The 54823-nt window shown below is 60.2% G+C and carries 57 protein-coding genes (2 of these 57 running past the window's edge); 24 read left to right on the top strand and 33 right to left on the bottom strand.

Features of this window, described 5'->3' with window-relative positions; translation table 11 throughout:
- The 4 genes from K0B93_RS07055 to K0B93_RS07040 all read right to left on the bottom strand — a co-directional run.
- On the bottom strand, positions 1-651 hold the start of the coding sequence (locus K0B93_RS07055) for a CocE/NonD family hydrolase (RefSeq protein ID WP_219866532.1). It extends 1362 nt beyond the left edge of the window; 651 of the gene's 2013 nt are visible here — the first part of the coding sequence; the start codon lies at positions 649-651; its stop codon lies beyond the left edge, outside the window.
- Positions 648-1967, bottom strand: coding sequence for an ATP-grasp domain-containing protein (locus K0B93_RS07050; protein WP_219866531.1), 1320 nt, complete (start codon positions 1965-1967; stop codon positions 648-650). Before K0B93_RS07050 ends, K0B93_RS07055 begins: the two co-directional genes overlap by 4 nt.
- 92 nt (positions 1968-2059) lie before the next feature.
- Positions 2060-2770, bottom strand: a complete 711-nt coding sequence (locus K0B93_RS07045; RefSeq protein ID WP_219866530.1) for a lytic transglycosylase domain-containing protein — start codon at positions 2768-2770, stop codon at positions 2060-2062.
- 115 nt (positions 2771-2885) lie between these two features.
- Entirely contained in the window at positions 2886-3332 is a 447-nt protein-coding gene (locus K0B93_RS07040; RefSeq protein ID WP_219866529.1) for a YHS domain-containing (seleno)protein, read from the bottom strand.
- An 88-nt stretch (positions 3333-3420) separates the two neighbouring features.
- Here K0B93_RS07040 and K0B93_RS07035 point away from each other — a divergent pair, with 88 nt between their 5' ends.
- Positions 3421-3948 (top strand): shikimate kinase, encoded by a 528-nt coding sequence (locus K0B93_RS07035; RefSeq protein WP_219866528.1) that lies wholly within the window; start codon positions 3421-3423, stop codon positions 3946-3948.
- A gap of 68 nt (positions 3949-4016) precedes the next feature.
- On the top strand, positions 4017-5579 hold the full coding sequence (locus K0B93_RS07030) for a BCCT family transporter (protein ID WP_219866527.1): 1563 nt from the start codon (positions 4017-4019) through the stop codon (positions 5577-5579).
- A gap of 26 nt (positions 5580-5605) precedes the next feature.
- Here K0B93_RS07030 and K0B93_RS07025 read toward each other — a convergent pair whose 3' ends face one another.
- The 3 genes from K0B93_RS07025 to K0B93_RS07015 all read right to left on the bottom strand — a co-directional run bounded on the left by K0B93_RS07025 (position 5606) and on the right by K0B93_RS07015 (position 8467).
- Entirely contained in the window at positions 5606-6250 is a 645-nt protein-coding gene (locus K0B93_RS07025) for a DsbA family oxidoreductase (RefSeq protein WP_219866526.1), read from the bottom strand.
- A gap of 32 nt (positions 6251-6282) precedes the next feature.
- Complete coding sequence (locus K0B93_RS07020) at positions 6283-7650, bottom strand: dicarboxylate/amino acid:cation symporter (RefSeq protein WP_228743323.1); 1368 nt, start codon at positions 7648-7650, stop codon at positions 6283-6285.
- 88 nt (positions 7651-7738) lie between these two features.
- The gene (locus K0B93_RS07015) at positions 7739-8467 is read right to left on the bottom strand and encodes a pseudouridine synthase (protein WP_219866525.1); all 729 of its coding nucleotides are present in this window, start codon (positions 8465-8467) and stop codon (positions 7739-7741) included.
- A 54-nt stretch (positions 8468-8521) separates the two neighbouring features.
- On the opposite strand from K0B93_RS07015, the gene K0B93_RS07010 reads away from it, so the two are divergent.
- The 5 genes from K0B93_RS07010 to rarD all read left to right on the top strand — a co-directional run bounded on the left by K0B93_RS07010 (position 8522) and on the right by rarD (position 13631).
- Positions 8522-8761: a TIGR02647 family protein gene (locus K0B93_RS07010; protein ID WP_219866524.1), complete on the top strand. Its 240-nt coding sequence runs from the start codon at positions 8522-8524 to the stop codon at positions 8759-8761.
- A gap of 64 nt (positions 8762-8825) precedes the next feature.
- Positions 8826-9560: a TVP38/TMEM64 family protein gene (locus K0B93_RS07005; protein WP_219866523.1), complete on the top strand. Its 735-nt coding sequence runs from the start codon at positions 8826-8828 to the stop codon at positions 9558-9560.
- A complete protein-coding gene (locus tag K0B93_RS07000; protein ID WP_219866522.1) occupies positions 9557-11755 on the top strand; it encodes a hypothetical protein in 2199 nt (732 codons plus the stop codon). The genes K0B93_RS07005 and K0B93_RS07000 overlap by 4 nt, the downstream gene beginning before the upstream one ends.
- A gap of 101 nt (positions 11756-11856) precedes the next feature.
- The gene (locus K0B93_RS06995; protein WP_219866521.1) at positions 11857-12744 is read left to right on the top strand and encodes a DMT family transporter; all 888 of its coding nucleotides are present in this window, start codon (positions 11857-11859) and stop codon (positions 12742-12744) included.
- Positions 12741-13631, top strand: coding sequence for an EamA family transporter RarD (gene rarD / locus K0B93_RS06990; RefSeq protein WP_219866520.1), 891 nt, complete (start codon positions 12741-12743; stop codon positions 13629-13631). The genes K0B93_RS06995 and rarD overlap by 4 nt, the downstream gene beginning before the upstream one ends.
- A gap of 14 nt (positions 13632-13645) precedes the next feature.
- On the opposite strand, the gene K0B93_RS06985 is transcribed toward rarD, so the two are convergent.
- A complete protein-coding gene (locus K0B93_RS06985; protein WP_219866519.1) occupies positions 13646-14536 on the bottom strand; it encodes a haloalkane dehalogenase in 891 nt (296 codons plus the stop codon).
- A 51-nt stretch (positions 14537-14587) separates the two neighbouring features.
- Positions 14588-15325 carry a maleate cis-trans isomerase gene (locus K0B93_RS06980; RefSeq protein WP_219866518.1) on the bottom strand — a complete coding sequence of 246 codons (738 nt, stop codon included), beginning with the start codon at positions 15323-15325 and terminating at the stop codon, positions 14588-14590.
- A 110-nt stretch (positions 15326-15435) separates the two neighbouring features.
- Here K0B93_RS06980 and K0B93_RS06975 point away from each other — a divergent pair, with 110 nt between their 5' ends.
- Positions 15436-16338 carry a diacylglycerol/lipid kinase family protein gene (locus K0B93_RS06975; protein WP_219866517.1) on the top strand — a complete coding sequence of 301 codons (903 nt, stop codon included), beginning with the start codon at positions 15436-15438 and terminating at the stop codon, positions 16336-16338.
- A gap of 228 nt (positions 16339-16566) precedes the next feature.
- The gene (locus K0B93_RS06970) at positions 16567-17349 is read left to right on the top strand and encodes a substrate-binding periplasmic protein (protein WP_219866516.1); all 783 of its coding nucleotides are present in this window, start codon (positions 16567-16569) and stop codon (positions 17347-17349) included.
- Here K0B93_RS06970 and K0B93_RS06965 read toward each other — a convergent pair.
- Positions 17340-18380: a sterol desaturase family protein gene (locus K0B93_RS06965; RefSeq protein WP_219866515.1), complete on the bottom strand. Its 1041-nt coding sequence runs from the start codon at positions 18378-18380 to the stop codon at positions 17340-17342. The two genes, K0B93_RS06970 and K0B93_RS06965, sit on opposite strands and share 10 nt — an antisense overlap.
- 74 nt (positions 18381-18454) lie before the next feature.
- Positions 18455-19483, bottom strand: coding sequence for a GlxA family transcriptional regulator (locus K0B93_RS06960; RefSeq protein WP_219866514.1), 1029 nt, complete (start codon positions 19481-19483; stop codon positions 18455-18457).
- Between the two features lie 123 nt (positions 19484-19606).
- On the opposite strand from K0B93_RS06960, the gene K0B93_RS06955 reads away from it, so the two are divergent.
- Positions 19607-20509, top strand: a complete 903-nt coding sequence (locus tag K0B93_RS06955; protein WP_219866513.1) for an alpha/beta fold hydrolase — start codon at positions 19607-19609, stop codon at positions 20507-20509.
- Here K0B93_RS06955 and K0B93_RS06950 read toward each other — a convergent pair.
- Positions 20506-21018, bottom strand: coding sequence for a DUF2244 domain-containing protein (locus K0B93_RS06950; protein ID WP_219866512.1), 513 nt, complete (start codon positions 21016-21018; stop codon positions 20506-20508). The genes K0B93_RS06955 and K0B93_RS06950 overlap by 4 nt on opposite strands.
- 159 nt (positions 21019-21177) lie before the next feature.
- On the opposite strand from K0B93_RS06950, the gene mtgA reads away from it, so the two are divergent.
- Together mtgA and K0B93_RS06940 are read left to right on the top strand one after the other, a co-directional pair.
- Positions 21178-21879 carry a monofunctional biosynthetic peptidoglycan transglycosylase gene (mtgA, locus tag K0B93_RS06945; protein WP_219866511.1) on the top strand — a complete coding sequence of 234 codons (702 nt, stop codon included), beginning with the start codon at positions 21178-21180 and terminating at the stop codon, positions 21877-21879.
- A gap of 122 nt (positions 21880-22001) precedes the next feature.
- Positions 22002-22664 carry an NAD-dependent epimerase/dehydratase family protein gene (locus tag K0B93_RS06940; RefSeq protein WP_228743425.1) on the top strand — a complete coding sequence of 221 codons (663 nt, stop codon included), beginning with the start codon at positions 22002-22004 and terminating at the stop codon, positions 22662-22664.
- Between the two features lie 7 nt (positions 22665-22671).
- Here K0B93_RS06940 and K0B93_RS06935 read toward each other — a convergent pair whose 3' ends face one another.
- Both K0B93_RS06935 and K0B93_RS06930 read right to left on the bottom strand, forming a co-directional pair.
- Positions 22672-24339, bottom strand: a complete 1668-nt coding sequence (locus K0B93_RS06935) for a GMC family oxidoreductase (RefSeq protein ID WP_219866509.1) — start codon at positions 24337-24339, stop codon at positions 22672-22674.
- 41 nt (positions 24340-24380) lie between these two features.
- The gene (locus K0B93_RS06930) at positions 24381-25892 is read right to left on the bottom strand and encodes a CoA-acylating methylmalonate-semialdehyde dehydrogenase (RefSeq protein WP_219866508.1); all 1512 of its coding nucleotides are present in this window, start codon (positions 25890-25892) and stop codon (positions 24381-24383) included.
- A gap of 186 nt (positions 25893-26078) precedes the next feature.
- Between K0B93_RS06930 and K0B93_RS06925 the strand changes: the two genes are divergently transcribed.
- Positions 26079-27041 carry a LysR family transcriptional regulator gene (locus K0B93_RS06925; protein WP_219866507.1) on the top strand — a complete coding sequence of 321 codons (963 nt, stop codon included), beginning with the start codon at positions 26079-26081 and terminating at the stop codon, positions 27039-27041.
- Here K0B93_RS06925 and K0B93_RS06920 read toward each other — a convergent pair.
- The 7 genes from K0B93_RS06920 to K0B93_RS06890 form a co-directional block, all read right to left on the bottom strand.
- On the bottom strand, positions 26991-27776 hold the full coding sequence (locus K0B93_RS06920; protein ID WP_219866506.1) for a ZIP family metal transporter: 786 nt from the start codon (positions 27774-27776) through the stop codon (positions 26991-26993). The two genes, K0B93_RS06925 and K0B93_RS06920, sit on opposite strands and share 51 nt — an antisense overlap.
- A gap of 26 nt (positions 27777-27802) precedes the next feature.
- A complete protein-coding gene (locus K0B93_RS06915) occupies positions 27803-28903 on the bottom strand; it encodes an NADH:flavin oxidoreductase (RefSeq protein ID WP_219866505.1) in 1101 nt (366 codons plus the stop codon).
- 126 nt (positions 28904-29029) lie between these two features.
- Complete coding sequence (locus tag K0B93_RS06910; RefSeq protein WP_218635167.1) at positions 29030-29302, bottom strand: SelT/SelW/SelH family protein; 273 nt, start codon at positions 29300-29302, stop codon at positions 29030-29032.
- A gap of 4 nt (positions 29303-29306) precedes the next feature.
- Positions 29307-30245, bottom strand: a complete 939-nt coding sequence (locus K0B93_RS06905) for an alpha/beta fold hydrolase (RefSeq protein WP_285367484.1) — start codon at positions 30243-30245, stop codon at positions 29307-29309.
- A gap of 29 nt (positions 30246-30274) precedes the next feature.
- Entirely contained in the window at positions 30275-30727 is a 453-nt protein-coding gene (locus tag K0B93_RS06900; RefSeq protein ID WP_219866504.1) for a hypothetical protein, read from the bottom strand.
- A gap of 154 nt (positions 30728-30881) precedes the next feature.
- Entirely contained in the window at positions 30882-31943 is a 1062-nt protein-coding gene (locus tag K0B93_RS06895; RefSeq protein WP_219866503.1) for a PA0069 family radical SAM protein, read from the bottom strand.
- Between the two features lie 89 nt (positions 31944-32032).
- Positions 32033-33913: a methyl-accepting chemotaxis protein gene (locus K0B93_RS06890; RefSeq protein WP_219866502.1), complete on the bottom strand. Its 1881-nt coding sequence runs from the start codon at positions 33911-33913 to the stop codon at positions 32033-32035.
- Between the two features lie 99 nt (positions 33914-34012).
- Between K0B93_RS06890 and K0B93_RS06885 the strand changes: the two genes are divergently transcribed.
- Complete coding sequence (locus tag K0B93_RS06885; protein WP_219866501.1) at positions 34013-34804, top strand: TSUP family transporter; 792 nt, start codon at positions 34013-34015, stop codon at positions 34802-34804.
- A gap of 13 nt (positions 34805-34817) precedes the next feature.
- Here the strand turns inward: K0B93_RS06885 and K0B93_RS06880 are convergent, their stop codons facing one another.
- Positions 34818-35483, bottom strand: coding sequence for a hypothetical protein (locus tag K0B93_RS06880; protein WP_219866500.1), 666 nt, complete (start codon positions 35481-35483; stop codon positions 34818-34820).
- A 191-nt stretch (positions 35484-35674) separates the two neighbouring features.
- Between K0B93_RS06880 and K0B93_RS06875 the strand changes: the two genes are divergently transcribed.
- On the top strand, positions 35675-36331 hold the full coding sequence (locus K0B93_RS06875; RefSeq protein WP_219866499.1) for a protein-L-isoaspartate(D-aspartate) O-methyltransferase: 657 nt from the start codon (positions 35675-35677) through the stop codon (positions 36329-36331).
- 25 nt (positions 36332-36356) lie between these two features.
- On the opposite strand, the gene K0B93_RS06870 is transcribed toward K0B93_RS06875, so the two are convergent.
- On the bottom strand, positions 36357-37163 hold the full coding sequence (locus K0B93_RS06870; protein WP_219866498.1) for a DUF1338 domain-containing protein: 807 nt from the start codon (positions 37161-37163) through the stop codon (positions 36357-36359).
- Positions 37153-38268: an arginine N-succinyltransferase gene (locus K0B93_RS06865; RefSeq protein WP_219866497.1), complete on the bottom strand. Its 1116-nt coding sequence runs from the start codon at positions 38266-38268 to the stop codon at positions 37153-37155. Before K0B93_RS06865 ends, K0B93_RS06870 begins: the two co-directional genes overlap by 11 nt.
- 115 nt (positions 38269-38383) lie before the next feature.
- Here K0B93_RS06865 and K0B93_RS06860 point away from each other — a divergent pair, with 115 nt between their 5' ends.
- Complete coding sequence (locus tag K0B93_RS06860) at positions 38384-38812, top strand: Lrp/AsnC family transcriptional regulator (protein WP_219866496.1); 429 nt, start codon at positions 38384-38386, stop codon at positions 38810-38812.
- A gap of 2 nt (positions 38813-38814) precedes the next feature.
- Here K0B93_RS06860 and K0B93_RS06855 read toward each other — a convergent pair whose 3' ends face one another.
- Entirely contained in the window at positions 38815-39729 is a 915-nt protein-coding gene (locus K0B93_RS06855; RefSeq protein WP_219866495.1) for a glutathione S-transferase family protein, read from the bottom strand.
- 424 nt (positions 39730-40153) lie between these two features.
- Between K0B93_RS06855 and K0B93_RS06850 the strand changes: the two genes are divergently transcribed.
- Positions 40154-41836 (top strand): AMP-binding protein, encoded by a 1683-nt coding sequence (locus K0B93_RS06850; RefSeq protein ID WP_219866494.1) that lies wholly within the window; start codon positions 40154-40156, stop codon positions 41834-41836.
- Positions 41837-42268: 432 nt separating this feature from the next.
- Positions 42269-43168, top strand: coding sequence for a LysR family transcriptional regulator (locus K0B93_RS06845; protein ID WP_219866493.1), 900 nt, complete (start codon positions 42269-42271; stop codon positions 43166-43168).
- Between the two features lie 6 nt (positions 43169-43174).
- Here the strand turns inward: K0B93_RS06845 and K0B93_RS06840 are convergent, their stop codons facing one another.
- Positions 43175-43795 carry a lysozyme-like domain containing protein gene (locus K0B93_RS06840; protein ID WP_219868052.1) on the bottom strand — a complete coding sequence of 207 codons (621 nt, stop codon included), beginning with the start codon at positions 43793-43795 and terminating at the stop codon, positions 43175-43177.
- A 188-nt stretch (positions 43796-43983) separates the two neighbouring features.
- Here K0B93_RS06840 and K0B93_RS06835 point away from each other — a divergent pair, with 188 nt between their 5' ends.
- Positions 43984-44814, top strand: coding sequence for a DUF2059 domain-containing protein (locus K0B93_RS06835; protein ID WP_219866492.1), 831 nt, complete (start codon positions 43984-43986; stop codon positions 44812-44814).
- Here K0B93_RS06835 and K0B93_RS06830 read toward each other — a convergent pair.
- On the bottom strand, positions 44741-45865 hold the full coding sequence (locus K0B93_RS06830) for an MBL fold metallo-hydrolase (RefSeq protein WP_219866491.1): 1125 nt from the start codon (positions 45863-45865) through the stop codon (positions 44741-44743). The genes K0B93_RS06835 and K0B93_RS06830 overlap by 74 nt on opposite strands.
- 108 nt (positions 45866-45973) lie before the next feature.
- Here K0B93_RS06830 and K0B93_RS06825 point away from each other — a divergent pair, with 108 nt between their 5' ends.
- Positions 45974-47158 (top strand): M24 family metallopeptidase, encoded by a 1185-nt coding sequence (locus tag K0B93_RS06825; RefSeq protein ID WP_219866490.1) that lies wholly within the window; start codon positions 45974-45976, stop codon positions 47156-47158.
- Here K0B93_RS06825 and K0B93_RS06820 read toward each other — a convergent pair.
- Entirely contained in the window at positions 47145-48047 is a 903-nt protein-coding gene (locus K0B93_RS06820; protein ID WP_228743322.1) for a succinyl-CoA synthetase subunit beta, read from the bottom strand. The genes K0B93_RS06825 and K0B93_RS06820 overlap by 14 nt on opposite strands.
- A 47-nt stretch (positions 48048-48094) precedes the next feature.
- On the bottom strand, positions 48095-48373 hold the full coding sequence (locus K0B93_RS06815) for a peptidylprolyl isomerase (RefSeq protein WP_091987063.1): 279 nt from the start codon (positions 48371-48373) through the stop codon (positions 48095-48097).
- A 195-nt stretch (positions 48374-48568) separates the two neighbouring features.
- Here K0B93_RS06815 and K0B93_RS06810 point away from each other — a divergent pair, with 195 nt between their 5' ends.
- The 4 genes from K0B93_RS06810 (at position 48569) to K0B93_RS06795 (ending at position 52527) form a co-directional block, all read left to right on the top strand.
- Positions 48569-50155, top strand: a complete 1587-nt coding sequence (locus K0B93_RS06810) for an ABC-F family ATPase (protein WP_219866489.1) — start codon at positions 48569-48571, stop codon at positions 50153-50155.
- Between the two features lie 85 nt (positions 50156-50240).
- Positions 50241-50804, top strand: coding sequence for a DUF1415 domain-containing protein (locus tag K0B93_RS06805; protein ID WP_219866488.1), 564 nt, complete (start codon positions 50241-50243; stop codon positions 50802-50804).
- Positions 50805-50876: 72 nt separating this feature from the next.
- Positions 50877-51608, top strand: a complete 732-nt coding sequence (locus K0B93_RS06800) for a spermidine synthase (RefSeq protein WP_219866487.1) — start codon at positions 50877-50879, stop codon at positions 51606-51608.
- 16 nt (positions 51609-51624) lie between these two features.
- On the top strand, positions 51625-52527 hold the full coding sequence (locus tag K0B93_RS06795) for an NAD-dependent protein deacetylase (RefSeq protein ID WP_219866486.1): 903 nt from the start codon (positions 51625-51627) through the stop codon (positions 52525-52527).
- Positions 52528-52529: 2 nt separating this feature from the next.
- Here the strand turns inward: K0B93_RS06795 and K0B93_RS06790 are convergent, their stop codons facing one another.
- The 4 genes from K0B93_RS06790 to K0B93_RS06780 all read right to left on the bottom strand — a co-directional run.
- The gene (locus K0B93_RS06790; protein WP_267460726.1) at positions 52530-52787 is read right to left on the bottom strand and encodes a metal-dependent hydrolase; all 258 of its coding nucleotides are present in this window, start codon (positions 52785-52787) and stop codon (positions 52530-52532) included.
- Positions 52787-52996, bottom strand: coding sequence for a metal-dependent hydrolase (locus K0B93_RS19335; protein WP_267460725.1), 210 nt, complete (start codon positions 52994-52996; stop codon positions 52787-52789). Before K0B93_RS19335 ends, K0B93_RS06790 begins: the two co-directional genes overlap by 1 nt.
- A 150-nt stretch (positions 52997-53146) precedes the next feature.
- The gene (locus K0B93_RS06785) at positions 53147-54559 is read right to left on the bottom strand and encodes a sodium-dependent transporter (protein ID WP_219866485.1); all 1413 of its coding nucleotides are present in this window, start codon (positions 54557-54559) and stop codon (positions 53147-53149) included.
- A gap of 83 nt (positions 54560-54642) precedes the next feature.
- Positions 54643-54823, bottom strand: the 3' portion of a protein-coding gene (locus K0B93_RS06780) for a Leu/Phe/Val dehydrogenase (protein ID WP_219866484.1). It continues 920 nt past the right edge of the window; 181 of the gene's 1101 nt are visible here — the last part of the coding sequence; the start codon falls outside the window, past its right edge; the stop codon is at positions 54643-54645.

The raw sequence follows: 54823 nt of genomic DNA, 5'->3' as shown, positions 1-54823 counted from the left end.
ATGCTGGTGATGCAACCAGGTTTCGAGCCACAATCCGCTGTGTTCGAGCCGCTGGAACCACATCTCGCGCCAGCGGTCGCCCACGATTTCCGGGTCGGGGGGCAGGGAGTTGTAAGCAAACATGGTGGAGGCCCAGGACAGATTGTCACCGAGCAGGCAGCCACCCATGTAATGAACATCGTCGGCGTACCGGTCATCCGTTGAGCAGACGCTGATCACGGCCTTGAGCTGGGGAGGCTGCAGGGATGCGATTTGCAGGCCGTTGAAGCCGCCCCAGGAGATGCCAATCATGCCGATCCGGCCATTACACCAGGGTTGGCTGGCAAGCCACTCCATAATCGATACGCCGTCATCCAGTTCCTGTTGGAGATACTCATCCTTCAGTACGCCTTCAGAGTCACCGCTCCCCCGGATGTCGACCCGAATGCAGGCGTAGCCATGGCCGGCAAAGTAGGGGTGCATCTGGTCATCGCGCAGGCGTGAGCCATCCCTTTTCCGATAGGGGATGTATTCGAGAATTGCAGGCACCGGATTCGTACTCGCGCTCGCCGGCAACCACAATCGAGCAGCCAGTCGCACACCGTCGGGCATGGGGATCCACTCGTTTTCAATGTGCTGGACCGTTTCGGGGAGATCCTGGACGATGTTCATGGGTTGTACCCTCTTCCGGAGTGCAGGTCCTCAAGCTCTATGCCCGTTGCGTTGGTTACGTCACGGTATTTCTGCAACAGCTCCTTCTGGCTATCGGCTCCCATATAGATGATGGCAATCTCGTAGCTATAGCTGTCCTGATCTTTCAGATCAGACAGTGCCATTCCGGGTTTGATGTGCAGCTGTATGTCGGCATCGAGGAAGCGCTCTTGGAGTGCTGCTATCTGGTCTGCGGAGGGCACCTTTTTTACCCGGGCATTGCCATAGACACGCCACATGAATTTTGCAGCAACGCGAAAACTGCCCTTCCGGTGAGGGAAGTCAGGTTTTCTACCAAGGGCGGTTTCGACCATCACTTTGTGATGGGACGCGCCGTCCACCTTTAGAAAAAGGGGGCAATGAGACTTTGAGATCCGAGTATTTATTTCCAGCAACCAGATCCGGTCGCTGTTTTGATTCCAGTAGTACTCGATGTTGAAGGGGCCGTTATCGAAATCAATATGGCTGAGGAATTGTTCCGTGACGGAAATCATCCGATTCTGAACCCGGTGGGGGATGGAAGACGGATATTGGTACCGTGAGAAGCTTGAGTGGTGCTTACCCTCCCGAATGGAGTCCACGTTGCCATAGACTGTCATTTCGCCGGCATGGACGTATCCCTCAAGTGTGCACTGTCGCCCCTCGGATATCATGCTCTCGACGATGCAGTGATTGCCGTCAACGGGGGCAATGTCCTCTGGCAGGTTGGCGAATTGCAGGAGGTAGTTGAACGGTTGTGAGAATCGGGCGATGCCCCTGCGGGTCTGTGCAATGGCATGATCGAGGTCGGCATCGTTGTGAACGTTGAAGCCGAGGTAGGAAGAGGCTGCCTTGACCGGCTTGATCCAGAAAGGGTAGGGAATAGAGATCTGTTGGCGGTAATCCTCTGAAAACGGATCGACGACGCAGAAATCGGGAATATGGTCGGGTACAACACGGGCCTGCTCCAACCGGCTCCAGTACTTGTGTTCACATTTCAGGACCGACTCGAAACTGGGTGACGGCAGGCCAAAAGGGGCGCGCAGCAGAGGAAGCAGCGTGCTCACGGGGAAATCCCAATAGCCGACGATGGCGTCAACGGTGCCAGGAAAGGCGTTCAGGCGCGCCAAGGCTCCTTCATACAGTGCCTTTACCGGAAACTCATCGCCGCCCTTCACTTCACCGTAACTGAACAGAGAATGGAGTTCGTACTGGCCAGCAGTATCCAGCGCCCTGATCAGGGAAAGATTAAAGTCGTCCGAACCAAAAACGAAAATGTTCTTTCGTGAGGATTCCATGACATCGCCAACGGGTCGACGTGTGTTTATATGTCATAGACGCGGGGACGGTCAGGTGTCAATCGAAATTGGCAGGAACTCCGGCGATGGGCTCAGCGCGCCGCGTAGCGCTCATGAAGGATGCCGACCCGATGCACGTAGGCCTTGGTCTCGGCGTAGGGTGGAATGCCGTTGTAGCGGGATACGGCTCCCGGGCCCGCGTTGTAGGCGGCGGTGGCCAGCCGGATATCGCCATTGAATTGCTTCAGCATTTTCGCCAGGTAATTCACCCCGCCGCGGATGTTTTCGGCGGCGATCAGCGCGTTCTCGACCCCCAGTTCGCTCGCAGTGCCCGGCATCAACTGCATCAGCCCCTGTGCCCCCACCGGTGACAGCGCTTTTTCATTGAAGGCGGACTCGGCGTGGATAACCGCGCGCACCAGGGCAGGATCGACCCCGAACTCCCGCGCAGCGGTCTTGATTTCGTTGCTATAGGGCCGGGTGAACAGGGGGGTCTTGCGCCAGTCGACGTTGGAGTCCGGGTCACAGGCGTAGCAGTGGAAGCGGATGACCTCGAAGTCTGCTGAGGCGGGCCGGATACTGCTGTAGGCAACCACGCCGCTGTCATCCTTGTAGCGATAGACCGTATCGTTGCCGCTGGACGCCCGCGGCTGGGCCTCCCCGACGTTCGTGAACTCGACGGTACCGTCCGGATGCACGATGCGTTTGACGCCGTCTGCCTGTACCGTTGAGGCAGCGAGAATCAGGGTCGCAAGTGCGAGCATGACGAGGGGAAGGGCAGCGTTTGTCTGGCCTGATCTCATTCGGTGTCCGTGCAGTTCCGGTCGGTCGATGGTCAGAGATCGGTCTCCAATCCCTGCTGGCCCGATTATACGGCTTTAACCCGGCTATGGAACCGCACGAATTGTCTGAAAACTGTTACTTTTCGAGTACTGCCGGCCAGTTCTCATTGGCAAGTCGAATGAAGTTCTCGGTGTCTTTCAGCCAGCGATCCTGGATTTCCTGGTTGTAGTTCAGGTAGAGCCTGCCGTCCCGTACCGTCCAGTGTTCAGGATCCCCCTTGGCAAGGTAGCCCTGGCTGACCGCCCAGGCGCAGTAACCGCCATAGGCCGGGACGTACTCCTCGGGATTGGCGTCGAACCTGGCTTTGTTGTCGGCGCTGGCAAACCGCCAGGTCACACCCAGATACTCCGAGGTGAGACTGGACGAGCCTTTGACCGGTTTTCCCGGGTCAAAATAGCTCACCACGTCATAGCCGCCGGCCCCGGTGTTGGACAGCAGGCCCGTGTAAACCGGGTCTTCTGCAGCGACTGAATGCGCTGAGAAAACGATCAGAACGAGTGACAGTGCAACGGCTCGAAACATGGTGAAATCCTCCCGGGAGTCATTATAGACTTCAGACAGTTCCGGTCTGCGGTTGTTACAGCCAGCCCTGTCATTTTTTGGAGTTCCGATGCCCAAGCTTGATCCTGCCAAGAACCTCATCCTGATAGGTATGCCGGGCAGCGGCAAGAGTACCGTTGGCGTTCTGTTGGCCAAGCGCCTGGGCATGGGCTTTGTCGATACCGACCTGCTGATCCAGGAAAAGGCCGGGCGCACTCTTCAGGAAATCGTCGACCAGGATGGTTACCGGGCGCTTCGGCACATCGAGGAACAGGTGCTGCTGGACCTGAATGTGCAACACCAGATCATCAGCACAGGTGGCAGTGCGGTCTACAGTGCCAGGGCCATGCATCACCTCAAGGCGAATGGCACAGTGGTGTTTCTGGATATTCCCCTGGCTCTGGTTATCGAACGCATCGGTGACCACAGCGCCCGGGGCATTTCACGGCGGCCGGACCAGTCCCTTGACGAGCTGTTTGAAGAGCGTTATCAACTCTATTGCCAGTACGCTGACCTGACGGTGACCGGTGAGGGCCGGAATCAGGACGAGGTCTGTGAGGCGGTCGTTCGGGGGCTCTGTTCAGATTCGGTTCGGTAGAATTACCGATAGCAACCTCATTAGTCGCTGCGTAGGGTGCCCGGCCCATTCAATAACCGGCGAGTTTCATGTCCTCAAGTAGTGCAACGCTTCCCCTCAAAGATGCCTCCGGGCTTCAGCGGCTGGGCGATCCTGTCGTCCTGGTGCTTACCATTGGATTCATCCTCCTGTTCGTTGGCTGGTCCCTGAACGATGCCGAGGGCCTGGCCTCCGTGATCGGTGACGGCTTTACCTGGACCGCCAAATACCTTGGTTCGTTTTTCCAGCTGCTCCTGTTACTGACCTTTTTCATCGCCCTGGTTGTCGCGTTTAGCCGCGCCGGCGTTGCCCGGCTCGGCGGCTTGGCCCGGCCGGAAATCAGCACCTTCCGCTGGATGTCGATGATTCTTTGCACGCTGCTGGCCGGAGGCGGTGTCTTCTTCGCGGCCGGCGAGCCGGTGTACCATTTTGTGGTATCGCCGCCGGTCTCCAGCGCCGAGGCGGGAACGGCGGCAGCGGTGGCTCCGGCTATGGCGCAGTCGTTCATGCACTGGGGCTTTCTGGCCTGGGCCGTGCTCGGGTCACTGACGGCGCTGGTGCTCGCCCATGCCCACTATGTCCAGGGCAAGCCCCTGCAACCGCGCACACTGCTCTATCCGGTACTCGGTGAACGGCTGATGACGGGCTGGTTTGGCGGCCTGGTGGATGCCCTCTGCGTGATTGCTGTCGTGGCCGGGACCGTTGGCCCCATCGGCTTCCTGGCAACCCAGATGAGTTTTGGGCTGCACGAGCTGTTCGGCATTGCGGATGATTTTTCCACACAACTCACCATCCTGGCGTTGCTGGCCGGGTTGTACATGGCATCGGCCGTGAGTGGCTTGCACCGCGGCATTCAGATGCTGAGTCGTTTCAACGTTATCCTGGCCCTGGGGATTGCAGCCGTGATTTTCGTGTTCGGTCCCACTCTGTTCCTGACCAATACCTATCTGTCCTCTGCTGGCGAATACCTGTCTTCGTTCTTCGCGATGTCGACGGTGACGGCAGAAACCGCGCCGGATTGGTGGATGAAGTGGTGGACAGTGTTCTTCTTTGCCTGGTTCATCGGCTATACGCCGCTCATGTCCATCTTTGTGGCACGGATCTCCCGTGGCCGCAGCATTCGGCAGACCATCCTGGCCGTTGCCGTCCTGGCGCCGATTGCCACGTCGATCTGGTTTACCCTGCTGGGCGGCTCCGGCATCTATAACCAGCTGGCCGGAACCTTTGACCTGACCGAAGCGCTCAACGGTTTCTCATTCGATGTCGCTACCCTGACCGTGGCAGAGGCTTTACCGGGGGGGACGTTCATGGCAGCCGCCATCCTCCTGCTGACCACCATTTTTGTGGCGACCACCGGGGATTCCATGAGCTATGCGATTGCCACCGTAGGCGCTGGCCATGATGAACCGCACTACCTGGTGAGGGCGTTCTGGGGTGGAGCCATGGCGATCATGGCAGCGATTCTTCTGTATATGGGCGCGGGCCAGATTGGCGTACTGCAGCAGTTTATCGTGCTGACGGCGATTCCCGTCTCGCTGATCATTTTGCCGTCGCTGTGGACCGGACCAAAAGCTGCCTACGCAATGGCCCGGGCACAGAGCATCCCGGTTTAAGGAGTTTGGCGGACGCGTTCGGGCGCCTAGGGTTCCGAGGCGATTTCCCTGAATGCCCCGACCAGCGTGTCCGGCTCCTGCGCACCGGAAATCATGTATTTCTGATTGACGATGTAGGCCGGCACGGCGGACACGCCGGCCTGTTGGTATCGAGCCTCGTCTTCGCGCACGGTTGTTGCGTAGCGATCCGAGGCCAGGACCGCCCGGGCTTCATCCCCGTCCAGACCAATGCTTTCCGCACACTTAACGAGTACCTCCGGGCTGGCAATATTCTCGGCATGGCCGAAGTAGGCCTCGAAGCAGGCCATTTTCATTTCGGTTTGCCGGCCCTGTTCACCGGCCCATTTGACCAGGCGGTGGGCATCAAAGGTGTTGCGTGTATGCCGTTCCTGAAGCTTGCTGAAGTTGAGCCCCAGCCCGCTGGCGATTTCCATCATGTGGGCCTGATTGGCCTGCATTTCCTCGGGGCTGCGGCCGTACTTCCGGCTCAGGGCCTGAAGGATGGGTTCACCGTCCCCGGCGGGGTCCGGGTTCAGCTCGAATGCGTGCCACTCGATACTGAACGTCATTTCATCTTTCAGTTCCGCCATGGCCTTTTCCAGGCGGGCATATCCGATCGCACACCAGGGGCAGGCGATGTCGGAAACGATGTCGATGCGAACAGTTGTCATGAGAGCTCCCGGTTTGGTGTCGTCTGGTCAGGTTACCGGAAAGCGGACCGCTGTGTCGTGGTCAGGATTCCTGGGTCAGCGGCTCTGGAGTCAGGCGTTTTCCGGACCAGTTTTCCATCAGCTTGCAGGTGACCAGGTCCCCGGTAACGTTGATGGCAGTACGACACATATCGAGATATCCGATCGACCCCCATGATCAGCGCGATGCCGCTGGGTGGTACACCGACGGTCTGCAGCACCATGGCCAGGATGACGATACCCACGCCCGGAGTTGCTGGCGAACCAATGGAGGCGCCCACGGCCATGGCAACCACCAGCGCCATACTGCCCATGCCGAGGTCGACGCCATAGACCTGGGCCAGGAACACCGTCGCAACGGCCTGGTAAAGCGCCGTACCATTCATGTTGATGGTAGCCCCGAGCGGGATGACGAACTGGGAGACCGAGGGCCGCACCCCGAGCTTGTCCTCCGCGGTCCGGATGGATAACGGCATAACGGCGGCGGAGCTGGACGTGGAGAACGCCAGCAGCAGAACGTCCCGGCTGTCTTTCAGAAAACGAAACGGCGGCTGGCCGGCCACCAGTTTCAGGATCAGCATGTAGACGCCGAGCATCAGGAGCAGGCCCATCAGTACGGTGGCAACGTAGGACGCCATGCCCAGCATGGCATTGAAACCAATGGTGGTGGTCAGTTGCGCCATCAGGCCAAAGACCGCAAATGGGGCGAGCCTCATGGCCCAGCCCACCACGGTCATGCAGATCTGTTGCAGCGAATCCAGCAGTTCGAGCATCGGGCGCGATTTCCGGGGTTCCATACTGACCAGCGCGATGCCGACAATAATCGAGAAGATGACCACTTGAAGCATCTGACCTTCGACCATGGCGTCGAGCGGGTTGCCCGGCAACAGGCCGATCAGGGTCGCGGGCAGTTCGTCGACGCCGGGCATGTCCGCCGCAGTAACGTCGTTTGTTGCCGGTGCCGGCGTGGCCAGTCCCTTCAACATGCTGCCGGGGTTCATCAGGTTGCCAATCCAGAGGCCAATGGCGGCGGCGATGGCGGTGGTGATGACAAAGAAGCCGGTGACTCGCAGCCCCAGTTTACGCAGCTGATCAAGATTCTCGCTGGCGGCCAGGCCTCGTACAACGGAGGCGATGACCAGGGGAATGACAATCATCTGGATGGTGGCCAGGAACAACTGTCCGGGGAAAGCCAGCCAGTTCCCGATCAAAGTACCGGTATTGGGTTCCACCAGACCCACTGACGGCCCCAGTATGGTGCCCACGATAAGCCCCAGGAACATGCCGACCAGAACTTTCAGCCAAAGCCGCCCCTGAACCAGTGCGGAGAGGTAGCTGCTCAGATTGCGTAGCTGTCGCGGATAGTAGGTGTTGTTGGCCATGGCGGGGAGTCGTCCGTGTGTCTGTACGTTGCCTTCCGGAAGCTTAGTGCATTACACAACAGCGCGGGCGGTGTGGCCCTGAGCTGGGTCAACTCTGAACCAGAAGCCGGTCAACCGTTGCCGGACGAACGGAGTCGATCTCCGGGGCTGTCAGCGGCCGAGAGTCCCCGGGCGCCAGGGCGGCGTCCAGTTCGATGGCTCCCATTTGTTCCCGATGCAGCGAGGTAATGCGGTTGCCGACAGCATGAAACATTCGCTTCACCTGGTGGTAGCGGCCCTCGTAAATCGTTACTCGCGCTGCCTGCGGCCCGAGCAGTTCCAGCGTGGCCGGGGACGTCCTCAGCTGTTCGAACTCAAACCAGATGCCTTCGGCAAAGCATTGTGCAGTCTCTTGGCTGATAGGGTCGGCGGTCTCGACCCGATACACCTTCGGCAGTTTGATTTTCGGCTCCGTCAGCTGACGCGACCAGGTGCCGTCGTTGGTGAGAATCAGCAAGCCGGTACTGGCTCGGTCCAGCCGCCCGGCGATGTGCAGTTCCTGGCGCAGGGATGGGGCAATGAGATCCAGCACCGTCGTGTGAACGTCATCCACGGTGGCGCTGAGGTAGCCCGCGGGTTTGTGAAGCATCAGGTAGTGGGCAGTGTCGCCGGGCTGGATGATTGCCTCGTCGACTCTGACCGTGGAAAAACGATCCACATCCCTGGCCGGAACCCGGCAGGGTGTCCCGTTTACAGTCACCCGACCCGCTGCGATCAGCGCGTTGGCTCGCTTGCGGCTGACCCCGTCCCGGTTGCTGAGAATTCTGGAAAGCTTCATGGTGTTAATCGACTATGCTGTGAGGAAGTCACGACAATAATACGAGGAATTGCCATGCCATTCTCTGCTGATCACCTTGCCGAACTCAATCTTCTGGCCCAGTTTCCGTCGAGCTCCACCCAGGAGGGGATCAAGGTGCATGCCCATTCTGCGTCTGCGGAAACCGTCAGGGCAGCGGAGAATCTGTTTGCCCGGGGCCTGATCAGCCAGAAGGATGGTGGTTACCTGACGCCGTTGGGGGCCGAGGCCGTCGAGCTCACCCAGAAACTCCACGCCATTTTCAGCAACCAGTGACGGTAAGGCGTTGCCGATGAAGTCGGCTTTGAGCGCCAGTCTGCTCGCGCGTTAGGGTGTTGCCATGGGCAACTGGAAAAAGTCTCCGATTCTGTGGATGGCGGGCAGCGTTGCCGGAGTCGGCGCGATAGTCGGACTCCTGTACGCGTTCGGCGTTCACCATCAGGTGCTTGAGCTGCTGCGCTGGGTCGATAGTCAAGGTATGTGGGCGGCGGCGATGTTCATCGGCATCATGGCACTGGCCATGGTGCTCCTGCTGCCCGGGGTCTTGCTGACTACTGGCGCGGGATTTGTGTTTGGCGTGGTCCAGGGCACCACCTACGTGGTAGTAGGGACAACCCTGGGATCAGCCATCGCGTTTCTAATTGCCCGTCATTTTCTGGGCGAACACGCCCATGTCTATATCCGGAGCAGGGCCCGGCTGTCAGTGGTCAGTAGTGAGATGGCTCCCCACGGCTGGAAAATCGTGTTGCTCACGCGACTGATCCCGTTCTTTCCGGGCAAGCTCTCCAATTTCCTGTTTGGTCTGACCAACTTTTCGTTCGGTGGCTTTATCGTGGGGACGTTCTTTGGCGTGATTCCGTTTTCCCTGCATAACGTTTACCTGGGCTCGCTGGCGGCGGATCTGTCAACGCTCGGTGCTCGCGAAAGCGCCCGCACGCCGTTGGAATGGACCATCTACGGGGCCGGTTTTGCCGGTACCGTGCTGGCGGTGGTGTTTCTCAATCGGCTGGCCCGCCGGGCACTGGCCCGTTACCGGATAGAGACGGAAACCACGGAGGAGGACTACACCCCATGAGCTGGATGAAATGGTTGCCCTGGCGTTATCTGGTCAAGCATATGGCCCATCGGCATGGTTTTCTCGACCCGATCGCTCTGCTGGGCAAACTGCATGGCTTTGCCCAGCCGTCGGAAGTGGGCGAGCCTATCGAGCTGCTGCGGGCCGGGGTGGTGTTCCATGCCCGAGGCCTGATCAACAGCCGGGTGATCCAGCACAATCTGGATTGGGTCTGGCCCTATTGGGTGGAGCGCCAGTTTGACCCCACAGACGCTGCCTTCATCCCCCGGGCTTTCTCGATTACCCACATCAACCTGAGTAACCGCAACTGGACTGCCGTGGGCCAGCCGGATGTGGAAGCCTTGCCGGTTGTGGATCCACGGGGGCTGTTGACCCCGTTGTACGATGGCTGGTCCCTGGATGGCTGGCTCCTGGCGGACGACGGCCGTTGCCTGCTGCCATCTCGTTGCCGGGTCAGCCGGCAGTGGCAGGAGCTCGGTAGCAATCCCTGCGTGGTCACTGAATCGGAGATGGAGGGGCTGAAGCTGATCAGCCGTGCGCGGGTCGTGATCGAGCATGGCCGACCGGTATGCCAGCTTGAATTGGAGGGGCACTCTGACGTTTCCGGTTCATTGGTGTTATCGCTGCGCCCCGCCAATCCGGAAGGGGTCGCCTTCATTCACCGGGTGAACCTGTCGGACCAACGCGACGCCTGGCGGGTGGAGGGCAAACAGCCGGTGTTCTTCAGTGAGCCGGCTCGCAGCCACCACGTCTCTGACTACCGGCAGGGGGATGTTCATATCCATCTGGCGGACAAGGAAGATCAGACCGAAGGCGTATGTGACGTGGGTATGGTTACCGCGGCAGCGCTGTTTCCGGTACAGGCTGGGAAAGCTGCCAAGCTGACGGTTACCGTGCCCCTGGCAGATGAACCGGTGGCTGGTCTGCGCCCGGAAGCCTGGGACGAAACACTGGAGGGCCACGCCCGGCTGGAGTGCCCGGATGAAACCTGGCAGTTTCTGTACGAGGCCGCAATCCGGTCGCTGGTGCTCCATTCGCCTGAAGACGTCTACCCCGGTCCCTATACCTACAAGCGATTCTGGTTCCGGGACGCCGCGTTTATTATCCATGCGCTGCTGTGTGCCGGAATGACCGAGCGTGCCGAGCGCGCCCTGAACCAGTTCCCGGACCGCCAGCTGAAGAACGGGTATTTCCGGTCCCAGGAGGGCGAGTGGGATGCCAACGGCGAAGTTCTGTGGATTTTGCAGCGCTTTTTCGCGATGACGGGGCGGAAAATGCCCATCGACTGGTTTGAACCGGTCAGCAAGGGCGCTCACTGGATCCAGAAGAAACGCGTGAGCGGTACCCTGGACAAGCCCCATGCCGGGCTGTTGCCGGCAGGGTTCAGTGCCGAACATTTGGGCCCCAACGATTACTATTACTGGGATGATTTCTGGGGTATCGCCGGTTTGAGAGCAGCCTCCGAACTGCTGGCCTCGGACGATCCGGACACCAGTGACATGTTTGCGGCCGGGGCCCGGGAATTCACCCAGACCGTGGACCGCAGCCTCGCCGGCTGTGAACGCCGGCTCAAACGCCCTGGCATGCCAGCGTCCCCCTATCGACGGATGGATGCCGGAGCTATCGGGTCCCTGGCAATGGGGTATCCGACCCAGCTCTGCCAGCCGGATGATCGCCGGTTGCTCGATTGTGTCGAATTCCTGCTGGAGAACTGTTTTGTGAAGGGGGCGTTCTACCAGGATATGATCCACTCCGGACTGAACGCATACCTCACCCTGCATGTGGCCCAGGTACTGCTTCGGGCCGGCGATGCCCGTTATCTTGACCTGATGGACTCCGTGGCGGGCCTCGCCTCGCCAACGGGTCAGTGGCCGGAGGCTATCCATCCCGGCACCGGGGGTGGATGCATGGGCGACGGTCACCACGTCTGGGCCTCGGCCGAGTGGGTGCTGATGGTTCGGAACTGTTTCGTACGGGAGGAGGGTGACCGGCTGATTCTCTGCGCCGGGGTGCCTGAGCGCTGGCTGGACCAGGACCGGCCCATCCGTTTCGGGCCCGCGCCCACCAGTTTCGGACCCATCTCCATAGCCATTCAGCCGCGTCAGGGGGCCGCGCCGGATGTTACCTGGAGCGGCCATTGGCATGCAGAAGAACCAACCGTTGAGGTGCACCTGCCCGGTAGGGAAACCCGATGATCTGTACTGGTTATTCACCCGGTTTTCTGTATCTGTTTTGTTTGCCAGCTAACTACTATAGTGGCCGTACTGGAAGCCATCACTGATTTCGGTTGCAACGCATGCGTTCATTCTTCTATTCGTTTTTTGTTCCCGCCCTGTTTGTCTGGCTCTGGAGCACCGGTTTTATTGGCGCCAAATACGGTTTGCCCTTTGCGGAGCCGTTTACGCTCCTGTTGATCCGTATGCTGTTGACGCTGGTTTTGCTGCTCGGGCTGGCCTGGCTGATGAAGACTCGCTGGCCGGGCTGGCGCGGCGCCGGCCACCTGGCCGTCACCGGCATCCTGGTTCACGGCTGTTACCTGGGCGGCGTTTACTATGCCATTGAGGGTGGGATGGCATCGGGTATTGTGTCGCTGATTGTTGGCCTTCAGCCGCTGGTCACCGCGGCGGCGGCGGTCGTGTTCCTGAAAGAGACCGTGAGTCGTCGCCAATGGCTGGGCCTGGCGCTGGGGCTGGTTGGCGTGACCCTGGTGCTGGTGGAAAAGTTCGGCGGCACCGGATCCAGTGTCGGGTTTTCGCCTTGGGCCCTGCTGTGGGCAGTCTTCGCGCTGGCGGGGATCTCCATGGGCACGGTGTACCAGAAACGCCACGGCACCGGAGCGGATCTGGTTGCCGGTACCCTGATCCAGTACGGCGCTGCCGCCACCTTCTTTGCCATCGGTGCCTTCGCCCTGGAGTCCAGGGAGGTTGAGTGGAGCCTGCAACTGCAGCTGTCCATGGCCTGGCTGGTCCTCGGTGTGTCCATCGGTGCAATCCTGCTGCTGATGTGGCTCATTCGCCAGGGCGCTGCCTCCCAGGTGGCGAGCCTGTTCTACCTGGTGCCCCCGGTTACGGCACTGGAAGCCTACCTGCTGTTCGATGAGCGCCTCGGGGGCCTGGCCATGATTGGCGGCCTGGTGGCCATTACCGGGGTGGCCCTGGTCGTTACCCAGAAGAAGTCCGCATGAACGAGACCACCCGGGGCGTCTGTTATGGACTGTCTGCCTACACCATCTGGGGCTGTTTCCCGCTGTTCTTCGCGCTTTTCGAAGGGGTGCCGGCGTTCGAAATCCTGGTTCACCGGATTATCTGGTCCTGCGTCTTTCTGGCTTTGGTGATCACGGGGCTGCGTCGTTGGCCAGCCGTGCGGGCAGCGCTCGGGAATCCCAGGCAGTTATGGCGGGTGCTGGGCTGTGCCCTGCTGATCGCGGCGAACTGGGGTATATACATCTATTCCGTGGAGACCCGGCACGTACTGCAGGCAAGTCTTGGCTATTTCCTGACGCCGCTGGTGAACGTCGCCCTGGGCATGCTGGTGCTTCGCGAGCGGATGGGGCCGTGGCAAATGGCGGCAGTGATGCTGGCCGGCATCGGTATTCTGATCCAATTGGTCATGCTCGGCGAGTTGCCCTGGATTACCCTGGCGCTGGCGATCAGTTTCGGCACCTACGGTTTGCTGCGCAAGCAGGTCGTGCTGGACGGGCTGTCGGGTCTGTTTGTGGAAACTCTGTTGCTGTTGCCCGTCGGGTTGATGACCTTCGGCTGGCTTCGCCATGCGGAGCTGTCCCACTTCGGCGACAGCGTTTCTATCGGCGCACTGCTGATGGCGAGCGGAATCGTCACCGCCATTCCGCTGCTGTTGTTCGCGGGCGCGGCGCGCCGCCTTCGCCTGGCTACGGTAGGGTTTCTGATGTACATCAACCCGACGCTGCAGTTCTTCATCGCGCTGCTGGTCTTCGGGGAACCCCTGAGTCAGGTCCAGCTGGTCAGTTTCGTGGTGATCTGGGTCGCCCTGGCCCTGTACACCTGGTCGTCCTGGCACTACCGGCCACGGGTGCCGGCAGGACAGAACTGACGTGCCCGGCCAGATCAGGCCATGGTGGCCAGCAGGTCGTTGATCGCCCGGGCGAAGGGCACTGGGGAATCTTCCTGAAGGAAGTGGCCGCCCTTGAGGGTGACGTGGGGCTGGTTTTTGGCGCCCGGAATTCGCTCCTGCAGGTACCGGTCGCCACCCCGGGTAATCGGATCGCCATTACTGAAGGTGGTGAGGAATGGCTTTTCCCATTGTTCCAGTACCTTCCAGGCGGATCGATTGGCGTCTGTGGCCGGGTCGTCCGGGGTCATGGGCACCAGCCTGGGAAAGGCCCGGGCACCTGCCTTGTACTTTTTGCCGGGAAACGGAGCGTCGTAGGCGCGCATCTCCTCCGGCCCCAGTTTGCGGAACGAGCCGGTCCTGATGATCCGGGCAATGGGGAACCACGGGCTGTACAGGGCAAAATTCTTCCAGATCTTGAACGCCGGTGGCGCTTTCTGATCGCCGGTCGGCAGCATGCCGTTGCCCACTACAATGGCCCGGAACCGGTCCGGGTTCTCGGCTGCAAGGCGCAGGCCCAGTAACGATCCCCAGTCCTGGCACACCAGGGTGATGTCAGTCAGTTCGAGCTGGTCAATGAACGACTGCATCCAGTCCATATGCTGCTGGTAACTGTAATCATCAATCGACGTGGGTTTGTCGGATTTGCCGAAGCCGATCAGGTCCGGCGCAATGACCCGATGGCCCGCCGCCGCACAGACCGGAATCATGTGCCGGTAGAGGTAGGACCAGGAGGGCTCACCGTGCAGCATCAGTATCGGCCTGGCCTCCGCGGGTCCCTCGTCGACATAATGCATTCGCAGGTTATCAAGCTGGACGTAGTGGGGCTCGAAGGGGTAATCCAGCAGGCGTTCAAATCGCTTATCGGGGGTTCTGACGAAATCCATGGCGGAGGCCTTGTTATCCTTTTTTGTTCGTCTGGCTGAGGCCGGTCGGCTTCAGAGTTCTGTGGCGAAGAGTGTGCCCAGTCCCTGCTGGGGCGTCAATTTGCCACACAGACGCAGCCCTTCCCAGAAGCTGACCTGGTTGGCGGTGAGTACCGGTTTGCCGGCCGCGGTTTCCAGCTCCTCCAACCAGCTTGCCGAGTGCAGTGCGGTGTCCGGGATCAGCACGGCATCGGCATCCGGGTGATTGTTCTCGCTAACGAACCGCAGCACGGCGTCCCTGCCCAGCATGCCGGCTTCGGCGGCGGTGGCAATACCGTGGCTAGCCAGTCTCACCACCTCAATGTCGAAGTGTTCCAGAAAGCTCTGGAACAGGGCGGCCACGTCGTCCGGATAGGTGGCCGCGATGGCTACCTTCCGGGCATCGATCGCAGTGACTGCCCGGGCGAACGCCATGGCGGTGGTGGACGCTGGAACCTGCAAGGCTTTCTCCAGGGTATCGATCTGCTCCCGGATGCCATCGAGCCCCCGGACAAAACTGGCGCTGGTGGAGGTCCATAGAACCGCTTCAATGCCCGAGTCGCGAAGCCGGGCCGCACCCTCGATCAGTCTCGGGGGGCTCCCCATCTCGGTCAGCGCCTCCACCGTGTGAGCGTCTGCAGTAAAGTTCGTGTGGATGACCCGGATGTCTGCGGCCGGGTGCACCATCCTGGCCAGGCGCGGATAATCATCCTCGGCAGCGTGGCCGGGATACAGGAAACCGATATGGGCGACATAACCATTGTTCTCCATACATCAACCATAGTCGTGAGGCGGATTCGGGGCCAATGGGTTATCGTTTGTCTGAATACGGTGCTGTGTGCGATGCGCGATCGAACGGGCAGATACAGGAACGATCTGAAATGACCCATTGGCTGGTGGCAAACCGGAAAGCCGGTTCGGGCGAACGGGGGCGAGAATTCTGGCGTGACGCACTGGCGTCAGCCGGTATCCCGGATCCGGAATGCTGTGACTTCGGCGACGATGATTGGGCCGACAGAGTGAAAGCCGGGGATGTGGTTATGGTAGCCGGCGGTGATGGCTCAGTGAATCGCGGAGCGCAGTTGTGCGTGGAAAAAGAGGCCACCCTGGCGGTTCTGCCGTCGGGCACCGCTAATGACTTCGCCCGTAATCTGGGACTGCCCGAAGAGCCCGCCGAGCTGTGTGCCCTCATTGCCAGCGGTACCCGACAGTGGGTGGATGTTGCGGAATTCGGCCAATCGCTGTTTCTCAATGTCGCCCATATTGGCCTCGGAACCTTGCCCGTGCGGGAGTCGGAAGGTACGGAAAAAAAACTGTTCGGTCGCTTCAGTTACGGCCTGGGGTTGTTACGGCGGATCAACGCCAAACGAGGTTTCCGGGCGGAAATTCGCTGTGACAAGGCTTTTGTCAAAGGGCGGTGGCTGTCCATTGCCGTGGCCAGCGGCGCCTTTTTCGGTGGCGGGAACGAGATTCCCGAGGCGTCCGCCAATGACGGTCAGCTGGATGTCATCGCAGTAAAACCACGGCACCTGTTCCAACTGCTGCTCACCTTTCTGATGGTCCGGCTACACCGGCGCTCCCCCCAGCGGACCAGCACTATTGTCCACCTGAAGGGCATACGCTGTTCGGTACGGACCGGGAAGCCGAAAACGGTCACCGCGGATGGCGACGTCGTAGGAAAAACGCCACTTGATGTGGTGTGTCGGCCGCACGTACTGTCGGTGATCGGCCCCACGGTAGTCAGTACCGGCGAGCCGCCTTCCAGCGGTCGTGACCGACACTGAAGGATCTTTTCAAGGTATTGATTTCGATTCGTTTCCTTTCCGGATACGTTTTGTCACTGACTTTTTTTCGTGGACGCGCAATCATGGGCGTTATTGGCAGAATCGCTCAAGTCGACTGGCCGGAACGTACAGTATGTAGCTTTTGCAATGATGGCGTCTGGCTCGGTCAGGTAACCTGCCGGTGAATGGTCCCTCTTCATCAACCCTATCTTTGATCAAGGACACGAAATGCCCAGTGAATCAACAGCGGTCGTAACCACCCTATTCAAGGCCGCCAAATCCGGTGTTCTGGCTCTCACACTCGCAGCCTTCGCTACTGCCTCGGTTGCCGCCGAAAGGCTCTACATTTTTACCGAGAACTACCCGCCCTACAACGCGTCGGTATCCGGTAAGAGCTTTGCCCATGACGAGGATGACATCACCGGTATCTGCAGCGATATGGTTAAGGCCATGCTGGCCCGGGTGGACTATGACTACGTGATGAAGATGCGGGCCTGGAGCTACGCCTATGACTGGGTCCAGGGCCGCGAGAACCATGGGCTGTTCTGCACGGCCCGAACCGAGGAGCGTGAAGACCTGTTCCAGTGGGTCGGGCCATTGGCCTCGATAAAGTGGACGCTGTTTGCCGCCCCGGATTCGGACATCACCCTGGATAGCCTGGAGGACGCCAGGGAGCTTCAGATTGCCGGTTACAAAGGCGATGTCATGTCGGAGTACCTGGTGGGTCAGGGATTCAATGTGGCCATGGGTATGTCGGGTGACGTGAACACCCGGCGACTGATGCTGGGGCAGGCAGATCTATGGGTAACGGACGGTTTGGTCGGGCCACTGGTCGCCGAGCAGGAGCATGGGATTACCGGGCTGAAACCGGTTCTGGTTTTCCGTGAGACACCCATGTATCTGGCCTTCAGCAAGAACACCGATCCCGCCATTGTCGCCGACCTGCAGCAGGCTCTGGATGCCGCCCGCGCTGCCGGCGAGCTTGACGCCATCGCGGCGCGTTACGAGTAGGGGCTGTTCTCGGGGCCCGCGCTGCCAGGGCGGGCTGAAACCGGGCGGCGGAGCCTGCGTGCCAGTTCGACAAACGGGGTGACAATCAGGCTGTACAGGGTCAGGTAGCGTTCCTGGTCCAGCGCCCCGGTTCCGAAGCGAATGGGTTCGGGGTTGTTCGTGGTGGTGTACAGGGTGCCGAACATCCAGTCCCAGAGTGAGAGGTTGGTCCCGAAGTTCTTGTTGAAGTGCCGTGGGGCATCACTGTGGTGAATCTGGTGCTGGGCGGGACTGTTGAGTATGTGTTCGAGATTCGGGCCGAACGACAGCCAGACATGACTGTGCCGGAGGTTGGCGGCAAGGGCATTGAAAACGAACACCAGGTAGGTCACGCCGAACAGGGTATACCGACTGATTTCACCGCCGCACAGGTACCAGAAAATCCCCGCGTAAAGCCCGATGCAGAGGGCTGTTGCCAGGCGCTCCACTATTTTTTCAACGAAATGTATCCGGCTGGCCGTCACCGGCACCAGCACCGGTGCCGAGTGATGCACCTTATGGAATTCCCAGAGCCAGCGTGAATGGAACGCCCGGTGTACCCAGTAATGCTTGAAGTCCTGAACCAGGAATACGCCCAGGCCATACAGCAATGACAGGGCGAGATTGTTGCCCATCTCGGGCCTGGCTCCCCACAGGTTGTTGAAAAAGGCAATGTAGTCGCCGGAGGTCAGGATCAGGGGATCCACCAGGGCCACTGCCGGCAGGACCAGGACAACTTTGAGGATGGCGCGAACCAGATAGTACTGGTAATCGAGCAGGGCCGAGCGATGCAAGTTCACGCTGCGACCGCCGATAAACTGCCAGAAAGAGGGTGCATCGGTCTGTCCGCGGTGTTTTCTGAAGCGGAACAGACCGTAGGCTACCGCGTAGGAAACGCACAGAAAGAACACGCCAAAGCGTCCGTTCAGATCAAATATCCCGGTAAATCGATCGAAAACCGGATCGAGAACGACACGGTTCAATTCAGAAAAGAGAAAATCCAGCTGCTCCAACGCGCCACCACCCACGACTGCCAATGGCGGCGAAGTTTATGGAATATCTGCAGGAAACGCAATGATAGTAATTCTCAGTCAGTGTGTGCCGCGAGCTGGGGCCGGGCACGCGCGGGCGTTACGTAGCTGAAACGGCGGCGGTATTCCTCCATGGTGCAGCCGACATTCCGTTTGAACAGGCGCCGGAACGAGCTGGCATCTTCGTAGCCGACATCCCAGATAATCTGGGCGGTCTGGCGCCGGGTCGATTCCAGGCCATGTTTGGCGGCTTCAATCCGCAGGTGTTGCAGGTAATTCAATGGTGTTTCGCCCGTGGCATCCTTGAACCGGCGCTTGAACGTTCTCGGCCCCAGTCTGGCCCGTTCGGCCAGGTCGTCGATGGCGATTGGGTCGGCGTAGTGCTGCTCCAGCCAACTCTGGATGTCTCCAATTACCTCGTCTTGGTGGGCCCTGCTGCTATAAAAGTTCATGTAGGGCGTCTGCTCGGCCCGGCGTGCGTCCAGGATCAGTAATTTGCTGCAGGCCACTGCGAGCGCGGGGGAACCCAGCCTCTCGACCAGGTAGAGGCACAGGTCAATGAACGAGGTTGCGCCACCGGCACAGATGATCTGGCCGTTATCGATCAGCAATTGCTCCGCTTCCAGCCTGATGCCCGGGTAGCGCCGGCGAAAGGCCGGAGCCGCGCGCCAGTGGGTTGTGGCGACGTGTTGTTCCAGCAACCCGGCCTCGGCAAGCACGAAACTGCCAGTGCAGACGCTGGCGACAATCGCTCCCCGGTCCACGGCCGAGCGCAACCAGGGATGAAGTGGGCGGGACTGGTCGAGCGCCGCACTGATGTGACGGTCACCGATCACGGCCTCCATCGCCGACCCAACGATGATGACATCGGGCTGGAAATCCTCCCAGCGCACCGTTGGTGCAATCGGAATCCTGCTGAAGGAGTGGACCGGCTCATTATCGATGGTCACGATCTGGCAATCGAACAACGGCTCGTTCCGGGCTGTGCCCCGGTCGCAGTAGTTGGCGGTGGCGAAAAAATCCATGACACCGACAATGCCACTGCCGTGGCAGAAGGGCAGGGCGACAATGGCGATCTTGTTCATGGTGGGGTGTCCTTTTTCGCATCTACAGTGTCAAATATGACACTCACGGGCCGGTCTGGCAAGTCGTAATCTGAAACGGTCAATCAGGTTGGCCACCCGGCCAACAGCGAAGGAGGGATTGTCATGACTGCCCAATTCACAACCAACACAGACGCCGCAAAACGGCTTCCCGAGGCTCCACTGGCTCATCGCAACGGACGGGTGGCTGCCGTGGGAACGGCCCTGCAATGGCTGCATCGGGTCGCGCCCCGCACAGCCGGGAATATTGTCGAGAACCTGTTCTTTTCGCCCCAGCGGCTGCCACTGCCAATTCGCTATGAATACCTGCTCGACGAGGCGAGCAGTTACACGCAGCTCCAGTACGGTGCCCACACCATCCCGGTATTCAGCTGGGGGGATGGTCCGGTGGTCATGATGGTGCACGGCTGGTCCGGCGGCGGCATCCAGTTCGGAGCGTTTGTAAAGCCTCTGGTCAAGGCCGGTTTTCGGGTTGTGGTGTTTGATGCGCCCGCCCATGGCCGGGCCCAGGGGAGCCAGACCAACCTATACGAGATGGCGGATGTGGTGTTCAAGGTCGCCGCCAGCGTGGGACCGGTCGAGGCCATCATTGCCCATTCCATTGGTTCGCTTGCGGCCGCGCGGGCCGTGGTGGATGGGGTTCGGGCCAAGCATCTGATCATGCTGGCTCCGCCGCGGGATCTGGCTTCCGTGGTTGCCGGCTTCGGGGCCACACTCGGGCTTTCAGAAGCTCTGGTTTCCGAGCAGCGCCGGCGGATGGAGCAGCGATTTGGCCCGGATGTCTGGCGCCAGTTTTCGTTCGATGATCTGGCACCGGAGCTGGCCCCCCGGGGGCTGGTGGTGATCGATCGCGATGATCAATCTGTTCCGGCCAGTCACAGTGATCGGGTCCACCTGAAATGGCCCGGCTCGGAAAAATTGCAGACAGAAGGCCTGGGGCATTACAAATTGCTGTGGCACCCGAGTGTGGTGGAACGGATATACCAGCGGCTCGCGACCGCGGGCTAGAACCAGAGCCCGATCTCAGGATCGGGCTCTCTTCGTTCAATCGCCAGGCCGCGTGCTTCCAATAACTGCACCAGGGTCTCGGTGTCCTCAATGTTCAGGAAGGTGCCGAGCGTCACACTGGTGTCCCGGTGGATCAATTCCAGTTTGGGTGGCGTGAAGGGATGTGGCGGAGCACTCAGGCGCAGACGCGCATAGCGCCTGGGCAAGGTCCATTCCGCCAGTTTCCGCGTCCGTCCTTTCTCCAGATGGATGTCGGCGTCATTGATGGTCAGAACTTCCCGGCGCTGGCAGGCCCGTGAGGTGAGGTAGAAACCCGCCGCTAGGGCAGCCAGTTCCAGTCCGGCGAAAGGAATGATGACCCAGGCGCCAGCGACCGCCATGCCAGCGGCAATCACTGCAGAAACAGTCAGCAGGCCCAGCCAGATCCTGACATTGCCACGCCAGCTCAGGGAGTGATTGGGGGTCAGCAGAAGCCGGAAGCCCTCCGGATGCGTGAGATGCTCCACCATAGTCCGATGCCTTTCGAGTCAGGCCTTTTCGGTATACGACGTGTTGCAGCGCTCCGATGATGGGGTAGCCTGAAAGATTGGTAATTCAAACAGGATTCAAACCACGACATACTGAGCGCCCTTAATTGATGATAGTCAAAACTGTCTGGTGACGAACCTGTGGCACGACAATCCCTGATCAGAAAATCCCTGAACGCACTGGCGTGGACGTTGGTGGGTGCCCTGGTGCTGGTGTTCGCCGTGATCACCCTGTTCCGGTTCGTGGATCCGCCGACCTCAAGCTTCATGCTGGGCTATCGGGTGTCGGCTCCGGGGCAGTCATTGCATCAGGAGTGGGTCGATTTGGAGGCGATTTCTCCCTGGATGCCGCTGGCCGTTGTGGCCAGTGAAGATCAGCGTTTTCCTCATCATTGGGGCGTGGATTTTAATGCCATCCGCAAGGCCCTGGCGGAATACAACGCGGGTGAAGGCCTGCGAGGTGCCAGCACCATCACTCAACAGACGGCGAAGAACCTGTTTCTGTGGAACGGTCGCAGTTTTGTGCGTAAGGCGCTGGAGGCCGGGCTGGCGTTGGGCATTGACGCACTCTGGCCGAAGAAGCGCATTCTCGAGGTGTACCTGAACATCGCGGAGTTTGGCCCCGGCATTTATGGCGTGGAGGCCGCGAGCCGTCTTTACTTCGGTGTTGCGGCCAGCCGGCTCTCCCAGGTTCAGGCGGCCAGGCTGGCGGCGGTGCTGCCAAATCCGAAAGTGTTGAGTGCGGTGAGCCCCTCGGCCTACGTCTGGGATCGGGTCTACTGGATCCGGGACCAGATGGGCCAGTTGTCGGGCCTGAATTACCTGCGTGGCGTGCTGCAGTAGCGCCGTTCCGGCCGGCCCACACTGCCGTAACTGACTTCCGCCGTGCCGATTTAAAGGCGGTGCGCCCGGCATTGTGAGAGACTGGCATCAGAGACTGGGGAGGAGATAGGGCTTTGAAGGTAATGGTAGTGGGGGCAACCGGACTTACCGGCGCCAAAGTCGTTGAGGGGTTGCTGGCGCGCCCTGAAGTCGAGGCGGTGGTCACCCTGGTACGGCGAAAGACCGACAGGGTTCACCCCAAACTGACGGAACACGAGGTCAATTTTGACAACCTGGAGGCGTCGTCCGGGTTGTTCAGCGTCGATGCCATCGTCTGCTGTCTTGGCACCACCATCAAGAAAGCCGGATCCCGGGAACAGTTTCGAAAGGTGGATTACGGCTATTGCCTGAAAACCGCGGAACTGGGCCGGGCGGCCGGTGCTGGCGGGTTTATCCTGATGTCCGCCATTGCGGCCTCGTCCGATTCAACCATCTTCTACAATCGGGTGAAGGGGGAGCTGGAAGACGCTGTGCGCGGGCTGGGTTACCCCTACCTGTCGATCTATCATCCGAGCCTGTTGCTGGGCGACAGGCAAGAACAACGCACCACAGAGGCGCTGGGGATCAGAGTGATGCCCCTGGTAAACCGGGCGCTCATAGGCCCGTTGGAGAAATTCCGGGGCGTGCCGGCGGCCACCGTGGCCCGGGCCATGGTCAACGAGGTGTGTGCGTTGCCCCCCGAGCGAATGGCCGGGCAGGGCACGCAGACCCGTGAGTACCCGGACATCGTCGCACTGGCGCACTGAGCCGGAGTTACTCTCCGGCCAGAATCCAGGCTGCGGCCTTTTCCGCAATCATCAGGGTAGGTGAGTTGGTGTTGCCGCTGGTAATCGTCGGCATGACACCTGCGTCGACTACTCGCAGGCCGCTCACGCCCCGGACCTTCAGGCGGGGATCGACCACGGCCATGTCGTCATCGGGCCGGCCCATGCGTGTGGTGCCTACCGGGTGGAAGATGGTGGTGCCGATGTCACCCGCCAGCTTGGTCAGTTCGTCGTCGGTCTGATATTGCAGGCCGGGTTTGAACTCCTCTGGCTGGTACTGGGCAAAGGCTTCCTGCTCGGCAATGCGGCGGGTCACCCTGAGGGAATCCGCTGCCACCTTCCGGTCCTCGGGCGTGCTCAGGTAATTGGGCGCAATTGCGGGCGCCTGTTTCGGATCCCGGCTGCGAATGCGCACGGTGCCGCGGCTGGTCGGATTGAGGTTGCACACGCTGGCGGTGATCGCCGGGAAGTTGTGCAGGGGTTGCCCGAAGGCATCCAGGCTCAATGGCTGGACGTGGTACTCGATGTTGGCGTGCTCGAATTCCTCGGAGCTGCGGGTAAACAGGCACAACTGCGAGGGCGCCATGCTCATGGGGCCAGACCGGGTCAACAGGTATTCCAGGCCGATGCGGGCCTTGCCCACCAGCGAATTTGCCATGGTGTTCAGGGTGGTGGCGCCGTGGACTTTGTAGATCGAACGAATCTGCAGGTGGTCCTGCAGGTTCTCGCCCACACCAGGCAAGTCGGCCACCACCGGTATGTCGTGCGCTTTCAACAGGTCAGCCGGCCCGATGCCTGATAGCTGCAGCAGTTGGGGCGAACCAATGGCGCCGGCGGACAGAATGACCTCCCGGCTTGCCTGGGCTGCGATCTCGCCTTCACCGGGCCGCTCAACCCGGACCCCGGTGCAGTGGGGTTCAGCGCCACCGGTCGTCTCCAGGCCGAGCACGTGGGTGGAGTGCCACAGGGTCAGGTTGGGGCGCTTCTCGGCTTCCCTGAGGAAGGCCTTGGAGGTGTTCCAGCGCCAACCCGAACGCTGGTTGACCTCGAAATAATCAACGCCCTCGTTATCACCCCGGTTGAAGTCCCGGGTTCGGGGGATGCCGGCCTGAACGCAGGCTTCGGCAAAGTCCTCGAGGACCTTCCATTTCAGACGCTGGTGCTCAATGCGCCATTCCCCGCCGTGGCCGTGGTATTTGCGATGATCCGGGTCGGCGTCACCACCGTCGTCGAGGCGATAGTGATCCTCGTGCCGCATGAAATCCGGCAGGCAGTTGTCCCAGGTCCAGGCGTCTTCGCCGGTGAGTTCAGCCCATTGATCGTAATCCCGGGCCTGGCCGCGGATGTACAGCATGCCGTTGATGCTGGAGCAACCTCCGAGGGTCTTGCCCCGGGGGTAGATCAGCGTGCGGCCATTGAGTCCTGGCGTCGGATCGGTGCGGAAACACCAGTCGGTGCGCGGATTGTCGATGCAGTAGAGGTAACCCACCGGAATGTGAATCCAGTGGTAGTTATCCCGGCCACCCGCTTCGATCAAGAGAACCCGGTTGTTGGGGTCTGCGCTCAGACGGTTGGCCAGCAGGCAGCCGGCGGAGCCGGCACCCACCACGATGTAGTCGAACTCAAGCTGTCCCTGTGCGTTCTTGTTGTCGGACATGGCTTTCTCCGAATCCTGTCTTAACGGTAGAGGCCACGGCGTTACTTGGCCGTGGGCATCACAAATTCAGCGCCGGCATCAATGGAATCGGACCAGCGCTGCATGATGGATTTCTGCCGGGTGTAGAAGCGCACCCCTTCCTCGCCGTAGGCGTGGGTGTCGCCAAACATCGAGCGCTTCCAGCCACCGAACCCGTGCCAGGCCATGGGTACCGGGATGGGCACGTTGATGCCGACCATGCCAATCTGGATGCGGCGTCCGAACTCACGGGCAACACTGCCACTTTCGGTGAAACAGCTGACGCCGTTGCCGAACTCGTGGTCGTTGATCAACCGGATTGCGGTGGCCACATCCGGAACCCGGACACAGGCCAGAACCGGTCCGAAGATCTCTTCCTTGTAGATGGTCATCTCCGGCGTGACATGGTCGAACAGGCTGCCGCCCATCCAGAACCCCTCATCGCATCCCTCGCCGGTGCTGGCGCTGTTGAATTCGCGGCCATCGACAACCAGTTCGGCGCCTTCTGTCACGCCTTTCTCAATGTAGCCGGTAATGCGCTGGTGCGCTGCGGCGCTGACGATCGGTCCCATCTCGGCATCCAGTTCCATGCCGTTCTTGACCTTCAGGTCGCGCGCCCGCTCGGCAAGACGCGGCATGATCTTGTCGGCGACATCGCCAACCAGTACTGCCACGCTGATCGCCATGCAGCGCTCGCCGGCGCTGCCATAGGCGGCCCCGATCAGGGCATCGACGGCCTTGTCCAGGTCGGCATCGGGCATTACCACCATGTGATTCTTGGCGCCGCCAAGTGCCTGGATGCGCTTTCCGTGACGGGCGCCGTTCTCATAGATCAGGTTGGCAATGGGCGTGGACCCGACGAAACTCAGCGCCATCACGTCCGGATGCTCGATCAGGGCCTCCACGGCCGTCTTGTCACCCTGTATCACGTTGAACACGCCATCGGGCAGGCCCGCCTGCTTGAGCAGATCCGCAAGCATCAGGGACGCGCTCGGGTCGATCGGGCTGGGCTTGAGGATGAAGGTGTTGCCCGCGGCAATCGCCACCGGGAACATCCACATGGGCACCATTGCCGGGAAATTGAACGGGGTAATGCCGGCAACCACACCCAGCGGCTGGCGGGTCGTCCAGTTGTCGATACCGGTGCTTACCTGTTCGGTGTAGTCGCCTTTCAGCAGCTGCGGGATGCCACATGCAAACTCGACAATGTCGATGCCGCGGGCAACTTCACCCTGGGCATCGGTAAAGACCTTGCCGTGTTCGCGGGTGATGGCCCCGGCAAGTTCGTCTTTGTGGGCATTGAGCAGGGCCAGGAACCGGAACATCACGCGGGCGCGGCGAATTGGCGGCGTGTCGGCCCAGCTGGGGAAGGCGGCGCTGGCCGCAGCTACCGCCTGAGCAACATCGTCCCGGTTTGCCAGAGCAACCTGACCGGTCACCGAGCCGGTGGCGGGATTGAACACGTCCTGGCTTTGGCCCGACGTACCCTCTGACATTTGTCCATTGATATAATGCTGGATCGTTGAGTTGCTCATGGTTTTCGTGTTCCTGCTCCGGTCCGTTTTTTCATCTTCCTCGTCATAACCCGCTAATTGGGGTTTTAATCGGGGTTGATGAAGAATTAAACAGTTAACTTAGTGTCGGCAGGCCCGTGAAGCAATTGAGATTTTCAAAATCATGATATAAGAAAAGCTTATATCGTTTCGGTGTGGGAGTCAGTGATGCAACATCTGCAGGGGTTGCGGGCATTTGTCACGGTGGCGCGGGAAGGCAGTGTCTCGCGGGCGGCCGAACGCCTCCATCTCACCCAGCCCGCCGTCAGCCTCAAACTCAAGCAGTTGCAGGATGATCTGGAGCTGAAATTGTTTCGGCGTAAACCCCAGGGGTTGGTTTTGACCGCCGATGGCCAGAGCCTGCTGCCGGTGGCTGAAAAGGCGCTGGCCGGACTCGCGGCCTTTGAACAAAGTGCCCGCGCGCTTCACAGCACCGTGAGGGGACGACTGAAAATCGGGACCATCGTGGATCCTGAGTTCATTCGACTGGGGGCGTTCCTGCACCGGCTGGTGGACCGGGCGCCTCAACTGGAAACCGAATTGCACCAGGGAATGAGTGGCAGCGTGCTTGAGCAGGTTCGTAGTGGCACGCTGGACGTCGGCTATTTTCTGGCGCCACCCGGAACCGGGCCCGCCTTGTCCGAGCTGGCGCACCGGGAACTGGCGCTGTTCGACTATCACGTGATAGCGCCGGCGGGATGGGCAACCCGGGTGGCAGACACCCGGTGGCAACATCTGGCCAGCCTGCCGTGGATCGTGACCCCGCCGGATTCTGTGCATAACCGCCTGCTGGCCAATGTCATGGAGCCCCTGGGGTTGGTGCCGCACGGTGTCGCCCAGGTTGATCAGGAGGCGTGCATGCTGGATCTGGTTCGCGCGGGGGTCGGGCTGAGCCTGGCTCGGGATGCCCTTGCCATGGCCGAACGCCAGGAACGCGGACTGGTGGTGGTCGGCGGTGTCCGTTTGCCCTGTGCACTGAGCTTTATCTGGCGCAAGGACCGATCGGATGAACCGGTGATTGCCGAAGCACTGGAGGCCCTGGCTGGCGTATGGTTGCTCGGGACGTTCGGCTCAGAGGGCCTAACCCAGGGTCGCATCAAGGAACATCATGATCACGAAGCCCGCGAGTAGCGAAAAGGTGGCCAGGGTCTTGTAGGAGTTCCGATGGGTTTCGGGGATGATCTCGTTGCTGATGATGAACAGCATGGCACCGGCCGCAAAGCCCAGGGTCCAGGGCATGATCGGTTCGGCCAGCCACACCAGTGTAGCGCCGAAGATACCGCCGACCGGTTCGGCCAGTCCGGTAAGCAGGGCAATGCCGAATGCCCGCAGCCGGGAGTAGTTGATCGCCAGCAGTGAGAAGGCGACCGCCAACCCCTCCGGAATGTTCTGGATCCCGATGCCGGTTGCCAGAACGTAGCCGTTGCGCACATCGCCTCCGGCAAAACCGACCCCCACGGCCATGCCTTCGGGGAAGTTGTGCAGGGTGATGGCAATGATGAACAGCCATATCCGACGGATGTGCGCCGGGTGAGGGCCTTCGAGCCCCAGATTGAAGTGTTCGTGGGGCAGCTTCTGATGGATATAGAACAACGCCCCGGCGCCGGACAGGACGCCAAGGATCACGAACAGGGCCGCGGCCCAGGTTGTTCCGATCAGGTCCTCGCCATACTCCAGTCCCGGAAGCAGCAACGAGAAGAACGAGGCGGCCAGCATCACGCCGGCCGCACCGGCCAGCATGCTGTCCTGAAGCCGGTCGGTCAGGGTCCGGAGAAAGAACACGGCCAGCGCGCCGAGGCCGCTGGCCAGGCCGGCCAGAAGACTCGCCAGCGTGCCCAGCCAGACAATGCTGATGTCCGTGCTCATTCATTCTCCCGGGTCTGATGTCCGATTCAGGCGGCCTGTTTACGGCGCCATTCCAGTTCGTTCCGGAGGGTGGCCTTGGGCTGCAGCATGGCAAAGTCCAGATCGTCGATCTCTTTGCCATCTTTGAGCCTCTGGACAAAGTCGGGATTGGCCAGGGCTTTTTTGCCGACGGCCAGGAGTGCATCCGGATACTGCGCAGCGAGGTCCGGGTGGCTGGTTTCGTCAATGCCGCCATTGATGATCAGCGCCACGCCCCCTACGTCACGGACTACATCGGCAAGGGATTTCTCACCCTCGACGAAGGCGGCGCGGCGCACGTCTCCGTCTGTAGTGTGGATGAAATCTGCACCAGCGTCCCGCGCGGCCTCGACAATCTGGCGGAAGCCGGATTCGCCCTCCGGAAGCTGGTAGTCCGGATCGGTCACGGTACCCTGGGACAGTCGAATGCCGAGTGTGAACTCGTTGCCCACGGCATCCCGCACGGCTTTGATGGTCTCGACCACGATCCGCAGACGATTCTCGAGCGAACCGCCGTACTCATCATCACGGTGGTTGAAGTGGGTGCTCAGGAACTGATTCAGCAGGTAACCGTTGGCACCGTGGAGCTCAATGCCGTCGAACCCGGCGGCCTTGGCGTTCTCTGCCGATTGGACAAAGCCACGAATCGCAGCCTTGATGTCGGCCTGGGTCATAACGGCGGGCGTCTGCCATTCGGTCTGATCACCGTAAAAGCTGAGCGGTTCACCTTTGGGCAAGACCGCGCTCGGCGCCTTGGGCTGATCGGTGTAGTGGCTGGCCTGGAACTGTGCGCCAGCGTGCATGAGCTGAACGAAAATCTTGCTGCCCGCGGCGTGGACCCGGTCGACGATGGCTTTCCAGCCGTCGCGCTGGGCGTCGTTGATGATACCCGGCTGGTTCGCATAGCCCTGGCTGGCGTCATCGTCGGTGTAGGTGCCCTCGGTGATCAGCAGGCCAAAGCCGCCTCTGGCGTAGGCCTCATAGTGGTCGGCCATCAGCTCGTTCGGGGTGCCGTCCGGCTCGGCGCTGGTCCGCGTCATGGGTGCCAGTGCGAATCGGTTGGCCAGTGTCAGGTTGGTAAAGCGGGTACTCTGCATCACGTCGCTCATGTCGTTCCTCCCATTCTTGATTGAATGCTCAAGTACGCATGGTCGGTGCTGGCAGTTCAGGTTGAAAGTGGATTCTTCCGATGAATCCGGTCAGAAATTTTGAACCGGCCTGAAATCGCCATTCGGTTAGCGGTCGGTGTGGCCCAGCGAACGATCCGGATCGATTTCATCCCGGACCAGTTGCTTGAGTTTGGTGATTTCCGGAAACCCCTGCTGCTCTTTACGGGACCAGATGCGCCGGCCATTTACCCAAACCTCGAAAATGCCACCGGTACCCGGGTGCAGGGTGAGTTCGTTCAATTCGCCTTCGAAGGTGGTGAGCAGTTCCTGCGCCATCCAGGCTGAACGCAGGAGCCAGCGACAGCCTGTGCAATAGTGAATGTCGACGCGGTTGGTCATGGTGTCAGGCCTCCGTTGCGAAAGTCGTGTGGTTCAGGTGCTGCCGTATCCGCAGGAACAATTGGTCCTGGAACTGCTCCGCCAGCGGGTAAAGGTGACCTGCACCCGGCAGCAGGGTCAGTTCTGCGTGGGGCAGATTGTCAGCGAGGTGGCGCGCGTAGTCCACCGGTATGAAAGGATCCTGTTCGCCCTGGTAAACCAGAACCGGGGTGGCAATGTCGGCGAGCTGGAAGCCCCAGTCCTCCAGTTCGGTCATCAGATCGGTGGCAATTGCCCTGCCTCCGCTGGCAAGGCACATCAGCTGGTCGCGCCGAAAGGACTCGCCCTTGAGAAAGAAACGAAGCAGATTCCGGTCCTCTTCACTGACCAGTTGTTCGGCTTCACGCAGGTACAGGCCAGGATGTCGCCGTGACAGCCAGGCGACCAGTCTTACCACCAGCCGGGTCAGCCCGGGGCTGTGTCGGGCCAGCCTGGGCCCGGGCCAGCGGGTCGCTTCGATCAGGTTCTGCGCACCCGGGTATTCGGAAAAATTGGTGTAGCCGGACAGGCAGACGCCGAGATCGACCCGGTGGCCGAGTCCATAGCAACAGGCCAGGGTGCGCGAGCCGCCGCTGGACCAACCCAGATGGCTGAAGCGGTCCAGGGCAAGGTGGTCTGCCAGCTGGCGGATGTCTTCCGGATAATGGAGTAGCGTTCGCCCGGGTTGATAGTCTGACGCGCCAATGCCCGGCCGGTCTGGTGTGAGTAACCTGAAGCGGTGACGCCGCGCCCGTTCGTGCAGGAACCGACCCTCCAGTCGACAACCGGGCATGCCGTGGCCGAAGATCAGCGGATAGCCGGCCGGATCGCCCAGGTCGGTATAGGCCAGGCGCCGGCCATCGCACAATTGCAGGCTCTGGTCGCCTTTGATCGGGGTCGGTCGGTGTAACGGGGACTTTGCCACCAAACGCGGGCTTCCTGTCTCGGGAGGGTTTAATCCGTTTCGTAGGTCGGATAGGTCGACCGTGAGAGCGTTGGCTCGCAACCAATCACGCCCCGGGCCTGCTTATGGGCGTGAAGGTACCAGCGTTGACCGGCCTTGGTAAAAGTCTGGTCGGTGACGGTGAACTCCACGGTTTCCATCGTCTGCGGAATCGGCGAGCCGTCGGCGTGTCGGTAAACGCAGCTGGTGGCGAGGGTCAGGGGTGTGGCGACCGGCAACTCTATAAACCCGTCGTCGCGGACCTGCGGTGGGTTACCGTCCACAGCGGCGACTTTGAGACACGGCCCGTAGTGATTCTTATCGAGGTCTTCCAGATATTCGCTCAGGCAGTGCTGGGCACTCAGGAACACGACATTGCGGGCGGCACCCTCCTGCTTGTCAGGAAGGGACTGGCACCCGGCGAGCGTGAGGATGGATGTCAGAACGGCGAAGAGGCGATTCATGGCTGCTCCTGGCTTCTGGTCCTTGCGCGTTCCCTGGGTAAAACGGCTGCCGGGCATTGCCTGGCGGTCATTTTCGGCGGCGAGTAATCAGACAACTACCACGATTATAGATGGGATTGCCCGGCTCGTTGCCCAATGGCGTCGGGTACGGATGCTACCAAAGCCCCATTTGCTCGCCAGCAGGTCTTCGAAACAGATCGTTCCGGAGTGGCTCGGCTTCGTGCAGGTTCAGCCCCAGCTGCCTTGCCTTCTTTGAAAAACGCTGGCGAATCAGGTCCGAATAGGGGCCGGTGCCGGTCATCCTGCGCCCGAATGTGGCATCGTAGCTCTTGCCGCCCCGCAAATCCCGGATCCGGTTCATGACATGCTCGGCCCGTTGAGGAAAATGCCGCTGCAGCCAGTCCGTGAAGAGCTCGTCCAGTTCCAGGGGCAGGCGCAACATGATCCAGCTGGCGCGGGTCGCACCCGCCGATGCAGCTGCGGTCAGGATCGCCTCGATTTCCTGATCGTTCACAAAGGGGATGACGGGCCCGAGAATGATGCCGGTTGGAATACCCGCTCCGGTTAGCTGTTCGATCATTTTAAGCCGTGTTGCCGGTGCCGCGGTTCGCGGTTCCATGCGGCGTTTCAGGTCGTTGCTGAGGGTGGTCAGGCTGATGCGAACCGAACACAGTCCCTGATCTGCGAGCTCAGACAGTAAGTCGAGGTCCCTGAGGATCAGCGCACCCTTGGTGATGATGGATACCGGGTGACGGTATTCGAGCAATACCTCGAGCAGTTCGCGGGTAATTCGCCGTTTGCGTTCAAGTGGCTGATAGGCATCCGTGTTTACCCCGAGCGCGATGGGTGAGACGCGATAGCCGGGCTTGTCCAGTTCCTCCCGGAGTTTTCGGGCGGCATTGGGCTTGGCGATCAGGCGGGTTTCGAAATCCAGTCCTGGCGACATGTCCCAGTAGGCATGGGTCGGGCGGGCAAAACAGTAGATGCAGGCGTGTTCGCAGCCACGGTAGGGGTTGATGGACTGATCGAAGGGAACGTCCGGCGAAGTGTTGCGGCTGATGATCGACCGGACCGTTTCGTTGACAACCTCGGTGGCGAGGGAGTCCGGGTTCAGGTCGTCCTCTGGCGCGTGGTGCCAGCCATCATCCACGTCACGGTCGGTAACGATGGTCTGGAAGCGGTTGTGTGGATTGAGGCCGGTCGCGCGAGTTTTCATGGGATACCAATACTGTTTAAATGTACAGTAATTGGCATGCTACCCCTGCTGCCCGGTGGATGCAAGGGTCGCCGAAGCATCGAATACGACTAGAGCCGGAACCTCTGGGAGGCCTCGGTCAGAACCGTGGTTTGGGAGGACAGCCGGTCAATGTGCCTGTTGAGCTGTTGGCGGATGTTGGCCGTTTCCCGGGTGTGGCCGTGGATCTGTTCCACCTTCTGGGCGATTTCCTCTGTGGTGGTGGAGATGCCTTCCACGGACGACACCACCTGATTCATGTCGCCGGCTAACTGGTTGATCGAACCCGTTATCTGGTCGATGGCCTGGGCGGCTTCACCGGCGCTCTTTTCGCCCTCGCTCGCGGAAACCAGGCCTTCTTTCATCATGGTGGTGATGGCGGCGGTTTCCCGATTCAGGGAATCCACGATGCCAGCGATACCGTTGGTCGCCGAAACCGTTTTCTCTGCGAGCGACCGTACTTCATCTGCCACGACCGAGAATCCCCGGCCGGCTTCGCCAGCCCTTGCGGCCTCAATGGCTGCGTTCAAGGCGAGCAGGTTGGTTTGTTCGGCGAGGCCATTGATCACGTCGACAATGGAATTGACCTTTTCGCCGGTTTTGCTGAGCTGACCGATCTGATCGTGGGCTTCCTGGATTCGGGCCGCCAGGGCACTCATGCTGTCAGCGCTGCGTTTGACCACGTTGGCACCAGATTGGGCGGCGCCATTGGCGTTCTGGGTGGCAGCATTCACTGACTGGGTGTACTGCGCGATGTCGACCGCGGTGTGGGAAATTTCCTGAACGGCGGTGGCAGTCTGCTCGGTTTCTTCTTCTACCTGCTCACCGTTTCGACCCATCTGTGCAATCAGGGTGTCGAGTTCGCCCTGCAGGGTGGCCAGGGTCTTGTTGCCCTCGATCACCTGGTCGATTACCCCGGATACGTCATCCAGCATCTTGTTGGTTGCGGCACCGAGTTTGTTGAATTCATCCCGGGGATTTCTGCCCGGATCCAGCCGCTGACTGAGATCGCCGGAAGCTACCTGGCTCAACAGCGTAACGACCTGATTCAGGCGCCTGACCAGTGTGCGCGATGCGCCCGTCAGGGTCAGGATCAGCACAGCCAGCACCGCTGCCGACGTAGCCACGATCAGCCAGGTCGAGGCCGTGCGGGCTTGCTCAGCCTGTTCGCTGGTGGCCAGGATCAGGCCGTTACTGAGCGCCTCGTTCTGTTGGTCGATCAGAGCCCGGAGCGAGGATCCGCTGGCCTCCAGCCGGCTTTCAAGTTCGGCCAGGCCGCTGATGACCTTTTCGGCCTCGGCGAAGGACTCGGACAGGCCCTTTACTGCCTGGCCAATTTCAATTTCCTGCCAGTCCATGTCTGCCACTACGGCCTGCATCCGGGCCACAGCCTCCCTGGTCCGTTCGGCGTAGGTTCTGTCAAAGGTATTCAGGTAGTCCCGATAGTTGGAGGCGATGATGTTGATGTCGTCGTTGAAGATGGAAATGCTGATTTGACGGAGGTCGTTATCGACGTAGGCCGATATTGTCGATTTCAGGCCATCGTCGTTGCTGAGGCCAAGCGTCTGGCTTGCCTCCAGCCATTGACGCCGGAGTTCTGTATACTCCCCAACTTTGCTACGAATCTTGGCGGAGGTTTTCTCGATCCCGGCCGCGTCCGGCAGGCGCTGTGCTGACACTGCCAGCTCGTCGGCCTGGCGAAGCAGTAAATCGAGGCCGGCCTGGAACGCGTCGACCCGGTCCGATGTCAGGTCTTCACTGATGCGCTCCAGGGCCAGCCAGTCATTGAGCAGGCTCAATGAGGCAGTGCCATAGGCTCTTGCTTCGCCGCGAGCCTCGTAGGCCTCTGACACTTTGCTCAGTCCGCTCAGGGAAGCCAGCATGGCGATGGCAAGGCCAATGAAGGTGGCCGCAATCAGTAGGGAGAATTTCTGTTTCCAGGACAGGGCCATCACGGTCCTCCGGTTTCATTGTTCGTCCGACACATCGGGTTAAGGATGTTATCGGCTCCGCGTTGCATAACTGGAGCAATCATTCAGTAAAAGGGCTTTATGTCTGATCTCAGTCTTATCCAGTACGCTTTGATCGCGTTGATCTTCATCTGGAGCGGGTTTGTCCGTTCCGGCCTCGGTTTCGGTGGTGCCGTACTGTCGTTGCCTTTCCTGCTGCTCGTGCTGGACGAGCCGCTGGTGTTTTTGCCAATCATCGCCGTGCACCTTCTGGTGTTCTCTTCGCTGACGATCTGGCTCAACAACCGCAAGCAGTCTCCCTCACAATCGGGTGAGACGGGGGTGGCTGCTGTCGAGAGTACAGTGGACTGGCAGTACCTGTGGCGCATCCTGGCCATCATGATCGTGCCCAAGCTGATCGGCGTCTTTGGCCTGATCACCATGCCCGGTGATGTCCTCAGCGCCATCATCTTCGTGATCGTGGCCCTGTACTCGGTGTCTTACATCATCAACAAACCCTTCCGCAGTGGCAGCAAGACGGTGGACGCGCTGTTCCTGATGGTCGGTGGTTACATCAGCGGAACGTCCCTGATCGGGGCTCCACTGATCATTGCGGTAGCGGCACAGCACCTGCCGAAGGAAAAATTGAGGGATACGCTTTTCGCTCTCTGGTTTATTCTGGTGCTGATCAAGATGGGGGCATTCGTGTGGGCGGGCATTGACCTTCAACTGATTCATCACGTGTGGTTGCTTCCCTGCGCTGCGGTGGGCCACGTTATCGGGCTCCGGGCCCATGACCGCATTCTCCGGGCTGAAACGCCGGTCTTCTTCCGGGTTCTGGGCACCGTGCTGCTGATTGTCAGCAGCATCGGTATGGTTAGCGTACTTGGCTGATGGGACGGGCTGTCTAGCTGGCCCGGCCAAACACCCGCTCAAGGAAACCGGCGGGTTTCACATCCGGAACAGGCAGACTGTCCAGGTCCTCCATGGCCTGGCGCCAGAACCGTTCGGGATCGTCAAGATCCGCCACCAGAGCGCGTTCATCGGGACTGTAGTGGTTGTGCTCGCCGGACAGGCCCTTGGCCATCAGTGCCCGCGCCCACAGGAACACCGAGCCCCGAACGGTTCGAAGTAGTCTGCAATATTCGTCGCGGCTCAGGTTGATCGCCAGTTCCGCGCTCAGGTTGATCTGATTCTGCAGTACCACCATGTCTTCCGGACTGAGCAATACCCGGTTGCCGTCGCCTTTCTTGCTGTTCACGCAGATTTTTTCCAGCGCCTTGGTGCCCTCGATCAGATCAAGGTGACCGTATTCCTTTTTCTGTTGCTCGTTGACCGGGGCAGGAATCCAGCCATATTGGGGCGACCGGGCGACAATGTGGCCGGGCAGGTCATGCCGGTACGGTGGCGCCTTTTCCCTGTCCTCGTAGCCATCGAATTCCGCCCGGAGCCAGGCCGCCATTTTTTTGTGGCGCAACATCATCGCAAGTGTTATAGCGGAAGGCATGATGTGTTCGAGCAGCTCGGACGAATCCTGGGTCCGCTCTTCGAGGTGATTGACGGATGCAGACATTGACTTCTCCTCGACAGCGGAAGCTCCGGAGTTGGTTCCGGCTGTCCTGATTGTTGTTGTTTTGAGGCGCCGAACATTTGTTGATTCGGTTGGCCGTGCCTAGAAAATAGACAGCCCCGAGGTGGGGCGCCGTTGTAAAAAAGTTACCGCTTTGTAACGGTCGGTAAATCAGCCGCTCGGGGAGGGGCATCATGAACGAGCAGAGTGATTTTGCGTCGCGTCGGGCCTGGATGGTAGAGGATCAGATCGTCGGGCGGGGGATCTCTTCGCCGCTGGTTATTGAGGCAATGAGGCGGGTTCCCCGGGAAAAGTTCGTGACCCGCAGCATGATGGACTGTGCCTATGACGATGGGCCCTTGCCCATAGGGGCGGGGCAGACCATTTCCCAGCCCTACATCGTTGCATTGATGGCGGATGCGTTGGACCTGAAGGGCGGGGAAGTGGTGCTGGACATTGGCACCGGCTCGGGGTATGCGGCGGCTGTGCTTGCCTCGATTGCGGCCCGGGTTTTCAGCATCGAGCGCATTCCTGAGCTGGCGGACGCCGCGGCGAAAACGCTGGCAGCGGAGGGGTATGACAACGTGGTGGTTCGGTGTGGCGACGGCACCCTGGGCTGGCCTGAGCAGGCACCCTTCGATGGCATCTGTGTTGCCGCCGGCGCCCCTGTCGTGCCGGAATCCCTGAAGCAGCAACTCAGTATCGGTGGCCATCTGGTGATACCGGTGGGTTCTGTGCACACGGTGCAGTCCCTGCGCCGGATTACCCGGGTTTCGGACACCGAATTCCACAGTGAGAACCTGGGCGATGTCCGGTTCGTGCCGCTGCTGGGGGAACAGGGGTGGTCCTGAACCACCCGCCGTCGCCCGCCAGGGACTACCCGGCCGCGTTGGTGCTTTCGAAGATCTTGTCGGCCGAGGCGGCAACGAATCCGCTGTACAGTGTGCCATCCGCTGTCGGGTAGCGCAGGGCAAACTCGTAGAAGCAGCTGGGCACGGTTTCCTCCCGGTCCGAGAAGCGGACTGGCATGCGGTCGGCCATGGTGGAGGACTGCTCCAGAAGGTCGTCCGGTGAGCCTTTGACCTCGCCGCCCGAGGCGTTGACCGTGTACCCGTGATTCTTCAGCAGCTGGTTGATTTCCGGCACGGTATGGAACTGTGTCAGATGATTGATGCTGACGGTAAAGTGATTGGCGCGATAACCCCAGGCTGCCATCCAGGCTGCGTATTCGCTCTCCTCCAGCAGCGTCCGGTAGGTCTGGTAATCCACCTCCCAGTGCCGGCCGGAATACAGGAAGTTGTCCGCGGTCACACTGTCGGGTGACACCTGGGCGACCAGGTCCTTGACGATCGCCTGCAACGCCGGCGAGCACTGTTCAACCAGCAGTTCGGAGATAAATACCTTGGGTGCGTCCGGATCCGGATGTTCGTAGTGCCGGGCGTAGAGTTTCTTGGCTTCAAAATGGTATTCGCCACCCTGGCGATAGCCCAGACTCAGGAAATGTTCTGCAAGGGCATCCAGGCCGACCGGTGGCAGGTTGAAGGTCCGCAGGGCGATATGATCGTTAACGATGGCCTGACCTTCCTCGGCACCCAGGATGCGATGTATTTCCTCGGCCGATGGCGTGACCTCCCGGTAACTCTGCCAGAGGTGTTGGAAAAGGGAAGCGCGGTCAGTGTGCATAATGGATCTCCGGACGAATTGGGTTTAGGTCTGCCGTTGCGTTGGGCAGCGAATTAATCAGCGACAGGGCCAGGCAAGTGCCGCCCTGCTCAAGGTCCAGGTCGCGGGCCTGTTCCGGGCTCAGGCACAGAGTATGGGTACCAGACCGGATTTCCGCTCCGGTCACGACGGTTGCCCGGAATCCCGCCGTTCCAGTATTGGTGATCAGCAGCGGAGTGGCAATCCGTTCACGGGCCCGTTGCCGGAACTGGGTTGCCGGACCTGCATCCACCTCGATCTGCCAGCTCTGGGACCCCCGAACGCTGCGGATGTCGGAGAGCGCGCATTCCACCGTGGGGCCGGCGTCGAACAGGTCGACCAGTCCCTTATGGCGGAAGCCTTCGGCCTCCAGCATGTGCAGTGCCGGACGGGTGTGCGCGTGGACCTGGCTGATAACGGCCCTCGCCTCGGGGCTCATCAGGCAGGTATAGAGCGGATGCGCTGGCATGAGCTCCTCGATGAAGTCGGTGTAGCCTGAGCCGACAAGGCTTGTGGCCGAGGCGAATTCCATGTCGACGAAGTGCGCTTTCAGCCAGTCCCAGAAGGGGGACTGGCCGCTGCTGTCCGACACTCCGCGCATTTCGGCAATCACCGTCTCGGAGAAGCGCTCGGGGTGCAATGCCATGAACAGAAAACGTACTCTCGACAGAAGCTTGCCCGCGTTGGCGCGTCGGAATTCCGGTCGCAGGTAGAGTGAGCAGATCTCTGAACATCCGGAATAGTGATTGCAGCGGGTCAGCGTCTCCACGCTCCGTCGCAGTCCCAGGTCACGGGAATGGTGGGTGACGGTATTGCGATGGAAGTGATAGAGCGGTCTGGTGTGCCCGGCCGAGGCTTCGATGCCGGTCGTGCCCATGATGTCCCCGGTCGCCTCGTCCTCCAGAACAAACAGGTAGTGCTCGTCGCCGGGCTCGGTCACCGCTCGGCGAAAGCTGGCCATGGAGTGCTCAATCTTGCGCGCAAGCGCGTCCCGGTCCGGCATCAGGGAAGTGAACCCCGGTCCGGACTCGATGGCAATCTGGTGCAGCGTGTCCAGATCGGTAGGCGCAATCGGGCGAATGATCATAACCAACATCCTGAAATGGTTTGGCACAGTATGAACAGTGAATCTGTCGATTTGCAGATGCAGAATGATCGAAATGCGGTATGCTGATGGCAAAATGAATACATGAGCTGACAAAATGATTGGAAAACAGGATCAGAAGCTACTGATGCTGCTGCGCCAGAATGCCCGGGCGAGCATCACCGAACTCGCCAGGACCCTGCACGTGTCCAGATCCACGGTGCAGAACCGCATTGCCCGATTGGAAGCCAATGGTGTTATTCGAGGCTATTCCGTGCAGCTGGGGGGAGAGTTTTCCGCCAATCAGGTGGAGGCGCATGTCTCTATCAAGGTGTTACAGAAACTGACCGCGAGAACCAACGCCGCGCTGGAGGAGATTACACAGGTGTCGCAGCTGTTCTCGGTGAGCGGCGAGTACGATCTGATCGCCATCGTCCAGGCCCAGTCCCTGGAGGAACTGAGCGCGGTACTGGACGACATCGGCAATCTGGAGGGAGTGGAGCGAACCAACTCGGCAGTGGTGCTGGAGACCCGCTTCCGTCGTTGAGGTTACGCCGGTTGGATACGGAACCCCTGTTTGGGAAAGTGCACGTGTAGCCGCCCCGCCTCCGGTACCTCGCGGGCGAGGATCGCTTCGCGGGCGCCGGCATGGACCAGTGTTCCGGTGACCGGATCGCGACCGTAATCCGTTGGTGCAATGCTGACGGTGCTGCCCAGCATCTCGCTATCGCCACCAGACGGCAGCTCCCTTGGCTCGGCTTCCCGGGCCCGTTCAATGGCCTCATCCGCCGACAGATCGTGCCAGTCGCCGTGGCCGAAGCCCTTCATGCGGGACATCCACGAGGCCACTTTCGGGTAGTCCCGAAGCCAGGGTTTTCCAGCCAGTTCACAGACGAACCACAATCCATGGTACGCGGAGAAATCCGCGATGCATGGTGTGGTGCCAAAAAGAAAGTCCTGGTTCAGCCGGCGCTCCAGATCGGCGATGTGGGCGATGACTTTGTCTTTGGCCTCAGCGCCTCGGACGGCTTTGATCCGGGATTTCTTGCCCATGCTGATCCGGTCCTTGAGGAATCGGAAGGCATGGATCAGGGAGGTCTCGCGGATCAGTTTGCGCAGGAGTCGGCCATCACTCGCCGCAATCACGCAGGCCATGAAAATGTCCAGGTCAACTTTCTCGACAAAGACCTGAACGTCTTCGGGTTGCTGTTCCAGAATCAGCTCGGGCTTGTCCGCCAGGCGGGCAATTTCGGACGCAATGGTGCGAGTGTCACAGAAAATGTCGGCGCCCAGTTGGGCCACCGGAATCTTGCGATAGCCGCCGGCGAGAACGTTGAGTTCGGGGCGAGGTGGCATTTCGCTGACGTTCACCGAAGACCAGGAAACGTTGGCATAGCCCAGCATCGTCCGGATTTTCTCGGAAAAAGGGGACATGGGGTAGTGGAACAGCACAAGATCTGACATGTCGGAAGCATCCATTCTCGGAAAAAAGCAGTGTACAGCAGGATGCGACCTGTGCCAGGCCTGTGTTCAGTCTGTCGGGGGCTAGTCCTGCAGGTTCAGGTACCGAGCAGGCCCGCGTAAGCACAGTACAGGAAGGCACCGGAGCCCATCAGGATGACGCCCCAGGCGGGGAAGATCAGGAATGAGCGGGACGATGTCTTCATGGTCACCTCCTACAGTGGTGAGAACCGATACGCTTCAGGTGTCACTCTAGACTACGCTGGAGGGTTGTCACGGATAAAAGTGTGACCGATTGCTCATTTGTGGTGACTTTGGCCACTCGTGCAGGAGATTGTGGCTATTGAGCGGTTTGGAAATACCGCTACTATGAATGGCACCGGATTCAATGCAACCCATAACCGATAACAACAACGAGGAGCCGTGAATGGCTGTCGATCCCCGAAAGCAGACCTCCCTGCATTGCCTCTATTACTGGGCCGAAACCACCCCCGATAAGGTCTATTTGACGCAACCGTTCAGCGACGGCCGGGTTGAGGACATTACCTGGAAGGAAGCCGCTGATCAGGTTTCCCGAATCGCAGCGCACCTGAACAGCCTGGATCTTCCGGAACGAAGCAACATTGCCATTCTGGGCAAGAACAGTGCGCACTGGATTCTCGCGGATCTCGCCATCTGGGCCGCCGGGCACGCGTCGGTGCCCCTGTATCCGACACTCAACGGTGACACCGCCGCTTATGTGCTCGAACACAGTGAGGCCAGGCTCATGTTCCTGGGTAAGCTGGATGGAACCGCCGACGGCTGGAATGACATCAAGGATCACATCCCCGAGGAGCTTCCGATCATCTCCCTGCCCATGTCGCCAAGGGACGATACTCCCAAGTGGCTCGACCTGGTGGCGGAGACTCAGCCGACAGAACCCAAGCTGCCCGATCCCGACTCGCTGGCCACCCTGGTCTACACCTCCGGCAGCACTGGTCAGCCCAAAGGGGTTATGCACAGTTTCCGGACCATGATTTCGGTGGCCGACGGTCTCCAGCAGCTGTTCCCCGTTTCTGGCGAGGAGCGCATGCTGTCGTACCTGCCCCTGGCCCATGTGGCGGAACGCGCGGCGGTGGAAACCCAGTCGCTGTATTACGGTTTCCATCTGTATTTTGCCAATTCCCTGGATACCTTCCAGGAGGATCTTCAGCGTGCGCGGCCGACGCTTTTCTTCTCGGTGCCCCGCCTGTGGATGAAGTTCTACCTGGGAGTGAATGCCAAACTGCCGCCCAAGAAACAGAAGCTGCTGTTCAATATTCCGGTGGTCCGCTCACTGGTGAAAAAGAAGGTGCTGAAACAGTTGGGCCTGGACCATTGCCGTGCCGCCTTGACCGGCGCCGCGCCGCTGTCTGCGGACATCATTGCCTGGTACCGGAACCTGGGTCTGGAATTGCTGGAAGTGTATGGCATGTCGGAAAACTTTGGCTATTCCCATGCCAACCGGCCGGGCCAGGCCAAGGTGGGCACCGTGGGTAATGCCAATCCGGGCGTGGAGCATCGCATCGCTGAAGGGGGAGAAGTCCAGGTCAAGAGCCCCGGTCAGATGCTCGGGTACTACAAGAATGAGGAAAAAACCCGGGAGGACGTCACCGACGATGGCTTCCTGAAGACCGGCGATATGGGCGAGATCGACAGTGATGGCTGCCTGCGTATCACCGGGCGGGTCAAGGATCTGTTCAAGACGTCGAAAGGCAAGTACGTGGTTCCGGTGCCGATCGAGAGCCGGTTTAATCATCCGAAGGCTGAAGTGGTGTGTGTGGCCGGAGCGAATCAGCCGCAACCCTGCCTGATGGTGTTGTTGTCAGAGGAAGCCCGGGACGAACTGCTGTCGGGCAGGGATCGCGGGGAACTGGAGCAGGAACTTGCCCGGGAACTGGACGCCGTGAACGCCCAATGCGAGGCGCATGAGAAGCTGGCCTTTGTCGTGGTCGTCAAGGAACCCTGGACCATGGAGAACGGCATGCTGACCCCGACCATGAAAATCAAGCGCAACGTGATCGAAGACTTCTACAATCGAAAAATGGACGAGTGGTTCGGTCAGAAGAAGAAGGTGGTCTGGGAATTCTGAGTCCCGGACGTAAAACGCCGGTGACCCCTTTCGGTGTCACCGGCGCTATCAAATCCTTATGTGCGGTTATCAGCTTCGCGCGTCCCGCGCCTGTTCAGATCGGGTTCAGTGACCGCCCTGCATCTGAGTCATATCCGGTGAAACTGCTCCTGCTTTCCTGTTCCAGGAACGAATCTTACGGCTGATAAACTGAACCGCCTGCTTTGAAGCAGCACGGGTATACTGGCGCCTGACCTCAGCACTATTGTGGAGGATCGTGGACGGCAGCGGGTGAACAGTTGCGATATGGTTCTGAGTCATAGCGCCTTCCTCCTTACTTACTTGGGTGAATTAGTTAGCGATCTACCTTTAATTTACGAGAGAGTGTAAGGGTTCTTTTTTGCAGTAGTAATACGGTAAAATCCTTACTCACGTTGCAAATATGCAGTTATTATGGATTGGGATTATCTTCGATATATACGTGCCCTGGCAATAGGCGGAACGCTTGCCAGGGCCGGTGAAATGCTGGGTGTGCACCAAACCACTGTTTTGCGTCGACTTGATCAGATGGAAGAGTCGATGGGGGTGCAATTCTTTGAACGGAACCGGGACGGCTTGCAGCTTACGCCGGTTGGTGAAACCGCATTTCGGGAAGCCGAAAGGCTGGCAGTGGCCATGGAGAATCTGGAGCGCAAGCTGGTTGGTCAGGATGCTTCCCCGGTCGGCAAGGTTCGCCTGGCGGCGGAAGACGCCGCGATGAACGCGCTGCTCAGCCCGATTCTGGCCGAGCTGGTGCGCGAGTTCCCGGACATCGAGCTGGAAGTGCTGACAGACAACGACGTGGCCAACCTGAGCCATCGGGAAGCCGACCTCACCCTGCGCTGCGAAAACAAACCCCAGGCAACACTGGATGGGGAGCGGATCGCAGCCGTGGATTCCGCGGTCTACGGTTCGGCGCGTTACTGCCGCCGGCACCGGGAGATGGATATCGAGAATCACCCGGAGCAGTGTGTCTGGATTGTGCCGGATGAAACATTCAGTCATCTGGCGACCGGACGCTGGTACCGGAAACACCTCAAGAATGCTCAGTCACTGATTCGATGCAACAGCCTCCAGTCCATGCACGCGTTGGCGTGTGCCGGAGCCGGGCTTGCGGTGTTGCCCTGTTACCTCGGCGAGAGCGCCCGGGAGCTTCGCCGGCTGTCAGATCCGCTGGAGGGCGAGAGTGTCGACCTGTGGCTGCATGTGAGCCAGGACACCCAGCAGATGGCACGGGTGCGGATCGTCATGGAGTATCTGGTTGACCGGCTGCAGGCGCTGGAAACGGCGATCGAAATCAGCACCGCACCCTAAAAGGGGTTATCCGCAGAAGGGCCAGAACTGGTACCAGCGCCAGCACTGGAACTCCTGCTCGCAGGTCTGGAGCTGGTTGTCGTAGCGAAAGGCACGGCTTTGCACACGATTGGCCAGCGACTGGATGGCCGGTTTGCTGTCAAACGTCCTGCGGCTGTAGCCGCCTCGGCCCTCATGATAGGCCAGGTAGAGGCGGCGGGGGCTGTAGAAGGAAATGCCCAGTTGCTGGTGGGTCAAACGGTTATACCAGCCGACAAAGTCCAGCGCGTGTTCCATGTCGGTGCGAACCGTGAACCAGCCGTCGCCATTGGCCTCCAGATATTCCTGCCAGGCCGGATCCAGTGCCTGGGCGTAGCCATAGGCTGAGGTGGGCCGGGTCCATGGAATCAATCCCCATAACAGGGTCCGGGGCGGCCGGGCGTGGCTGCGAAACGACGACTCGTAGTATACGAAAGCCATCTGAGTGGCGATGGGCGTGCCCCAGCGTGCCTGTGAGTCGCTGGCGTAGTCGTACCACACCGGATGTTCCCGGAAGATTTCGCAGAGGTTTTCCGGGTTGGCCGGCGGGTCGGGCGCCAGCAGGCTGAACCGAAGGGTTGCCCAGGTTCCAATCAGAAGGCCGAGCACCGGGAGCCCATACCATTTGGCGCGGGAACGCCAGACATTACGTCGGGACTGTCGGCGCCGTTTGCGCCGGCGCCAGGGTTTTCCGAGTTTCCCTACCAAACTGTCATCTCCGGAGCCCAGGGATTGCTTGATGAATGAGCGGAACACGTGTCATAAACGGGGCATCCACACATTGGGATGATAGAGAAATGAAGCTTGGCACCCTAGTTAAACCTCTTTTAGTTATCGGCCTGATCGCAGCTGGGCCCGCATTTGCAGCCCCCAGCCCCCAGCAGGTCCTGGCGGCATCACCGGTAGATGACATTGTTGCCCAGTACCCGGCCATGATGAGTCAGGGTATCCGGGATGGCCTGAAGCGTGGCGGCCAGGTGCCACCGATGGTGGCCGAGACCCTCGGACACGTGGTCAGCAGCAGTTTTCGCGCGGCGGATATCGAACAGCAGATCGTGAAGGACCTGGACGCCAATCTCACCGACGAACAGCTGGAAGCCGTCCGCGACTGGTATGAAACGCCGGTAGCCCGGAAGATCTCGGCGGCAGAAATCGCAGCCTCGAATCCCACCACCTGGAAAGAAATCCAGGCCCGGGCGCCGGCGCTCAACAAGAAATATCAGGGCACTGATCGGGCCCGCATGTTTGACCGCTTCGATCGCGCAGCCCGAGCCACCGAAAGTGCGGTGGATACCACCATCGCAGTGCAACTGGGCCTGGCAACGGCCATGGCGGCGTTCAGCAATGATTCCATGCAGTACGACCAGTTGAAGCAGCAGATTGAAGGCCAGCGCAGCACCATTCGGGGCGTAGTGGGGCAACAGGTTTACGACAGCTATCTGTATACCTACGAAAAGATCGGCAGCCAGGAAATGGGGCTGTACATGGACTTCCTGGAAAGCGGCCCGGGCTCGGCCTTCTCCCGGGTGGTCACCAACAGCATTCAGAAAGCGATCACCGACCCGATCGAGTCGATCGGCAACCAGATGGCGCGGTTTCTCGTTCCGGAACCAACAAGCGGTCAGTGAACCGGAGCAGCTCCGAATACACCTGATTACGCCTGCGTGCGTAGCGGTGTGAAAAATGAAAGGCGATCAGTTGCCGGACCCCGGCGGCATTGGCGATGCGGGCGGTGGCCTCCGTGGTCAAATGCCCGGTGCGTCTGGCCTGGTCCGCATCCTCCAGCATGAAAGACGATTCGCAGAACAGCGTATGGGCGTCGCGCGCCAGGTCGGTCATTCGCTTGATGTTTTCCGGAGTGTCCGCGAAGTCGGTGGCGTACACCACCGGCTCTCCCGTGTTCTGAATCAGTAGCTTTTCGGCCAGGTCCCCGGCCCGGTAGGTGTACCCGTTGCCGGGTGAGATCAGCTTGTCCGGGCTGCTCCGCAATACCGCCATCTTGAGGTCATGCAGCCAGGGCCCGGGCCGGGCGTCAATCCCCTCTACGCCGTTTTTCCGCACATTGAGTTTGCCGAACGGCTCCCAGGAAAAAGCCATGACTGGTGTCCCGTGATCGAGCATGGCGGCCCGTACCCGGAATTCCGGCTCGCTGTAGATCACGTTGTCCGGGGTCGCCAGATCCTCCAGGGGGGCTGGCGGTCCCTGTCCGGCATCCAGTTTCCAGCGTTTGAGGTGGTCACCATGCCACTCATGAACCACAAACCTGGGGCCGCGGTCCTCAACCCGGTCCCAAAGGACCCCCTGCAGCATACCGGTAATGTGCCCGAGCAACCCCGGCGGGCCAAAGAGCCGACACGGCGGAAAATGGCCGATACGGCTGCGCATGAACCACATGAAGCCGCCGATATGGTCGGCATGACCGTGACTGATAAAGACATCGCTGACCTGGTGGGCGGAGCGCAGAGCCATGCGCCCGCTGTCCCCCATATCGAACAGCAGGCTGCGCGACTGGTGAAGCAGGCGGAGCTGAAGCAGCGGGTCGCCGCCAACGCCATTAACCAGGGAGGCTACTGCGGGACCAACCCGCACAGCTACCTGAGGATCATGGGCAATGCTGGTCAGCGCGCCCAGCTCCACGCTCACTTCGAACGCGCCTGTTCCATCATGGTTTTGGGGCATCTCGGGTGCCTCCGGTTCCGACCGCCGTTCCGTTAAGTTAGTCGAAAGTTGTACAACGGCGAATTTGGGTCCAATCTCATTAGTATATGCAACTAAGGAGTTGCTCCCATGGATTTCAATGCCTATCAGAAAGCATTGTCGCTTCAATCGCGAGGCTCCGAGTGTCCTTTCCCGCCTGGGGAGTACGATCAGAGACTGTCTCGCGTCCGCAATCGGATGGAAGCCGAGGACATAGACGCGCTGCTTTTAACCGACTGCTCTGACATTTTTTACCTGACCGGCTACAGCACCTTTGAGGTGTCCGTGCATGTTGCTCTGGTGGTCACCGCCTCGTCTCTGCTGCTCCAGGTCCCGTCCATCGAGATGGGCCCGGCTATGGTGACAACCCGTGTCCGGGAGGTGTCGGGTTATCGCTGGGAGGGCATCGGTGAAGTTCTGGGGCCGCTGATTGATGCCTTGAATGACTCGGCTGATACGGTCGGGATCGACGCCTGGCACGGTTCTCTCCGCCAGGGGGTGCTTGAAGGCCTGAAAGCCAGGTTGCCGGGGGTTCGCTTCGTTGACGCCGGGGGACTGGTCAAGAAGGTGCGACTGGTTAAGTCCGAGGCGGAGATTGGTTTCCTGCGCCACAGCGCGAGTATCACCGCCGAAGGCCTGAGAGCGGCCGTGGCTGCGGTACGCCCGGGCATGACCGACAATGACGTTGCCGCTGTCGGCGCCAAGGCGCTGCTGGAGGCGGGCAGCGAGTTCATGAGTATGCAGCCGATTGTGACCACCGGGGTGCGCAGCAGTGTGATCCACACCAACCACAAACGCTGCCGCATCGAGCCGGACGAACCGGTCTTCCTGGAGTTCGGTTCCGCCTGGCATCGCTACACTGCGCCGATGATGCAAACCGTAGTGGCGGGTAGTCCTTCGGCTGACATGCGGCGGGTGTTCGACGGCTGCCGCCGCGTGGTGGATGCCCTTCTGGCTGCAGTGCGCCCCGGCACTACCTTTGATTCGGCGGCCCAGTCGGCGGAAAAGGCCCTGGCGCCATTGGCGGGCATGGTGTTCTTTTCGGGCGTGTTCGGCTATACCGTTGGCGCCCAGTTTCCGCCATCGTGGGTGGAAGGTTCCGGTTTCATTGCCCGGGGTGGGAATACCGAGTTCAGGCCGGGCATGGTGTTTCACCTGCCCATTTGTCTGAGGGTGCCGGGGCAGTGGGGCATTGGCTGCAGTGAGACGGTTCTGGTGACCAATACGGGAGCGGAGCCGATTACCGCCAACCCCTGGTCGCTCAATCCAGTCTGAGGTCCAGCAGGTAGATGGTTCTGAGTGCTGGGAGGCGGCTGGCGAACAGGGTGAGCCGATGGATGCGGCTCATGTCCATGGTGCGGTCCTTCGGCGCGTTCCGGATGTCCTCCAGAGCCAGAGTGAAGGTGTTAAGGCCCGGTGTCAGCGTGAACGAGGTGTTGTAGCGGTCGTTGTGGGCGTTATCGCCGTGCTCGTGTTTCAGGTCGTTGATGCGGAGCGTCATGGGCAGGGGGCTCGGGTCTGGATTGAACAGGCTGATGTTCAACCGGTCATACTCGCGCCAGTCGGCCGGGAGGTTCACCAGGGACGCGCCGGAGTACAGGTCTGTGTCCAGCTCAATCCGGAGGCTTCGGCCATGATCCCGGACTGGGTGAGGCGAAGGGGCCAGGTCGCCGTGCCAGAAGGCTGAGGGGTCCTCGTGTTCAAAGTCATACAGCTTCGGCAACAGGTGGCTCACCTCGAACTGCCGGGCCGCCACCATGCCCGTGGACCCCAGTTCGACCATCACGAACAGGGTACTCGCCACGGCCAGACCGATCATCAAAGCATTGGGCCTGACCCTGCCCGCGATCAGCGGGTGCCACGCCAGAATCAGCCAGACGCCGATCAGATTGCGCAGGATGTCGTGCCAGTCCGCCTCCCGATCCAGCTGAGACTGCGCGGCTTCAATCAGTGTGCCGACGACGACCATGATCGCGGTCGCAGCCAGCCAGAGTCGCCAGCCTTCGAGCCACCGCCACGGGCGGAGCGTCAGGGTCAGCAGGGCGAAGAATACGATATGGCCCAGATTCCATACCGAGGTGCTCAGCGGGCCGGGTAGCCAGTCGGGACTGCCAATAAAAAGCAGTGGCGCCATGACAAGAACGCCCGCAGAGGCCAACGTCATCAGACGCTTTCCTTTGTGGGCGTTCCTGGGGGAAGGGCCGAAACCCATCAGCTGCGGCTGGTAACTTCCAGCAGGTGGTAGCCGAACTGGGTCTTGATCGGGCCAATCACGGTGTTCAGTTCGCTGTTGAACACAGCCTTGTCGAACTCGGGGACCATCTGGCCCGGGCCAAACGCACCCAGGTCGCCGCCATTGCGGCCTGACGGACAGGATGAGTGCTGCTTCGCGACTTCCGCGAAATCCTGGCCACCTTCAATGGCTTTCTTCAGTTCTTCACACTTCGCTTCGCTGTCTACCAGAATGTGGCGGGCTGTTGCCTGTGCCATGCTCGGTCTCCTCTTGGGGTGAATGAAAACAACAGAACCGGAATGCTGCCCGTACCCACGTTCTGAGGCAAGCGCTTTTTATCCGTGTTTCTGCGGTCTCACGGTCGGGACTCCAAACCTGTACAATGCCGGCTTTCTCTCGCCGGTGCCAGGGTGCCCGTACCCCGCCGGCCCTCACGTGTATAGGTTTCTTTCTTGATCTCCACCGCCAATATCACCATGCAGTTCGGGGCCAGGCCCCTGTTCGAAAACGTTTCCGCCAAGTTCGGCAATGGCAACCGCTACGGCCTGATCGGCGCCAACGGCTGCGGAAAATCCACGCTGATGAAGATTCTCGGTGGCGATCTCGAACCCTCTGCCGGCCAGGTCATGCTGGAGCCGAACGTCCGGCTGGGTAAACTGCGCCAGGACCAGTTCGCCTACGAGGACTGCACGGTGATGGATACCGTGATCATGGGCCACGAAGAACTCTGGCAGGTGAAGAAGGAGCGGGACCGGATCTATTCCCAGGCCGAGATGAGCGAGGCAGACGGCATGGCCGTGGCGGATTTGGAAGTCCAGTTCGCCGAGATGGACGGTTACACCGCCGAGGCCCGTGCCGGGGAGCTGTTGCTGGGGCTGGAAATCCCACTGGAGGACCATAACGGACCGATGAGTGCGCTGGCGCCGGGCTGGAAGCTGAGGGTATTGCTGGCTCAGGCCCTGTTCTCCGATCCGGACGTGCTGTTGCTCGACGAGCCCACCAACCATCTGGATATCAACACCATCCGTTGGTTGGAAAACATCCTGGTTGCCCGCAACAGCACCATGATCATTATTTCTCACGACCGCCACTTCCTGAACAGTGTGTGCACCCACATGGCGGATTTGGACTACGGCGAGCTGCGCCTGTTCCCGGGCAACTACGACGAGTACATGACCGCGGCCACCCAGGCCCGCGAGCGCATGCAGGCCGACAACGCCAAGAAGAAGGCTCAGATTGCCGAACTGCAGCAGTTCGTCAGCCGCTTCTCTGCGAACGCTTCAAAAGCCAAACAGGCCACCTCCCGGGCCCGTCAGATCGACAAGATCCAGCTGGAAGAGGTCAAGCCGTCCAGCCGGGTGAGTCCGTTCATCCGTTTCGAGCAGGGCAAGAAACTGCACCGTCAGGCCGTTACGCTCAGGGATCTGACCAAGGGTTTCGATGGCCAGCCCCTGTTCAACAAACTGAACCTGCAGGTCGAGGCCGGCGAGCGCGTGGCCATCATTGGGCCCAACGGTATCGGCAAAACCACGCTGCTTCAGTGCATGGCCGGCGCCTATGAGCTCGACGGCGGCGAAGTTAAGTGGACCGACAGTGCCGAGGTCGGCTACTTCGCTCAGGACCACACCGCCGATTTCGCCGCCGACGACACCCTGACTGACTGGATGGCCCAGTGGACCACCGGCGGCGAGCAACTGGTGCGGGGCACCCTCGGCCGTATGTTGTTTTCCGGCGACGACATCGGAAAATCGGTAAAGGTGATTTCGGGTGGTGAGCAGGGACGTATGCTCTTTGGCAAGCTTATCCTGCAAAAGCCCAACGTCATGCTGATGGATGAGCCCACCAACCACCTGGACATGGAATCCATCGAGGCGTTGAACCTGGCGCTGGAGAACTACCCCGGCACACTGATCTTTGTCAGTCATGATCGGGAGTTTGTTTCTTCGCTGGCGACGCGCATTATCGAACTGAGTGCGGACGGGGTGACGGATTTCAGTGGCTCCTACGATGATTATCTTCGGAGTCAGGGTTACCTTTGATCAATTTGCGATGGGGCTTGGGCAGCTCTTCCCGGCCGCCCGATCAAAACTTTGCGCGGCCCTCACATTTTAAAGAGAGACCAGCATGGAAGAGACAGACGTCATAAACGCAACACGGAAATGGGTCGAGGACGTAGTCGTTGGTTACAACCTCTGCCCATTTGCGAAGCGGGAGTTGGTTCGGGATCGGGTACGGTTCGCCGTCTCTGACGCTGCCGATGAAGATGCCCTGCTGCAGGCGCTTCATTCCGAACTCCAGCGCCTCAACGATGAGCCTGAGGTCGAAACCACGGTACTGATCCATCCGGGTGTATTGCAGGACTTCGCAGCCTACAATGAGTTTCTGGATGCCGCTGATGGTTTGCTGGCGTATCTGGAGATGGAAGGCATTTACCAGATTGCGAGTTTCCATCCGGACTATCAGTTCGAAGGCACGGAGCCGGATTCGGCGGAGAACTACACCAACCGGTCGCCGTACCCGATGCTTCACCTGTTACGGGAAGCCAGTCTGGAAGCCGCGATTGACAGCTATCCTGACGTAAATGGTATCCCGGATAGAAACATTGAACTGATGGAACAGCTCGGGGCAGACAAGATGCGGAAAACTCTCGCCAATTGCCTGAAAGACTCCAGGGTTGCCGGGGAGTAAAAAGGGGGCTCTGCCTGCGATAGCACGGAGCCGAAACAGGCCAGCCAAGAACTCAGACAAAGAGGCAAACCCTTGGGACTTCTTTTCGAACAGATCGACAGCCAACCCTCCGAAATCGGTGAGATTACCCTCCGTCGCCGACGGATTCCGGCGATCGGCGACCGGGATATCTTCGAGGTCAAGCTCGGCGAAGAATTCCTGATGTCGAGCATGTTCGTGGATGCTGAGGTCGCCCTGTCAGACCTTGGCCTGAACGAAACCGAAGGCGATGACCTCAGCGTGGTCGTTGGCGGCCTGGGCCTCGGCTACACAGCGGTGGCGGCGCTCAAACACGAGCGGGTGGGGGAACTGCTGATCGTCGAATACCTGGAGCCGGTCATCCGCTGGCACCAGCAGGAACTGGTACCCCTGGGCAAGGACATTAACGCCGACGCCCGCAGCCGCTACGTCCACGGTAGCTTCTTCGACCTCGCCATTGGCGAGCCGGATATCGGGGGATTCGACCCCGAATCGCCCGGCAAGACCTTCGATGCCATCCTGCTCGACATCGACCACTCACCCAGGGCTCTGCTGCACGATTCCAACGCCAGCTTCTACACCGCCGAAAACATCGGTCGGATGGCCGGACAGCTGAAGCCACGTGGAATCTTTGCCATGTGGTCAAATGAAGGCGAAGATGACGAGTTCATGACGGTGTTGCGTGAGGTGTTTACCGATGTCGCCTGCCATGTTGTAACCTTCTTCAATCCGTTCCAGAACAGGGAGTCGTTCAACACCGTGTATGTAGCCCGAAAACCGGGCTGAACTATCCGGAGTTTGTATGCCTGTAATGCGCCACCGAACCCGCCCCTTCAGCTCCAGTTACCGCTTGCCGGCGTCTGATGAAGCACCGGTTCGGCACGAACCGGTGCACGCCGGCCACCTGCTGGCGGATTTTATCCGGAAGCACCCGCGGCTGCTGATCCTCACGGGGGCGGGTGTGAGCACAGACTCGGGTATTCCGGATTATCGGGATGGCGAGGGTGCCTGGAAGCGCAAACAGCCGGTTCAGCACCAGGCCTTCATGGACAGCTACGAAACCCGGCAGCGTTACTGGGGACGAAGCCTGATTGGCTGGCCGGTGATGCGCAATGCCACCCCGAACCCCTCACACCACCATATCTCCGACCTGGAGCTGCTCAACCACAGCAGTCTGGTGGTCACCCAGAATGTGGACCGGTTGCACCAGAAAGCAGGTACCCGAGCCGTGACGGATTTGCATGGCCGCGCCGACGAAGTCCTCTGCATGAGTTGCGGCTACCGTTGTCCCCGGGATGAGGTGCATCATCGCTGTGCCGAGCTGAATCCGGGCTTTGGCCATTACCGCGCTGACACGGCGCCAGACGGTGATGCGGATCTGGAGGTGGACTTCAGTGACTTCCGGCCAGCGGATTGCCCCAAGTGTGCCGGCATTCTGAAACCGGATGTGGTCTTCTTCGGGGATTACGTGCCCAGGGAACGGGTCTACTCCGCGCTGGATGTGCTCAAGGCCAGCGACGGTTTGCTGGTGGTCGGCTCTTCGCTGATGGTGTACTCGGGATTTCGTTTCTGCCGGTATGCGAAAGAGTGGGACAAACCGATTGCCACGCTGAACCTGGGGCGGACCCGGGCCGAGCCGCTGGCGGATCTGAAACTGAATGCGCGGATCGGGGAGACCCTTAAGGCCTCCCTCGACCAACTTTAGGGTTACCGGGATTTGTTGAATCCGAGCAGTTTTCGCCAGCGATTCAGCAAGAACTCCGTGTGGTGGTCCCAGGGATGGAATTCGGGCCTGAAGTATTCCAGATACCCCGGAATGATGGCGGTGAACATGCCATTTGGGCCCCATACGCGGTTCAGGCCTTGCGCCCAGGAACGCAGGTTCAGAAGCTGTTTGTCCTCCCGCATCAACTCTACAATGAAGCTGTGAATGGCAACCATGATCAGCGTCGTGATCAGGGCCATCACCCCATCCGGATGGCGTAATCCACCACGGTTTTGTCATTGAGCTGCTGGTAGGTATCGAAAGCCACCGCCTTGTGTTCATTTTCTTCGATGCAGTGCCACGCCCACAGGGTGCGCATGGACGGGTCGCTGTCGACCCAGTGCCGGGGCACTTCATCGAAGCTGAAGTCCTGACGACGTACGGGAAAAGACGCGGTGACTGCTGACATGGACTACCTCATTGCATGATTGTTCGACGCAGTGAGGTTACGGTAAAGGTGGGGATAATCGCCGGTTATTACGGGCCATAAACCGGTCATCTCTGGCGAGGGACCGGATAAGAAGATCCGGGGGCCGCCTCAGCGGCCCCCGGGAGAGTGTTAAACGAGGTTGTAGATGAACACCGCCGCCACGGCAATGGGGGTGAAGTAGCGGATGGTGATGTACCACAGCTTGAACATCGGCTCGGACAGCGACAGCTCGTTCTCGATGGCCTCCCGGGACATGACCCAGCCGGCGAAGACAGCCACCAGCAGTCCGCCCAGCGGCAACAGGACGTTGGCGGTGAAGAAGTCGAGCAGGTCGAAGATGGTCTTGCCTTCGAACATCGCGATGCTGCCCAGCGGTGCGAAATCGGACCACAGGTTCAGGGACAGGATTGAGGCAATGCCCAGCGCCCAGCATACGAAGCCGGCGCCGAGGGTACTGATGGTGCGGTTCATGCCTTTCTGTTCTTCGAGCCACTCCACGATCGGCTCCAGCAGGGAAATACCGGACGTCCAGGCGGCAAAAATCAACAGTACGAAGAACAGGGTGCCAAACAGACTGCCCATAGGCATCTGACCGAATGCCAGTGGCAGGGTCTGGAAAATCAGGCCAGGTCCTGCGCCCGGCTCCAGGCCGTTGGCAAAGACGATCGGGAAGATGGCCAGACCGGCCAGCAGGGCAACGCCCGTGTCGATCACCGAGACGGCAATGGACGTCTTGGCAATGGAAATGTTCTTTGGCAGGTAAGAACCGTAGGCCATCATCACCGCCATACCCAGGCTCAGGGTGAAGAAGGCGTGGCCGAGTGCCACCAGGATGCCGGAGGTGGTGAGCTTGGAGAAGTCCGGCTGGAACAGGAAGCTGGCCGCACGACCGAACTCGCCGGTCGTCATGGCGTAACCCACCACAATCATCAACAGGACAAACAAACCGGGCATAAGGATGCTCACGGCCCGCTCAAGGCCTGAGCGAACACCCTTGGCAACCACCACCATGACCAACGCCATGAAAACGGTGTGCCAGGTCAGCAGCGTCATTGGATCGCTCAGCAGGCCGGAGAAAATGGCGCCAACTGCCTCTGCGGACTGGCCCACCAACTGACCACTGGCCGCTGTGCCAACATAGGACACCGCCCAGCCACCGATCACGGAATAGAAGGACAGAATCAGGAAACCGGCGAGCACGCCAACAGCGCCCACCATGCGCCAGGCCGGCTTCAGCCGGTCTCGTTCTGCGATCAGTCGCAGGCTGTTGACCGGGCTGCGGCCGCCCCGGCGACCAATAAGCACTTCCGCCATCATGATCGGCAGGCCGACCGCGGCGATGCAGAGAAGATAGACCAGGACAAAAGCGCCACCGCCGTTTTCACCAGTAATGTACGGGAACTTCCAGATGTTGCCGAGACCCACGGCGGAGCCAGTCGCCGCGAGAACGAAGGCAAGGCGCGAGGACCAGAGCCCGCGCTTGGCGTTGGAACCTTCCAGTGCCTCCGAATAGGTGGCACTACCTGATTGTGATACAGACATAACTGTCTCCTGCTTGATACTTGTTTTTGTTGGGGGGGGAGAGGCCGCGCCAGGCACGGCCTCAAAGACACTGGGCCCGGCTGTTACCCGACCCGGGCCAGACGCTCGGGGTTTGCATTGCCCCGGGCCTCGTGTTTGCGGAAACGTTCTTCCGCCAGCTCATTGGCGATGGCGCCCGTCGGACGGCCACTGCGATCAGAGCGGGTAAAGATTTCCGTCAGGGTGTCGCCGATGGCGTCCACATGGGCGCGAACCGTTTCGGGC

The organism is Marinobacter sp. F4218 (assembly GCF_019443085.1).
In the GTDB taxonomy this organism is placed as follows: domain Bacteria; phylum Pseudomonadota; class Gammaproteobacteria; order Pseudomonadales; family Oleiphilaceae; genus Marinobacter; species Marinobacter albus.
This window is presented reverse-complemented; position numbering and strand designations above follow the sequence as displayed.

What these genes read in the sequence shown, in the direction of transcription:
- K0B93_RS07050 (WP_219866531.1), bottom strand. Translation starts at nt 1,967, where the DNA reads ATGGAATCCTCACGAAAGAACATTTTCGTTTTTGGTTCGGACGACTTT.
- K0B93_RS07045 (WP_219866530.1), bottom strand. Translation starts at nt 2,770, where the DNA reads ATGAGATCAGGCCAGACAAACGCTGCCCTTCCCCTCGTCATGCTCGCA.
- K0B93_RS07040 (WP_219866529.1), bottom strand. Translation starts at nt 3,332, where the DNA reads ATGTTTCGAGCCGTTGCACTGTCACTCGTTCTGATCGTTTTCTCAGCG.
- K0B93_RS07035 (WP_219866528.1), top strand. Translation starts at nt 3,421, where the DNA reads ATGCCCAAGCTTGATCCTGCCAAGAACCTCATCCTGATAGGTATGCCG.
- K0B93_RS07030 (WP_219866527.1), top strand. Translation starts at nt 4,017, where the DNA reads ATGTCCTCAAGTAGTGCAACGCTTCCCCTCAAAGATGCCTCCGGGCTT.
- K0B93_RS07025 (WP_219866526.1), bottom strand. Translation starts at nt 6,250, where the DNA reads ATGACAACTGTTCGCATCGACATCGTTTCCGACATCGCCTGCCCCTGG.
- K0B93_RS07020 (WP_228743323.1), bottom strand. Translation starts at nt 7,650, where the DNA reads ATGGCCAACAACACCTACTATCCGCGACAGCTACGCAATCTGAGCAGC.
- K0B93_RS07015 (WP_219866525.1), bottom strand. Translation starts at nt 8,467, where the DNA reads ATGAAGCTTTCCAGAATTCTCAGCAACCGGGACGGGGTCAGCCGCAAG.
- K0B93_RS07010 (WP_219866524.1), top strand. Translation starts at nt 8,522, where the DNA reads ATGCCATTCTCTGCTGATCACCTTGCCGAACTCAATCTTCTGGCCCAG.
- K0B93_RS07005 (WP_219866523.1), top strand. Translation starts at nt 8,826, where the DNA reads ATGGGCAACTGGAAAAAGTCTCCGATTCTGTGGATGGCGGGCAGCGTT.
- K0B93_RS07000 (WP_219866522.1), top strand. Translation starts at nt 9,557, where the DNA reads ATGAGCTGGATGAAATGGTTGCCCTGGCGTTATCTGGTCAAGCATATG.
- K0B93_RS06995 (WP_219866521.1), top strand. Translation starts at nt 11,857, where the DNA reads ATGCGTTCATTCTTCTATTCGTTTTTTGTTCCCGCCCTGTTTGTCTGG.
- rarD (WP_219866520.1), top strand. Translation starts at nt 12,741, where the DNA reads ATGAACGAGACCACCCGGGGCGTCTGTTATGGACTGTCTGCCTACACC.
- K0B93_RS06985 (WP_219866519.1), bottom strand. Translation starts at nt 14,536, where the DNA reads ATGGATTTCGTCAGAACCCCCGATAAGCGATTTGAACGCCTGCTGGAT.
- K0B93_RS06980 (WP_219866518.1), bottom strand. Translation starts at nt 15,325, where the DNA reads ATGGAGAACAATGGTTATGTCGCCCATATCGGTTTCCTGTATCCCGGC.
- K0B93_RS06975 (WP_219866517.1), top strand. Translation starts at nt 15,436, where the DNA reads ATGACCCATTGGCTGGTGGCAAACCGGAAAGCCGGTTCGGGCGAACGG.
- K0B93_RS06970 (WP_219866516.1), top strand. Translation starts at nt 16,567, where the DNA reads ATGCCCAGTGAATCAACAGCGGTCGTAACCACCCTATTCAAGGCCGCC.
- K0B93_RS06960 (WP_219866514.1), bottom strand. Translation starts at nt 19,483, where the DNA reads ATGAACAAGATCGCCATTGTCGCCCTGCCCTTCTGCCACGGCAGTGGC.
- K0B93_RS06955 (WP_219866513.1), top strand. Translation starts at nt 19,607, where the DNA reads ATGACTGCCCAATTCACAACCAACACAGACGCCGCAAAACGGCTTCCC.
- K0B93_RS06950 (WP_219866512.1), bottom strand. Translation starts at nt 21,018, where the DNA reads ATGGTGGAGCATCTCACGCATCCGGAGGGCTTCCGGCTTCTGCTGACC.
- K0B93_RS06940 (WP_228743425.1), top strand. Translation starts at nt 22,002, where the DNA reads ATGGTAGTGGGGGCAACCGGACTTACCGGCGCCAAAGTCGTTGAGGGG.
- K0B93_RS06935 (WP_219866509.1), bottom strand. Translation starts at nt 24,339, where the DNA reads ATGTCCGACAACAAGAACGCACAGGGACAGCTTGAGTTCGACTACATC.
- K0B93_RS06930 (WP_219866508.1), bottom strand. Translation starts at nt 25,892, where the DNA reads ATGAGCAACTCAACGATCCAGCATTATATCAATGGACAAATGTCAGAG.
- K0B93_RS06925 (WP_219866507.1), top strand. Translation starts at nt 26,079, where the DNA reads ATGCAACATCTGCAGGGGTTGCGGGCATTTGTCACGGTGGCGCGGGAA.
- K0B93_RS06920 (WP_219866506.1), bottom strand. Translation starts at nt 27,776, where the DNA reads ATGAGCACGGACATCAGCATTGTCTGGCTGGGCACGCTGGCGAGTCTT.
- K0B93_RS06915 (WP_219866505.1), bottom strand. Translation starts at nt 28,903, where the DNA reads ATGAGCGACGTGATGCAGAGTACCCGCTTTACCAACCTGACACTGGCC.
- K0B93_RS06910 (WP_218635167.1), bottom strand. Translation starts at nt 29,302, where the DNA reads ATGACCAACCGCGTCGACATTCACTATTGCACAGGCTGTCGCTGGCTC.
- K0B93_RS06900 (WP_219866504.1), bottom strand. Translation starts at nt 30,727, where the DNA reads ATGAATCGCCTCTTCGCCGTTCTGACATCCATCCTCACGCTCGCCGGG.
- K0B93_RS06895 (WP_219866503.1), bottom strand. Translation starts at nt 31,943, where the DNA reads ATGAAAACTCGCGCGACCGGCCTCAATCCACACAACCGCTTCCAGACC.
- K0B93_RS06890 (WP_219866502.1), bottom strand. Translation starts at nt 33,913, where the DNA reads ATGGCCCTGTCCTGGAAACAGAAATTCTCCCTACTGATTGCGGCCACC.
- K0B93_RS06885 (WP_219866501.1), top strand. Translation starts at nt 34,013, where the DNA reads ATGTCTGATCTCAGTCTTATCCAGTACGCTTTGATCGCGTTGATCTTC.
- K0B93_RS06880 (WP_219866500.1), bottom strand. Translation starts at nt 35,483, where the DNA reads ATGTCTGCATCCGTCAATCACCTCGAAGAGCGGACCCAGGATTCGTCC.
- K0B93_RS06875 (WP_219866499.1), top strand. Translation starts at nt 35,675, where the DNA reads ATGAACGAGCAGAGTGATTTTGCGTCGCGTCGGGCCTGGATGGTAGAG.
- K0B93_RS06870 (WP_219866498.1), bottom strand. Translation starts at nt 37,163, where the DNA reads ATGCACACTGACCGCGCTTCCCTTTTCCAACACCTCTGGCAGAGTTAC.
- K0B93_RS06865 (WP_219866497.1), bottom strand. Translation starts at nt 38,268, where the DNA reads ATGATCATTCGCCCGATTGCGCCTACCGATCTGGACACGCTGCACCAG.
- K0B93_RS06860 (WP_219866496.1), top strand. Translation starts at nt 38,384, where the DNA reads ATGATTGGAAAACAGGATCAGAAGCTACTGATGCTGCTGCGCCAGAAT.
- K0B93_RS06855 (WP_219866495.1), bottom strand. Translation starts at nt 39,729, where the DNA reads ATGTCAGATCTTGTGCTGTTCCACTACCCCATGTCCCCTTTTTCCGAG.
- K0B93_RS06850 (WP_219866494.1), top strand. Translation starts at nt 40,154, where the DNA reads ATGGCTGTCGATCCCCGAAAGCAGACCTCCCTGCATTGCCTCTATTAC.
- K0B93_RS06845 (WP_219866493.1), top strand. Translation starts at nt 42,269, where the DNA reads ATGGATTGGGATTATCTTCGATATATACGTGCCCTGGCAATAGGCGGA.
- K0B93_RS06835 (WP_219866492.1), top strand. Translation starts at nt 43,984, where the DNA reads ATGAAGCTTGGCACCCTAGTTAAACCTCTTTTAGTTATCGGCCTGATC.
- K0B93_RS06830 (WP_219866491.1), bottom strand. Translation starts at nt 45,865, where the DNA reads ATGCCCCAAAACCATGATGGAACAGGCGCGTTCGAAGTGAGCGTGGAG.
- K0B93_RS06825 (WP_219866490.1), top strand. Translation starts at nt 45,974, where the DNA reads ATGGATTTCAATGCCTATCAGAAAGCATTGTCGCTTCAATCGCGAGGC.
- K0B93_RS06820 (WP_228743322.1), bottom strand. Translation starts at nt 48,047, where the DNA reads ATGACGTTGGCCTCTGCGGGCGTTCTTGTCATGGCGCCACTGCTTTTT.
- K0B93_RS06815 (WP_091987063.1), bottom strand. Translation starts at nt 48,373, where the DNA reads ATGGCACAGGCAACAGCCCGCCACATTCTGGTAGACAGCGAAGCGAAG.
- K0B93_RS06805 (WP_219866488.1), top strand. Translation starts at nt 50,241, where the DNA reads ATGGAAGAGACAGACGTCATAAACGCAACACGGAAATGGGTCGAGGAC.
- K0B93_RS06795 (WP_219866486.1), top strand. Translation starts at nt 51,625, where the DNA reads ATGCCTGTAATGCGCCACCGAACCCGCCCCTTCAGCTCCAGTTACCGC.
- K0B93_RS06790 (WP_267460726.1), bottom strand. Translation starts at nt 52,787, where the DNA reads ATGGCCCTGATCACGACGCTGATCATGGTTGCCATTCACAGCTTCATT.
- K0B93_RS19335 (WP_267460725.1), bottom strand. Translation starts at nt 52,996, where the DNA reads ATGTCAGCAGTCACCGCGTCTTTTCCCGTACGTCGTCAGGACTTCAGC.
- K0B93_RS06785 (WP_219866485.1), bottom strand. Translation starts at nt 54,559, where the DNA reads ATGTCTGTATCACAATCAGGTAGTGCCACCTATTCGGAGGCACTGGAA.